The organism is Vibrio tetraodonis (assembly GCF_003350295.1).
In the GTDB taxonomy this organism is placed as follows: domain Bacteria; phylum Pseudomonadota; class Gammaproteobacteria; order Enterobacterales; family Vibrionaceae; genus Vibrio; species Vibrio tetraodonis.
The window spans coordinates 1-57,671 of the sequence record NZ_QLYY01000027.1 but is presented as its reverse complement, the minus strand read 5'-3'; the positions used below and the strand labels follow the sequence as shown (position 1 = coordinate 57,671).

45 protein-coding genes and 5 tRNA genes (1 of these 50 running past the window's edge) are annotated in these 57,671 nt (G+C 43.0%); 23 read left to right on the top strand and 27 right to left on the bottom strand.

Features of this window, described 5'->3' with window-relative positions; translation table 11 throughout:
* The 3 genes in view from DPF90_RS18960 to DPF90_RS18950 are tightly spaced (at most 18 nt apart) and all read right to left on the bottom strand, a layout consistent with a single transcriptional unit that may run on beyond the window.
* On the bottom strand, nt 1-3,112 hold the 5' portion of the coding sequence (locus tag DPF90_RS18960; RefSeq protein ID WP_114787872.1) for a multidrug efflux RND transporter permease subunit. The gene continues 11 nt to the left of window position 1, outside the view; only the first 3,112 of its 3,123 coding nucleotides appear in the window; its start codon is at nt 3,110-3,112; its stop codon lies beyond the left edge, outside the window.
* A 12-nt stretch (nt 3,113-3,124) separates the two neighbouring features.
* Entirely contained in the window at nt 3,125-4,231 is a 1,107-nt protein-coding gene (locus DPF90_RS18955) for an efflux RND transporter periplasmic adaptor subunit (RefSeq protein ID WP_114787871.1), read from the bottom strand.
* Nucleotides 4,232-4,249: 18 nt separating this feature from the next.
* Nucleotides 4,250-4,816, bottom strand: coding sequence for a TetR/AcrR family transcriptional regulator (locus DPF90_RS18950; RefSeq protein ID WP_114787870.1), 567 nt, complete (start codon nt 4,814-4,816; stop codon nt 4,250-4,252).
* 222 nt (nt 4,817-5,038) lie between these two features.
* Here DPF90_RS18950 and rep point away from each other — a divergent pair, with 222 nt between their 5' ends.
* Nucleotides 5,039-7,057 carry a DNA helicase Rep gene (gene rep, locus DPF90_RS18945; protein WP_114787869.1) on the top strand — a complete coding sequence of 673 codons (2,019 nt, stop codon included), beginning with the start codon at nt 5,039-5,041 and terminating at the stop codon, nt 7,055-7,057.
* A gap of 59 nt (nt 7,058-7,116) precedes the next feature.
* On the opposite strand, the gene DPF90_RS18940 is transcribed toward rep, so the two are convergent.
* A complete protein-coding gene (locus DPF90_RS18940) occupies nt 7,117-7,530 on the bottom strand; it encodes a c-type cytochrome (protein ID WP_114787868.1) in 414 nt (137 codons plus the stop codon).
* A 297-nt stretch (nt 7,531-7,827) separates the two neighbouring features.
* Between DPF90_RS18940 and DPF90_RS18935 the strand changes: the two genes are divergently transcribed.
* From DPF90_RS18935 to DPF90_RS18890, 10 genes are all read left to right on the top strand, one after another.
* Nucleotides 7,828-7,904: transfer RNA gene (locus DPF90_RS18935), tRNA-Arg, on the top strand.
* A 34-nt stretch (nt 7,905-7,938) separates the two neighbouring features.
* Nucleotides 7,939-8,014, top strand: a tRNA-His gene (locus DPF90_RS18930).
* A gap of 4 nt (nt 8,015-8,018) precedes the next feature.
* Nucleotides 8,019-8,095, top strand: a tRNA-Pro gene (locus tag DPF90_RS18925).
* A gap of 49 nt (nt 8,096-8,144) precedes the next feature.
* A tRNA-His gene (locus DPF90_RS18920) sits at nt 8,145-8,220 on the top strand.
* A gap of 64 nt (nt 8,221-8,284) precedes the next feature.
* Nucleotides 8,285-8,361 (top strand) — tRNA-Pro (locus DPF90_RS18915).
* A gap of 389 nt (nt 8,362-8,750) precedes the next feature.
* Nucleotides 8,751-10,457: a dipeptide ABC transporter ATP-binding protein gene (locus DPF90_RS18910; protein ID WP_114787867.1), complete on the top strand. Its 1,707-nt coding sequence runs from the start codon at nt 8,751-8,753 to the stop codon at nt 10,455-10,457.
* An 85-nt stretch (nt 10,458-10,542) separates the two neighbouring features.
* Nucleotides 10,543-12,096, top strand: a complete 1,554-nt coding sequence (locus tag DPF90_RS18905) for an ABC transporter substrate-binding protein (protein WP_114787866.1) — start codon at nt 10,543-10,545, stop codon at nt 12,094-12,096.
* A gap of 150 nt (nt 12,097-12,246) precedes the next feature.
* On the top strand, nt 12,247-13,224 hold the full coding sequence (locus DPF90_RS18900; RefSeq protein ID WP_114787865.1) for an ABC transporter permease: 978 nt from the start codon (nt 12,247-12,249) through the stop codon (nt 13,222-13,224).
* A 2-nt stretch (nt 13,225-13,226) separates the two neighbouring features.
* The gene (locus tag DPF90_RS18895) at nt 13,227-14,165 is read left to right on the top strand and encodes an ABC transporter permease (RefSeq protein ID WP_114787864.1); all 939 of its coding nucleotides are present in this window, start codon (nt 13,227-13,229) and stop codon (nt 14,163-14,165) included.
* Nucleotides 14,166-14,323: 158 nt separating this feature from the next.
* On the top strand, nt 14,324-15,193 hold the full coding sequence (locus DPF90_RS18890) for an SPOR domain-containing protein (RefSeq protein WP_114787863.1): 870 nt from the start codon (nt 14,324-14,326) through the stop codon (nt 15,191-15,193).
* Nucleotides 15,194-15,216: 23 nt separating this feature from the next.
* Here the strand turns inward: DPF90_RS18890 and DPF90_RS18885 are convergent, their stop codons facing one another.
* Nucleotides 15,217-16,032: a chromosome partitioning protein ParA gene (locus tag DPF90_RS18885; protein ID WP_114787862.1), complete on the bottom strand. Its 816-nt coding sequence runs from the start codon at nt 16,030-16,032 to the stop codon at nt 15,217-15,219.
* Nucleotides 16,033-16,138: 106 nt separating this feature from the next.
* Between DPF90_RS18885 and DPF90_RS18880 the strand changes: the two genes are divergently transcribed.
* Nucleotides 16,139-17,035 (top strand): response regulator, encoded by an 897-nt coding sequence (locus tag DPF90_RS18880; RefSeq protein ID WP_114787861.1) that lies wholly within the window; start codon nt 16,139-16,141, stop codon nt 17,033-17,035.
* Nucleotides 17,036-17,317: 282 nt separating this feature from the next.
* Nucleotides 17,318-18,415 (top strand): hypothetical protein, encoded by a 1,098-nt coding sequence (locus DPF90_RS18870; RefSeq protein ID WP_162814062.1) that lies wholly within the window; start codon nt 17,318-17,320, stop codon nt 18,413-18,415.
* A gap of 52 nt (nt 18,416-18,467) precedes the next feature.
* On the opposite strand, the gene DPF90_RS18865 is transcribed toward DPF90_RS18870, so the two are convergent.
* The gene (locus DPF90_RS18865; RefSeq protein WP_205395212.1) at nt 18,468-20,363 is read right to left on the bottom strand and encodes an ATP-binding protein; all 1,896 of its coding nucleotides are present in this window, start codon (nt 20,361-20,363) and stop codon (nt 18,468-18,470) included.
* Nucleotides 20,364-20,443: 80 nt separating this feature from the next.
* Here DPF90_RS18865 and DPF90_RS18860 point away from each other — a divergent pair, with 80 nt between their 5' ends.
* Entirely contained in the window at nt 20,444-21,202 is a 759-nt protein-coding gene (locus DPF90_RS18860; protein WP_114787857.1) for a substrate-binding periplasmic protein, read from the top strand.
* Nucleotides 21,203-21,415: 213 nt separating this feature from the next.
* Here the strand turns inward: DPF90_RS18860 and DPF90_RS18855 are convergent, their stop codons facing one another.
* Nucleotides 21,416-21,910 (bottom strand): NADAR family protein, encoded by a 495-nt coding sequence (locus DPF90_RS18855; protein WP_114787856.1) that lies wholly within the window; start codon nt 21,908-21,910, stop codon nt 21,416-21,418.
* 542 nt (nt 21,911-22,452) lie between these two features.
* Between DPF90_RS18855 and DPF90_RS18850 the strand changes: the two genes are divergently transcribed.
* Both DPF90_RS18850 and DPF90_RS18845 read left to right on the top strand, forming a co-directional pair.
* Nucleotides 22,453-22,875: a hypothetical protein gene (locus DPF90_RS18850; protein ID WP_114787855.1), complete on the top strand. Its 423-nt coding sequence runs from the start codon at nt 22,453-22,455 to the stop codon at nt 22,873-22,875.
* A 135-nt stretch (nt 22,876-23,010) separates the two neighbouring features.
* Nucleotides 23,011-23,571, top strand: coding sequence for a GNAT family N-acetyltransferase (locus tag DPF90_RS18845; RefSeq protein ID WP_114787854.1), 561 nt, complete (start codon nt 23,011-23,013; stop codon nt 23,569-23,571).
* 689 nt (nt 23,572-24,260) lie between these two features.
* On the opposite strand, the gene DPF90_RS18840 is transcribed toward DPF90_RS18845, so the two are convergent.
* The 6 genes from DPF90_RS18840 to DPF90_RS18810 all read right to left on the bottom strand — a co-directional run bounded on the left by DPF90_RS18840 (nt 24,261) and on the right by DPF90_RS18810 (nt 33,494).
* A complete protein-coding gene (locus DPF90_RS18840) occupies nt 24,261-24,905 on the bottom strand; it encodes a hypothetical protein (RefSeq protein ID WP_114787853.1) in 645 nt (214 codons plus the stop codon).
* On the bottom strand, nt 24,895-27,555 hold the full coding sequence (locus tag DPF90_RS18835) for a DUF2235 domain-containing protein (RefSeq protein WP_205395211.1): 2,661 nt from the start codon (nt 27,553-27,555) through the stop codon (nt 24,895-24,897). Before DPF90_RS18835 ends, DPF90_RS18840 begins: the two co-directional genes overlap by 11 nt.
* 413 nt (nt 27,556-27,968) lie before the next feature.
* Nucleotides 27,969-29,099, bottom strand: a complete 1,131-nt coding sequence (locus tag DPF90_RS18830; protein WP_114787851.1) for a restriction endonuclease subunit S — start codon at nt 29,097-29,099, stop codon at nt 27,969-27,971.
* On the bottom strand, nt 29,099-31,123 hold the full coding sequence (locus tag DPF90_RS18825) for an HsdM family class I SAM-dependent methyltransferase (RefSeq protein ID WP_114787879.1): 2,025 nt from the start codon (nt 31,121-31,123) through the stop codon (nt 29,099-29,101). The genes DPF90_RS18830 and DPF90_RS18825 overlap by 1 nt, the downstream gene beginning before the upstream one ends.
* Nucleotides 31,124-31,596: 473 nt before the next feature.
* Nucleotides 31,597-32,970: a DEAD/DEAH box helicase gene (locus tag DPF90_RS18815; protein WP_114787849.1), complete on the bottom strand. Its 1,374-nt coding sequence runs from the start codon at nt 32,968-32,970 to the stop codon at nt 31,597-31,599.
* Nucleotides 32,964-33,494: a hypothetical protein gene (locus DPF90_RS18810; RefSeq protein ID WP_114787848.1), complete on the bottom strand. Its 531-nt coding sequence runs from the start codon at nt 33,492-33,494 to the stop codon at nt 32,964-32,966. The genes DPF90_RS18815 and DPF90_RS18810 overlap by 7 nt, the downstream gene beginning before the upstream one ends.
* Nucleotides 33,495-33,596: 102 nt before the next feature.
* On the opposite strand from DPF90_RS18810, the gene DPF90_RS18805 reads away from it, so the two are divergent.
* The gene (locus tag DPF90_RS18805; RefSeq protein WP_114787847.1) at nt 33,597-33,917 is read left to right on the top strand and encodes a helix-turn-helix domain-containing protein; all 321 of its coding nucleotides are present in this window, start codon (nt 33,597-33,599) and stop codon (nt 33,915-33,917) included.
* Nucleotides 33,918-33,940: 23 nt separating this feature from the next.
* Here DPF90_RS18805 and DPF90_RS18800 read toward each other — a convergent pair whose 3' ends face one another.
* The 6 genes from DPF90_RS18800 to DPF90_RS18775 all read right to left on the bottom strand — a co-directional run bounded on the left by DPF90_RS18800 (nt 33,941) and on the right by DPF90_RS18775 (nt 41,974).
* Complete coding sequence (locus DPF90_RS18800) at nt 33,941-34,396, bottom strand: hypothetical protein (RefSeq protein ID WP_114787846.1); 456 nt, start codon at nt 34,394-34,396, stop codon at nt 33,941-33,943.
* Nucleotides 34,397-34,398: 2 nt separating this feature from the next.
* Nucleotides 34,399-36,459: a hypothetical protein gene (locus tag DPF90_RS18795; protein WP_114787845.1), complete on the bottom strand. Its 2,061-nt coding sequence runs from the start codon at nt 36,457-36,459 to the stop codon at nt 34,399-34,401.
* On the bottom strand, nt 36,456-38,198 hold the full coding sequence (locus DPF90_RS18790) for a hypothetical protein (protein ID WP_114787844.1): 1,743 nt from the start codon (nt 38,196-38,198) through the stop codon (nt 36,456-36,458). Before DPF90_RS18790 ends, DPF90_RS18795 begins: the two co-directional genes overlap by 4 nt.
* Nucleotides 38,191-39,516, bottom strand: a complete 1,326-nt coding sequence (locus DPF90_RS18785) for a tyrosine-type recombinase/integrase (protein WP_114787843.1) — start codon at nt 39,514-39,516, stop codon at nt 38,191-38,193. The genes DPF90_RS18790 and DPF90_RS18785 overlap by 8 nt, the downstream gene beginning before the upstream one ends.
* Nucleotides 39,517-39,611: 95 nt before the next feature.
* Nucleotides 39,612-40,970 carry a glutathione-disulfide reductase gene (gene gorA, locus DPF90_RS18780; protein ID WP_114787842.1) on the bottom strand — a complete coding sequence of 453 codons (1,359 nt, stop codon included), beginning with the start codon at nt 40,968-40,970 and terminating at the stop codon, nt 39,612-39,614.
* A gap of 164 nt (nt 40,971-41,134) precedes the next feature.
* Nucleotides 41,135-41,974, bottom strand: a complete 840-nt coding sequence (locus DPF90_RS18775; protein WP_114787841.1) for a 23S rRNA (adenine(2030)-N(6))-methyltransferase RlmJ — start codon at nt 41,972-41,974, stop codon at nt 41,135-41,137.
* Between the two features lie 162 nt (nt 41,975-42,136).
* On the opposite strand from DPF90_RS18775, the gene prlC reads away from it, so the two are divergent.
* Nucleotides 42,137-44,179: an oligopeptidase A gene (gene prlC / locus DPF90_RS18770; protein WP_114787840.1), complete on the top strand. Its 2,043-nt coding sequence runs from the start codon at nt 42,137-42,139 to the stop codon at nt 44,177-44,179.
* Nucleotides 44,180-44,234: 55 nt separating this feature from the next.
* Here prlC and DPF90_RS18765 read toward each other — a convergent pair whose 3' ends face one another.
* The 4 genes from DPF90_RS18765 to DPF90_RS18750 all read right to left on the bottom strand — a co-directional run bounded on the left by DPF90_RS18765 (nt 44,235) and on the right by DPF90_RS18750 (nt 46,646).
* Nucleotides 44,235-44,690 (bottom strand): DoxX family protein, encoded by a 456-nt coding sequence (locus tag DPF90_RS18765; RefSeq protein WP_114787839.1) that lies wholly within the window; start codon nt 44,688-44,690, stop codon nt 44,235-44,237.
* A gap of 10 nt (nt 44,691-44,700) precedes the next feature.
* Nucleotides 44,701-45,468, bottom strand: a complete 768-nt coding sequence (locus tag DPF90_RS18760; RefSeq protein WP_114787838.1) for an HvfC/BufC N-terminal domain-containing protein — start codon at nt 45,466-45,468, stop codon at nt 44,701-44,703.
* Complete coding sequence (gene bufB, locus DPF90_RS18755) at nt 45,465-46,325, bottom strand: MNIO family bufferin maturase (protein ID WP_114787837.1); 861 nt, start codon at nt 46,323-46,325, stop codon at nt 45,465-45,467. Before bufB ends, DPF90_RS18760 begins: the two co-directional genes overlap by 4 nt.
* Before the next feature lie 63 nt (nt 46,326-46,388).
* On the bottom strand, nt 46,389-46,646 hold the full coding sequence (locus DPF90_RS18750; RefSeq protein ID WP_114787836.1) for a BufA1 family periplasmic bufferin-type metallophore: 258 nt from the start codon (nt 46,644-46,646) through the stop codon (nt 46,389-46,391).
* Between the two features lie 304 nt (nt 46,647-46,950).
* Here DPF90_RS18750 and uvrD point away from each other — a divergent pair, with 304 nt between their 5' ends.
* Complete coding sequence (gene uvrD, locus DPF90_RS18745) at nt 46,951-49,122, top strand: DNA helicase II (RefSeq protein ID WP_114787835.1); 2,172 nt, start codon at nt 46,951-46,953, stop codon at nt 49,120-49,122.
* Nucleotides 49,123-49,695: 573 nt separating this feature from the next.
* Here uvrD and ggt read toward each other — a convergent pair.
* From ggt to rarD, 4 genes are all read right to left on the bottom strand, one after another.
* Nucleotides 49,696-51,444 (bottom strand): gamma-glutamyltransferase, encoded by a 1,749-nt coding sequence (gene ggt, locus DPF90_RS18735; RefSeq protein WP_114787834.1) that lies wholly within the window; start codon nt 51,442-51,444, stop codon nt 49,696-49,698.
* Nucleotides 51,445-51,540: 96 nt separating this feature from the next.
* A complete protein-coding gene (locus DPF90_RS18730; RefSeq protein ID WP_114787833.1) occupies nt 51,541-52,203 on the bottom strand; it encodes a LysE family translocator in 663 nt (220 codons plus the stop codon).
* 72 nt (nt 52,204-52,275) lie between these two features.
* Nucleotides 52,276-53,067 carry an AraC family transcriptional regulator gene (locus DPF90_RS18725; protein ID WP_114787832.1) on the bottom strand — a complete coding sequence of 264 codons (792 nt, stop codon included), beginning with the start codon at nt 53,065-53,067 and terminating at the stop codon, nt 52,276-52,278.
* Nucleotides 53,068-53,224: 157 nt separating this feature from the next.
* On the bottom strand, nt 53,225-54,127 hold the full coding sequence (gene rarD, locus DPF90_RS18720) for an EamA family transporter RarD (protein ID WP_114787831.1): 903 nt from the start codon (nt 54,125-54,127) through the stop codon (nt 53,225-53,227).
* 172 nt (nt 54,128-54,299) lie between these two features.
* Here rarD and recQ point away from each other — a divergent pair, with 172 nt between their 5' ends.
* The 4 genes from recQ to DPF90_RS18700 all read left to right on the top strand — a co-directional run.
* Nucleotides 54,300-56,135, top strand: coding sequence for an ATP-dependent DNA helicase RecQ (recQ, locus tag DPF90_RS18715; protein WP_114787830.1), 1,836 nt, complete (start codon nt 54,300-54,302; stop codon nt 56,133-56,135).
* A complete protein-coding gene (locus tag DPF90_RS18710) occupies nt 56,128-56,442 on the top strand; it encodes a DUF3630 family protein (RefSeq protein ID WP_114787829.1) in 315 nt (104 codons plus the stop codon). Before recQ ends, DPF90_RS18710 begins: the two co-directional genes overlap by 8 nt.
* A gap of 246 nt (nt 56,443-56,688) precedes the next feature.
* A complete protein-coding gene (locus DPF90_RS18705; RefSeq protein ID WP_114787828.1) occupies nt 56,689-57,360 on the top strand; it encodes a 7-cyano-7-deazaguanine/7-aminomethyl-7-deazaguanine transporter in 672 nt (223 codons plus the stop codon).
* Between the two features lie 114 nt (nt 57,361-57,474).
* Nucleotides 57,475-57,671, top strand: a 197-nt coding sequence (locus DPF90_RS18700; RefSeq protein WP_205395213.1) for a transposase domain-containing protein, incomplete at its 3' end; no start/stop codon positions are given.

Below are 57,671 nucleotides of genomic sequence, written 5' to 3'. Positions count from 1 at the left end.
CAGCCAGTTGGCGATGAGCGGCTTTTGCTTCATCGATTCGAGCCAACTTCTCTAAGTCCTTGTCTTCAACAAAAACCGGAAGCGGTTTATGTTTTTCGGCAAGGTAGCTGTATATTACAGGCAGAACAAATAGGGTAAACACAGTCCCTATCGCAAGCCCTGCGACAATAACAATACCAATGCTAAAGCGCTGGGCTGCTCCTGCTCCAGATGCGTACATCAGAGGAATTAGACCCGCGATCATGGCTGCCGTGGTCATTAGGATTGGGCGCAGACGAACTTTGGCTGCCGCCATCACTGCGTCAATTTTACCTAACTTATTATGCAGCTGCTCTTCTTTGGCGACCTCACAGATCAAGATACCATGTTTGGTAATCAAGCCCACTAGGGTTATTAGCCCGACCTGAGAATAGATATTCATCGATGCCGCCCCCCATGCTAGAGATATCAAAGCGCCGCAGATAGCGAGAGGCACGGATACCATAATCACCAGTGGATCTTTTAGCGACTCAAATTGAATTGCTAAGACTAAGAAGATGATCGCTAGTGCCAACCCAAAGGTGGCATAAAGGGCGCTACCTTCAGTAACAAACTGGCGAGATTCACCCATATAATCATGGTTATAACCGCTTGGTAGTTTGTTGTTTGCTATGTCCTCGAACCAATTAATAGCATCACCCATTGCAGTGCCTGGTGCTGGAGCAGCACTTATGGTTGCTGAGTTTAGCTGGTTAAAGTGAGGTAAGGAGCGTGGCTCTGCCACCACATCAATGGTTATTAAGTTACTAAGAGGGAGCGCTTTACCATCTGCACCTTTAACATAGTAGTTTTTCATTGATTCTGGGTTAAGGCGCCACTTACGTTCCACCTGAGGGATCACTTCATAAGAACGACCATTGAGATCGATACGATTCACATAGCCATCAGACATCATAGTGCTTAACGTGGTACCAATATCTTGCATGGTTACCCCATAGGCACCGGCTTTATCCTTATCAATTTTGATTTTCATCGTCGCTGAATCATAGTTAAGATCCAATTCAGAATAGACAAACATAGGGTTAGCGCTCACTTCAGTGAGGATGTCGGTCGCTACGGTAAATAAACTTTCAAACGCATTCGGGGTGGTGAGTACAAACTGAATGGGTAATCCAGAGCCTGCTCCCGGTAACTCCGCCATCTGAAATGCGATTACTGCCATTCCTGGAACTTCTTTTACCAGTTCGGTTACTCTATTTACAACTTCGTTTTGTCCAGCTTCACGTTCACTCCAAGGGACCAAAGAAGCAATACCAAAGGCTTGATTCGAGCTAGGCACACCGGTAAAGACCTGTGCATAGGCCACTTCTTTTTGATCCGATAGAATAGTATTGACGTCATTCATGGTGTTTTGCATGAAGTCGAGGTTTGCATTTGAGGGCGCTGTGCCCATCAGCATTACAACGCCTTTATCTTCCGAGGGAGCGAGCTCACTTGGAATAAACTTAAATAGCAAAGGTAAGCTGGCAAAAACAATCACCGCAAAACCAATGACCACTGGTCGATGGAGCATCACAGCGCTAAGCATTTTCTCATAGCGCAGAGTCATATTGTCGAGCACATGGTGAACTTTTTGCTCAAATTTGCTTGGCTCCTCATTGGCCTTAAGCATTTTAGAACACATCATGGGTGATAGGGTTAAGGCTATGATGCCTGATACAAATACCGATCCTGCAAGTGTTAAAGCAAACTCTTTAAACAAGGAACCGGTAATGCCTCCCATAAGCGCTATTGGTGCGTAGACCGCGCCTAGAGTTAAGGTCATAGCGATAACTGGAACTGCAATTTCCCTCGTTCCTATAATGGCTGATCTAAATGGTGACTCGCCAAGTTTGATATGCCTATCGACGTTTTCTAGAACGACGATAGCATCATCAACCACCAAGCCTATCGCAAGAACCATGGCCAGTAGCGTCATTAAGTTCCATGAAAAGCCCATGGCTTGCATCACCATAGCGACACCAATCAATGACAATGGAATAGTGACTATGGGAATTAAAACGGCGCGAAACGAGCCTAAAAACAGAGTAATTACCACAAGTACAATTAATGCAGCTTCAGCGATAGTATGAATAACTTCATTAATTGACTCATTGATAGCAATGGTTGAGTCATACATCACGTTCATTTTGATGTTGCTCGGCAGATCTTTCTCTAACTGAGGAAGCATCTTGTGTACATCAGCGGCAATATTGATTGGGTTAGCCGTTGGCGCTGCGTTAATCGCGGCAACGACAGCCTCTTGACCATTGGCGCTGGCGCGATAGGTATCATGGCTCTTTTCAAGCGTTACCTTAGCTATATCCCCCAAGCGAGTAACCTTGCCCATATCAGAGCTAACCACCAAGTTTCTCAGCTCTTCCTCATTAGAAACTTGAGTGTCTGCGCTGCCGTTGTAAAGAACAAACTCACCTACCGCTTGGCCTGCGGCTGACTGGTAGTTGTTAGCATCCAAAACACCCATTACATCATTTGCGGTTAAGCCAAAAGCTGCCATTTTAGCTGGGTCAAGCCAGACACGTAGTGCATATTTAAGGCCGCCGTAGAGGTCAATTTTAGAAACGCCATTAACGGTAAAGAGCTGTGGATTAACTACTCGCTCAAGATAATCAGTGATTTGACTCGATGATAGCTCATCACTGGTAAAGCCAATATACAAAACCGCAGTCGTTGAACCTGTTGACATGGTTACAGTCGGGTCTTCTGCTTCTTTCGGCAGCTGAGAGCGAACCGAGTTGGTTTTGGCCAAAATATCAGACAGGGCCGAGTTTGGGTCAGTGTTCAACTTCATATTGACGGTAATAGTAGAAGTACCGAGTTCAGAAGATGAAGTCATGTAGTCGATATTATCAGCTTGAGCTACGGCTTGCTCTAAAGGCTGAGTAATAAAGCCTTGAATCAAATCAGCACTGGCTCCGTAGTAGCTAGTGGTCACCGTGACTACGGTGTTAGTCATTTCAGGGTATTCGCGTACTTGCATTTTGAACACGGCTTGCAAACCAAGCAGCGCGATCAAAAAGCTGACTGATACCGCTAAAACTGGACGTTTAATAAAAACATCAGTAAAGCGCATGAGGCCTCCAGATTAGAGCATAGGTGTTTCAGCTGGTGGAGTAGTGGCATCGCTTTCTACTACACGCACTTTTGCATCGTTGCTGAGGCGCACTTGACCTGATGTGACCACCATGTCGCCTGGTTTAACGCCTTCTAGAATATGAGCAATATCTCTTACTCGCTCACCGACTTTAACCACTTGCTGTTTGACGCGCTTTTCCCCATCTTGCTCGGAGATGATGTATACATTGTCACCATAAAGAGTAAAGGTGATAGCGGTTTGTGGTAGGGTTACTTGGTTTTCCATGATTGGCAGTATGATGTTAGCCCTAGCAAACATCCCGCTGCGCAGCTTTCCATGACTATTTGGAATGTCTGCTTGCACTTGAATCAAGCCACTTTGTACGCTAACCGCAGGCTCAATAGCAGTGATGGAACCTTGAAAAGGAGTATCTGGGTAGGCATCGACAAAGATGTCGACTTGTTGCTCTAGGCTGATACGTGAAATGTCAGTTTGCGGCACAGTAAAGCGCAGGCGCATGACACTGGTATCCTCGAGGCGAACAATATCTGTACCTGTTTGCAGGTATTGCCCTAGATAAACATTACGAATGCCGACTACGCCAGCAAAAGGTGCTTTGATTTCGCGTCTGTCGATAGTGGCTTTAAGGCTATCGATATCAGATTTGAGCGAGAAAAAGTTAGCTTCAGCGTCATCGAGGGTTTCTTTTGATACTGAGCCTTTTTTGTAAAGGCCTTGATAGCGCTTGTATTTGGCTTGTGCGGCTGGTAGTTTCGCTTCGGCGCTCTTGAGATCAGCTTTTTCGACCGATGAGTCTAGCATTACCAAAGGTTGGCCTTCTTCGACATTGGTGCCTGAGTCAAAGGCAATTTTATCAATCACGCCCGCTGATTCATTGGCAACTGTGACGCCTTGGTTAGGCTCGATAAAGCCAATGGCTTCGATAACAGGTACCCAGTCGACCGCTTGAACTTGAGTAGCCGTGACTGGGAACTCTGGTTCGGGACGGTTAGCTAAGAATTCTTCTATTTTATGTTGTTTGAACATATTAAAGCCTATCACGCTACCAAAGAGTAGTGTTGCGATAAGCAGCATATAAAAAGTCCACTTTTTCATTCTTATTAGAACTCCAAATTAGTGTTTGATAATCGCATCCCAACTAGCTTCAATGGCCGCATCAATGGCTGCTTGATCCAATTGGTAATATCCAAGAGCTTGCTTGCGTGCCAAAGTGACACTGACTTCTAGACTCAGTGCTGCCAACACTGGGTTATCTAGAGGCTTAAATAGCCCTTGTTCTCGACCTTCTGTAAAAAATTTATCCACTTTGCTAAACATTTTTCGCTCAATTTCCTTAGTTTCATGATTGCGCATGCAAGGCAAGGAATCGTATTGCGCTCGATTCTTCAAGTTATCGATGTTGGCTTGTGAGAGATCGAAAATGTTTAGCCACATAGTTCGAAATCGTTCCTTGAGTGGCATAGCATTATCAACGCCACGTTGAACAACTTCAGCATTTCGTTGTACTACCGCTAGTCTTACTTGTAGCAATAAATCTTCCTTGTCAGAGAAATAGCGGTATATCGTTCCTGCTGCAACGCCAGCTTCCTTGGCCAATTTATGCATCGAGAAGCCCTGAAAACCTGATTCAGCGATAAGGTCTTCGGCGGCATCTATGATTTGCTGTCTTTTATCTACCATAGAACTAGATCCAGACACTTACATATAGTGGGTGAATGAACGTTCATTCATTATAGCTTAAAATACCATCCAATATGCAACAAAACTTCTTATAATTTATGAAAAAACGTTCAATTAACTTTTTTGATAAAGATTTAGCTTTGGGTAAGCGATGCCTAATCGTAGCAATCTTCTTATTGCACGATTATGATATAGCCTTTGATTTACATTCCTGAGATGGCCATGAAGCTTAACCCCAATCAAGATGAAGCCGTGAAATACGTGTCTGGTCCATGTTTAGTCCTTGCTGGGGCAGGTTCAGGTAAGACGCGAGTGATCACTAATAAAATTGCTTATCTAGTTAAGCAGTGCGGTTACAAAGCGCGTAATATTGCTGCGGTCACTTTCACCAATAAAGCTGCGCGTGAAATGAAAGAGCGTGTAGCGCAAACGCTGGGCAAAAGTGAATCTAAAGGGTTAATGGTTTCAACTTTTCACACCCTGGGCTTAAACATTATTAAACGTGAGTATAAAGCACTGGGGCTCAAGCCCGGATTCTCCTTATTTGATGACCAAGATCAGTTGGCCCTTTTAAAAGAGCTGACGGAAAAGCAGCTTGATGGTGATAAAGATTTATTACGTCAACTGCTCAGTGCCATCTCAAATTGGAAAAATGATATGTTGACGCCAGAGCAGGTGATAAAGCGTGCTCAAGGTGAACAGCAGCAACTCTTTGCCCATTGCTTTTCGCTTTATCATAAGCAGATGAAAGCTTATAACGCGCTCGATTTTGATGACCTAATTTTGCTTCCTGTACTATTGATGAAAACTAATCAGGAAGTGTGTCAACGATGGCAAAATCGCATTCGTTATCTTTTGGTAGACGAATATCAAGATACCAACACCAGTCAGTATGAACTGGTCAAATTGATTGTCGGTGAAAGGGGGCGGCTGACAGTGGTTGGTGATGACGATCAGTCGATTTATTCATGGCGCGGCGCCAAGCCTCAGAACTTGGTTTTGCTGGGTCAAGATTATCCTAAACTCAAGCTTATCAAGCTTGAGCAAAACTACCGCTCTACGAGTCGCATTCTGCGGGCAGCCAATATCTTGATTGCTAATAATCCGCACGTGTATGAAAAGTCTTTGTTCTCTGAAATTCCAGATGGAGAAAAGCTCAAAGTTCTATTAGCCAAAGATGAAGAGCACGAGGCAGAGCGGGTTACAGGGGAGCTTATCGCACATAAATTCCTAAATCGCACCGAATATAGAGATTATGCAATTCTTTATCGGGGTAATCATCAATCACGGCTGATTGAAAAATCGCTAATGCAAAACCGTGTGCCCTATAAGCTCTCTGGAGGTACCTCATTTTTCGCCCGTGCGGAAATAAAAGATATCATGGCTTACCTCAGGGTCTTGGTTAATCCGGATGATGATAATGCCTTTCTGCGTATTGTGAATACGCCGCGACGAGAGATAGGTCCGGTGACCTTAGAGAAGCTGGGCAGTTATGCCAATATGCGTGGTAAAAGCTTATTTGAAGCCAGTTTTGAGATTGGTTTAGAGCAACACTTATCTGGTCGAGGATTAGAAAACTTGCGCCGTTTTACTCACTGGTTGGTTAAGATTGCTGACCAATCTGAGCGCGGTGATAAAGTGGAGGCGGTGCGCTCATTGGTTCGTGATATTAATTACGAAGATTGGTTGTATGAGACATCCACTAGTGCTAAAGCTGCCGAGATGCGAATGAAAAATGTATCAGATCTCTATTCATGGATAGTGTCTGACTTAGAAGGTGATAATTACGATCAAGAAGAAAAAAGCTTGAAAGAAGTAGTTCAGCGTCTCACGTTACGTGACATGATGGAGCGTGGTGAGGAAGAAGAAAATACGGATGCGGTGCAATTGATGACATTGCATGCGTCAAAAGGACTTGAGTTCCCATATGTCTATCTAATTGGCTCTGAAGAAGGTATTTTGCCCCACCAAACCAGTATCGATGAAGACAACATAGAGGAAGAGCGCCGCCTAATGTATGTTGGCATTACTCGTGCTCAGCGTGAATTGACTTTCACCATGTGCAAAGAGCGCAGACAGTTTGGGGAGCTAATAAAACCGATCCAAAGCCGATTCCTTGATGAACTTCCTTTTGATGATGTGGAATGGGAAGTAAATAAAAAGCCTCAATCTCAGGAAGAAAGAATGGCAAAAGGCCAAGCGCATATCGCTAACCTCAGAGCAATGTTCAACAACAAGTAGTTTATCTCACCACTATCTCAAGGCTTAGCTTGGGCTAAGCCTCATTTACACTTGCTGAACTATAGGTCTTTAATCATATGTTCAATGGCCGCTACAATCTCATCATCAGAGCAGTCCATACATGTTCCTTTGGCTGGCATAGCATTGAAACCATTGATGGCATGGTTCTTAAGTACATCTTTACCCTGAGCAATACGAGGTGCCCAATCATCGGCATTGCCAGTTTTTGGTGCGCCACTAACGCCAGATGAATGGCAGGCAGTACAAAAGGTGCCATAGACACTCGCTCCATCACGTGGGCCGGTGGGCTCAGCTTTGACGGGTTCTGCACCAGCAAGGTAAACATTGCCGACAGGTTTGACGCGTTCTGCTATCGCATCGTAGTCTGTTTGGCTAATTTTTGCTGCAAAAGAGGCGCTAGAAAAAGTAATAGCAGCCACCACAGCGGTTAAGATTGTTCGAGATATATCCATTTTACTCACTTTACATTCCTAATGGTAAGTTCTTGCTCACCTATATTATTAGATTATTAGAGTGTTGTTTGATTTTCAGCATTTTGCTGAGAAATCAAGTTAAATTTTGATTAATTATATCCTGATAACCTGTTGCAATAAACAGCAAGAGGTATGCATCTATAGGGTTACATAATCGTAAATAGGGGTTTATCACACTTTAATTGCCCAAAAAGACATCAAACGAGAAAAAAACTTTAAAAAGTACTAGACGACATAGTGTGATATACGTATTATTCCACTCCGCCGATAGGGCATGCGCCCGTAGCTCAGCTGGATAGAGCGTTGGCCTCCGGAGCCAAAGGTCGAAGGTTCGAATCCTTTCGGGCGCGCCATTGCCGGAGGGGCATTATCGGTAAAAATATAGTGGTGGCTATAGCTCAGTTGGTAGAGCCCCGGATTGTGATTCCGGTTGTCGCGAGTTCAAGTCTCGTTAGCCACCCCATTCTCGGTGAATAGCGCAGCTTGGTAGCGCATCTGGTTTGGGACCAGAGGGTCGGGGGTTCGAATCCCTCTTCACCGACCACTATCTCGTTTATGGCTTAAATTTAAGCGGTAAACATAAAAATACTGCGGTGGCTATAGCTCAGTTGGTAGAGCCCCGGATTGTGATTCCGGTTGTCGCGAGTTCAAGTCTCGTTAGCCACCCCATTAATTCCTCAGCATACTATCGCTGAGATGATGGAAAATACGATATTTTCTTGATAAAAAATTTCGGTGAATAGCGCAGCTTGGTAGCGCATCTGGTTTGGGACCAGAGGGTCGGGGGTTCGAATCCCTCTTCACCGACCACATTGAAAAGCCTGCTATTTAGCAGGCTTTTTTCTTATCTGAACCTTATAGCTGTTAGCCAGCTTGAATGCATATATACCCCCCTTTCTGAATACAGACCTCTCCAGTTAATCGATAAACTATTTCTAATTTTTGTGACTTTTAAATTTGTAACTAGAAGCAATATGTTGCATATATGTTTCTATTATTTGAGTATTATTGGCTTAAAATGGGCGTTTTAATGGTTTAAATGTTGCACTTTTGTGAGTTTTTTGCCAAATTGATGAGCTTGTAAATTGTCAGGTCAATAAGCTTGGTTGAGTGATAAGCTAAACAGGGTTGATTGGCTGACTTGAATGGATTCAATCTCAGACAGGGCAGGAAGCTGCCGGAGCATTAGAGGTCTGGTAATGTCACTTTTAGAAGTTAAGAACCTTCGTATTGAGTACCCATCACGCCATGGTGTACATGCTGCTGTTAAATCGTTGTCGTTCAATATAGAGCGCGGTGAAATAGTCGGTGTTGTTGGTGAATCTGGTGCTGGAAAATCGACAGTTGGTAATGCTGTTATCGATCTACTCAGTCCTCCAGGGCGTATCGCGAGTGGCGATGTTTATTTAGATGGTGTTCTAATATCTGGTTTGTCAGCCGAAGAGATGCGACAAGTTAGAGGCTCTAAAATAGGATTTATCTTTCAAGATCCTATGACATCTTTAAACCCTCTTTTTACCGTTGAGCAGCAGTTAACTGAAACCATCCACGCCAACATGAATGTCTCAGAAGACGAAGCTTATCAGAGAGCTTTGTCCTTGATGCAGCAAGTGGGTATTCCTCAACCAGAGAATCGTCTAAAACAGTACCCTCATCAATTTTCAGGTGGTATGCGCCAGCGTGTTGTGATTGCTATTGCTTTAGCTGGTGAGCCTGACCTTATTATTGCGGATGAGCCAACCACAGCATTAGATGTCTCGATCCAAGACCAAATCCTCGATCTTATTCGTGATTTGTGCATAAAGAATAATGTTGGATGCATGTTGGTAACGCACGATATGGGAGTCGTATCGAATGTAACTGATCGCGTTGCAGTTATGTATCGTGGTGATTTAGTCGAATTTGGTGAAACTAAGAAAGTATTGGGCGATCCGGATCACTCATACACGCGAAGTCTCATTTCTGCAGTGCCGCGCTCCGATGCAAAGCTCGAGCGTTTTCCTCTTGTTAACTACATAGAACAAGTACAAGAAATGGAACCTCTTGATGTGAAAAGTCATTGGCTTGGTCAAAGTCAGGATCATCGTGAATACAGCGGCTCACTACTGACAGTAGAAAATGTAAATCTACGTTTTGTGACTAAAGAGTCATTATTTGAAAGCCGCCGCGAATATGTTCAAGCCTCTAATAATGTGAGTTTTGAGGTTTATGAAGGAGAAACTTTTGGTCTAGTTGGAGAGTCTGGTTCAGGCAAGTCGACCATTGCGCGTGTGATTGCCGGATTGTATCAACCCAACTCAGGTAAGGTGACTTTTGAAGGTATTGACTTAACGTCTTTGAAGTCGGAGAAAGAGCGCCGCCCCATGCGTCGTCAGATGCAGATGGTATTTCAAAATCCGTATACATCGATGAACCCTCGTATGAAGATTTTCGATATTATTGCTGAACCTATTCGCTTTCATAAGTTAACGGAGAGTGAAAACCAAACTAGACAGATCGTCAGCGATCTTCTTGATCACGTTGGATTGGGTAAGATGGCGGGTGTGAAATATCCACATGAGTTCTCTGGTGGACAACACCAGCGTATTTCCATCGCTCGAGCACTCGCGACTCGCCCAAGACTTTTGATTTGTGATGAGCCAACTTCAGCACTTGATGTGTCCGTGCAAGCTCAGATACTGAACTTACTTAAAGATTTGCAAGATGAGCTTAATCTCACCATGTTGTTCATTAGTCATGACTTACCCGTTATTCGTCAGATGTGTGATCGCGTAGGTGTAATGCAAATGGGCACCTTACTCGAAGTTGCTCCGACCGAGCAGCTGTTTAATTCGCCACAGCATGAATACAGTAAACAACTTATTTCCTTAATGCCGGAATTTACTGGGTTAAGAGAAGCAATATAACAGGCACAAGCCGAAACATAATTTTAAATTAGTTAAACAGACAATACACATTACTAGGGATTAGTCCCGCATAAGGAGTTATGCAATGAAAACCATGAAAAGCAAACTTGCCATGGCTTTAATGGCAGCTGGCTTGAGCTTTAGTGCAGTAGCCGCAGATATAACCGTTGGGTATGCTTCTGATCCCGTCTCGTTAGACCCTCATGAGCAGCTATCTGGTGGCACTTTACAAATGTCTCACATGGTGTTTGACCCATTGGTGCGCTTTACGCAGGAGATGAAATTTGAGCCTCGTTTAGCAGAGTCTTGGGAGCGAGTAGATAACGAAACCATGCGTTTCCATCTTCGCAAAGGGGTTAAGTTCCACTCAGGGAACACGTTTACGGCCGATGATGTAGTGTGGACGTTTAATCGCCTCAAGGATTCAGCGGATTTTAAGGGTATTTTTGCACCTCTTGTGGCGTTAAATAAAGTTGATGATTACACCGTAGAGATCAAAACTGATGGCGCTTATCCTCTGATTGAAAATGTTGCTACTTATATCTTCCCTATGGACAGTAAGTTTTATACAGGTAAGACCAAGGATGGCAAGGATAAAGCAGAGATGGTCAAACATGGCAACTCTTACGCTTCGACACACGCATCTGGTACAGGCCCATTTATTATTACGTCGCGCGAACAAGGTGTAAAAGTTGAATTCGAACGCTTTGAAGACTACTGGGACAAGGAATCAAAAGGTAATGTTGATAAATTAACCCTAGTGCCAATCAAAGAAGATGCCACTCGTGTTGCTGCTCTGCTTTCTGGTGATGTCGATATGATCGCACCTGTGGCTCCCAACGATTACAAGCGAATTCAAAGTGCTAATGGCGTTGACCTCTACACTATGCCGGGTACTCGGGTGATCACCTTCCAGATGAACCAAAACAGTAATCCAGCGCTTAAAGATGTTCGCGTTCGTCAAGCGATTGTTTATGCGATCAATAACCAAGGCATAGTGAAAAAAATCATGAAAGGTGCAGGAACCCCAGCTGCACAGCAAAGTCCAGTTGGTTACGCAGGTTATAATGATAACCTTAAACCTCGTTATGATCTGAAGAAAGCCAAGGCATTGATGAAAGACGCGGGTTACGAAAAAGGTTTTTCACTGACCATAATGGCGCCGAATAACCGTTACGTGAATGATGCCAAAATTGCTCAAGCTGCAGCTGCGATGTTATCCAAAATCGGTATCAAGGTTGATCTGAAAACCATGCCTAAAGCCCAGTACTGGCCTGAGTTTGATAAGTGTGCGGCAGATATGTTGATGATAGGCTGGCATCCAGATACTGAAGATTCAGCTAACTTCACCGAGTTTCTTGCTATGACTCGCAATAGTGAAACGGGCAAAGGACAGTATAACTGTGGACATTATGGTAACGCAGAGGTTGATAAGCTGGTTAATCAATCGAATACTGAGACTGATTTAGGTAAACGTGGTGAGATGCTTAAGCAAATAGAAGCGACACTTTACGATGAGGCGGCATTTGTTCCCTTGCATTGGGAAGACCCTTCATGGGCCGCGAAGAGCAATGTCAAAATTGGCCCAATCGTCAACGGTATGGATCAGCCTTACTTTGGCGATCTTGTTGTTAAGTAAAGTGTTTTAACTTATCCAAGTATTCAATATTAATAACTTGGAAACTTAAGGTGTGAACTTTATTTTGATTAAGTGAGCACCTTTTTAATATTCAAGGTGCAGGGCAGTGGAACTGCATATTGAAATCTATGGAAAGTAAAGGGGCAAGGAATGTTTTCGTTTCTGGTCAAGCGCCTATTTCAGGCACTGATAGTGATGTTTGTGATCAGTTTAGTGGCGTTTGCCATTCAGGATAATCTGGGTGACCCATTACGCGAGCTTGTGGGGCAGTCGGTTTCAGAGGCAGAACGTCAGGCTCTGCGTGATGAGTTAGGCCTTAACGATCCTTTCATAACCAAATACACCCGTTTTGTCGGCTCTGCGCTTCATGGGGACTTAGGTACATCCTACTTCTTTAAGCGTCCAGCTGTTGATGTGATTTTAGATAAATTGGTGGCGACACTAGAATTAGTGTTTGGCGCTACGCTTATCATTATTGCCTGCTCCATCCCTTTGGGAGTGTACTCGGCGATTCATCCTAAAAGTATTTTCACCAAAGCAGTAATGGCATTTAGTAGTGTGGGTATCTCTATTCCCGTGTTTCTGACAGCCATCATGCTAATGTATGTTTTCTCGATAGAACTTGGCTGGTTGCCTTCATTTGGTCGCGGCGAAACAGTGAATTTGCTTGGCTGGGAATCGGGGTACTTCACTCTTGATGGGCTTGCGCATCTTGTGCTGCCGTGTATCTCTCTTGCCTCAATCATGTTGCCGCTTTTCATCCGCTTGGTGCGCTCAGAGATGCTCGAAGTTTTGAGCTCAGAATACATTAAGTTTGCCAAGGCAAAAGGCTTAGCACTGAATAAGATTTACTATCAGCATGCGTTAAAGAACACCATGCTACCTGTGCTGACTGTAGGTGGCGTGCAAATCGGTACTATGGTGGCTTATACGATCCTAACCGAAACCGTCTTTCAATGGCCCGGTACAGGCTTTCTTTTTTTAGAAGCGATTAACCGTGTCGACACTCCACTTATTACCGCTTATGTAATTTTTGTTGGTTTAATATTTGTGGTTACCAACACAATAGTCGACTTGTTGTACGGGATTATTAACCCTACCGTGAACCTTACTGGAAAAGGAGCATAATCATGAGCCAAACTGCAACTGCTCCTTCTCGATGGGAGCGCTTCAAGCAATCAGATTTCTTGTACTATTTCAAACGCGATAAAGTCGCTATGGCAAGCTTTACTGTGTTTATGCTGTTTTTGCTTATGGCAATAGCGGCGCCGATATTATCGCCAACTAACCCGTATGATTTAGCTTCGATTGATATTATGGACTCAGAACTTCCTCCATCTTGGATGGATGAAGGTGATGAGCGCTTTGTTTTGGGAACCGATGAGCAAGGACGAGATATTTTATCTACCATATTATACGGTTCGCGGCTTTCTTTAACTATCGGCTTTTTGGCGGTTGGTTTGCAGCTGGTACTCGGTATTATTATTGGCTTGTCTGCGGGTTATTTTGGCGGCCGGATTGACAGTTTATTAATGCGCTTTGCCGATATTCAGTTGTCATTTTCGACCATGATGGTGGCCATCATAGTCTCCGCTATTTTTAAAGCCAGTTTTGGTAGTGACTTTTATAGCCAATATGCAGTGGTTATGTTGGTGGTGATTATTGGTGTAGCCGAATGGCCTCAGTATGCTCGAACGATCCGTGCGTCAGTCTTAGCCGAGAAGAAAAAAGAATATGTGGAAGCAGCCAGAGTGATGGGTTTTAAGGCGCCACGTATTATGTTTCGTCATATTCTGCCGAATTGCTTGTCACCCATTTTGGTTATATCAACGGTGCAAGTTGCAAACGCCATTATGTCAGAAGCGGCTTTATCTTTCCTTGGCCTTGGTTTACCCGTTGATCAGCCATCACTCGGAGCTCTGATAAGTATCGGCTTTAATTACATATTCTCAGGAGCTTGGTGGATTACTGCGTTTCCTGGCGTGGTTTTAGTGACGCTAGTATTGGTAATTAATTTATTAGGTGACTGGCTCAGGGATGTATTCAATCCTAAAATCTATAAAGGCTAAGCTAACCTTCGGATTTTATTATATAATTGTCATCCAACTAAGAGTCGTAGCAAGTTACGGCTCTTTTTTTGCATCAAGTTTAGAATATTGGCAGGCTCTGTTTCTAGTATTGCCAAGTGATTGGATAGGAAATTTAAGGTTGGAATGAGGATGTAAGAATGGTTGTAAAATCCAAACTTTCTATGGTTGTACTCATAAACCTTACTGTGTTGGGTTTAACCTTGCCTGATAAGGCTTACACACAGGAATTTTTGTGTGATGCGAGACAAGTATCAAATAGTAGTCTTCCCTTGTTGGAGAGTGATTGTCCGATAGGCAATGGGATGTGGGGAAAAAGAAAGCCCAAACCCGACTCATCTTACTTTTGGATTCAGTGCGGTATCTATAGTGAGCCACTGAGCTTAATTGAAGCGAAACGTATTTATCCCAGTATTACAGCAGATGTTTGGGCTAAACCTGAGGGTGATGTGTACCGATGTCTGGTTGGGCCATATAAAAATTTCTCTAATGCAAAACAAGACTTGGCTAGAGTGAAACGTCTGCCGGACTACGGTCAAGCGTTTATCCGCCAGGTATCAAAAGGTTCAGCTCAGAAAAGTAATACACCGCCGACGACCAAAGAAATATCAACAAAATCGCAGCCTAAGCTTGATGCAGGTTCGACTAATCAGCAAGTAGTGGCTCATGAACGAAAAGAGAGTATGGCGATTCGCCATAAAATAGTGATTAATGGTGTTGAATATACTGTACCTTATTCACTGCTCAGCAATGACCAGTTTTATATGGAGCATGAGCTACCTTGGAACCGAATGAGCTACGATATGGCGTATAAGACTTGTGATCAAATGGGGATGCGTCTTGCCAGTAATAACGAATGGCAATCTTTGCTGAAAGCTAATGTGATGATGAAGGACAAGTGGCCAATGCATTTACCTTATTGGGGGGAAGAAAAAACAGGCCTTTTTTATACCGGAAAGGTGAAGTCACTCAAAGGTTCCTCGTTACTCAATGTTATGTGTGTCAAGTAGCTTTGATATAAGGGCCGGATAAATTATTGGTCCTTTTTCTCCTCAGCTTTTTTTTCTGACTCTTCAAGTAAATCGAGATATTTCTTTTCGACGAACTCTTTTTCTTTAGTGACATGGTGCAATTGTTGTTGGATAGCTTCGAGCTCTTCATTAGACGGGCCAGCTCCACCTTCTGGCTGTTCGCTGACTTTCTTCTTGTAGTTCTCAATAATATTGAGCAACTGTTGTCTTTCTTGATGATACTCTTTCTCCATTTTATCAAAGCCACCAGATTCACTAACCTGCATATATTCTTTCTCTAGTTGTTCAAACTGTTTTTCAAGTTGTTCTTTTTCTTGTCGCAGGCTGTCAACCGTATCTGATTGCTTGTCGAGTTTATTTTTGGCTTTTCTTAACCCTTCCATGCTCCGATCAAGGTCTCCTTTGAGCTTGCGGATAAGCTGGTGAGACTTGGATAGCTGCTGATTAAGGTCATCGATGGACTCTTGTTCATCGGCGGTGAGGCTGATTTGACTGGCAGCCTTGATCTGTGAAACTTGGGCCTCCAGCGCTTTTTGAATGATGATGAGATCGTTTAAAGTGTCATTGTTTTCAGCGGTATAATTGAGAGCGTTTTCAACCGACTCTTGGCAGATCTCGTAGGTTTGACCATCCATTATTGGACTTGAGCCAGATTGAGGGCCATGAACCACATCACGAGCGAATTGGCGAAACTCTCGGATCATGAGCAGCAAAATGACAAACCATACCAGCAAGATTAACAGCCCAACATCGACTGCAAGGGCAAACAAACTCTCAGTAGTTATTAACGGAGTCGTGAGAAGCGCGGTTAAATCCATGAACTCATTCTATGTTTTGGGATAACTATAGGGTGTAAGTTTAGTTGTCGTCAGAAATTGTGCCTATAATTTAAATTAATCATCAAGCTAGAGCAGAAGACTTTTTGTGAAAATCCTGATTGTCGATGACAGTAAAGCGACATTAGAGATAGTCCGACGAGCATTAGAAAAGTTTGGCTATCGTCGTTTATCCATCCAAAAAGAGGACAGTGCAGTCGGTGCGCTTAATAGAGTAAAGGAATGGCAACCTGAGATTGTTCTAACCGACTGGCATATGCCTGATATGACAGGGCTCACTCTAATTCAAGAAATAAAAAAGCTCGATCTAGGCACCAAGATGGGCATGATTACTACTGTCGATGACCAAGTCCAAATAAACCAAGCTAAGTCAGCAGGTGCTAGTTTTGTCTTATCAAAGCCTTTCGTTGATAAAGATCTGCATCGTAAGCTGCTGCCTTTAGTACAAGGAGCAGAAGAAAGTGAACGCACACTAGAAAATATTAATGATGTGCAAAAGGAATTGGCCTTACCTAAGCTCGCTCAGCTCGAGAAGCTAATGAAGCGTGAAATTGGCGCTCGCCTCTCTCTTAGTAACATCCGTAAGCAATCTTTTGATGAAAGTAAAATCCCTTGTTTGCTTGCTATGTACGAAGATGGTGACACTCAGAGAACTCGAGCGGTAGCAATATTAGATATTTACGCGATATGTATATTGTCGCGATCCAATTCGAAAATAAGTAAGGACGACTTACAACAAGCAATCCATAGTAAGTTGGTGAGCAAAGATATTTTAGATACCTGCCACAAAGTGCTCGATAAATCAGCGCTTGCCTTTCTCGACAGTGCTTCGCGTAAAAGCTTGCGGCTAAAAAGTGTTAGCTTTATTCCTTCAGCCTTTGAAAAGCTTGAGGCTCTGTACAGTAAAGAGCAAGATAAAAGGGTCGATTTCTCCTGTCAGTTTGAAGATTTGGCCCAAGGTAAAATCACGCTAATTGGTTTTTAACGATAACAGTGAGTATTTGAGTCTAATCGTAGAAAAACCTACTTCCTACTATTGCAGTTCATGTTTGAACTCACTTCCTTTTCTCGTTGAATATGCCCATTGTTTAGCTGAAAAACATAAATCATTTTAGCCTATGATTTGATGTTTTTTCCGTGTATCTCCCCATAATTCGTTTCTGTTTTTATCACTAAATCATTAATTTTTCGTTCGATTTTATCGGCAAAATGAGATGGCCGAAGGCATATCATTTTTGCCATTGGCATGATGAGGAACGGATAACCAATGAGAAACGATAAGTACAAAAAGAATCTAATATTGCTTGCCATGATGGGAGCCTTAGTCTCTGGGGTTACCGGATGTAGTGATGATGGTAATGATGACGAATCCAACCCCAATTCTAATGGTAATAGTGAGCCTACACTTGAATTTTCATCAAATGTTGAGTCTTCGATAAGCGGCCTTGCTGCGGGAGATGCGGCAGAAAATGGTGAGCGATACGACTATAGTACCTTAGCGGTATTTGACTGGAAAAACTATGGCGATCAAACTCCAAAACCAAGATTTGCTATTGTTGAGCGCCATAGTGATTCTGCCACTGTTGTACCACTTGATCAAAGTATCGTTAACTGGTCTGACGAGGCCAGAGGTAATGATTTAGAAGCTATTTGCCAGATAGATGATACTTACTATCTGGCTGCAGAAAGTGGTTATTACCACGATGAAGATGCGGGTACCTACCAATATGGTCGCTTGTTTCTTATCGAACGCGACCCAACGCAAGGCGGTCTCTATTCAGGGTTATCTTTGGCAGCAACCTATCAGCTGACCGATGACGGCAACCAATCAACCTATGATGATAAAAGCTTCGAAGGTTTAGCCTGTGCACCATCTGATAGTGATGATGGTAGCTATAATATTTTGTTAGGAGATAGGGGGTCAGGTGACTTGTATTGGGACAAAATACATCCTATGGCTGATATCACTTCAGACACTGCTCAAGTGTTAGAGTTAAGACATGTGGGTAATATACAGGCACCATTAGAATGGGGAACAAGCCGTAATATCTCCGATCTTTTCTATACAGAACAATGGCATTATTTGTATGGTGTAGCTTCGTTAGATCCAGGAGACGATAGCGCGCCAGAAGGTAGTGAGCCCAATTCGACCATGTATAGAAGTACTAGTGCATTCTATTTAGAAAGTGACACCTTTATGCAAGATATGGAAAGCTCACCACACGATATTGCAATTAAAGCGATTCACTCTTTCCCTGACCACAAAATTGAGGGGATCACGGCTTATGGAACAACGGGTGGCATGTTTTATGGCTCTGACGATGATACTGATGCCAATGAATATGGCTTAGTTAAGGTTCAATAATCACTCTTAGTCGTATATTCCAGCCAGTAGGCTTGCCTGCTGGCTGTGTTGTTTAGCTTGTGATGTCCAGTGAATTATCCATAGCTGCAGGCATATGTTCGCGTAGCGTTTTTTCTATCGTGTCGACGTTGACAGGCTTTGAAATAAACCCACTCATTCCTGCATCAAAGCACAGCTGTTTGTCTTCTTCTAGCACGTTGGCCGTTACGGCAATGATTGGCACTTGACGACCCCAGTTGGACATTTTTCTAATATGTTGAGTTGCTGTAAGTCCATCCATTACTGGCATATGGCAATCCATGAATATTATTTGGTAGTCATGCAGCTTGAAAAGATCCAATGCGATTTGACCGTTCTCAGCTACATCACAGCTTAGGTTGAGTCGCTCGAGCAATCTTGTTATCACCACCTGATTAACCGAATTATCTTCTACAACTAATATTTGTGCTTTCGATGATACTGGCTTGTCTTGATTATTCTCACTTGGCTTTGCTAGTACTTTTACTCTGTTTTGCTTGTCTGTTTCGTTTTGTGAGGTGATAACTTTTAGACTGCCAGATTGAGAAGGAAGTAGTAACTCTACGGAAAAGCGACTACCGAGCCCGACTTCACTCGATACTTGTATGTTTCCGCCCATCAACTCGGTCAGCTCTTTGGAAATTGCAAGTCCGAGCCCTGTGCCGCCATATTGCCGCGTTGTACTCCCATCGGCTTGATGGAATTTATCAAAGATAACATCGAGTTTGTCTGCTTCGATTCCAATCCCCGTATCACTCACAGCAACCTTTAAACCTGATGGTGGATAGCTGACATTGATTCTAACAAACCCAACCTGGGTGAATTTGATCGCATTACTCACAAGGTTATTGAGGATCTGTTTGACGTGAATGGGGTCTCCTAACAGGGTTTGGGGGACGTTGGGTTCAATATCTACCATCATCTGTAAGTGCTTACTATTAGCTTTAACCTCATTAACTCTATGAAGATCATCAATGAGTTGATGGATATCAAAAGGTATCGTCTCTAACTCAATTCGACCCGCTTCAATTTTAGAAATATCGAGAATATCGTTGATTATGACCAGCATATCTTCTGATGACTGTTGAATCATCTTCAGGTATTTCATCTGGGATTGGTTTAAATCTAAGTCTTCCATTAGCGCTGCGATACCGATAATGCCGTTCATCGGGGTGCGAATTTCATGGCTCATGTTAGCCAAGAATTCACTCTTACGACGGTTAGCGGTTTCGGCATATTCTTTCGCGCTTTTTAGCTCTTGGTGGTAGGCGTCTAGGCGAACATTTGAGTTATTAAAATTCTCAGCCAGATGAGATATTTCATCTTTAAACATGCGAGGATAGAGCGTAACATTCTGAAGTGAATGATCTTTTTTTACACTTGCTACGGCTTCCGCTATCATACTGATAGGTTTAATTATAACTATCCAGATGAAGCTGAGCAGTGCGACTAGCAACAAAAGTATGCGAACAACTTCTGCTGCCAATATATGAAAAAACTGCACCCAGAGGTCATCGTAGATAGGTGCTAGATCCGATTGAATGACGAGTCTTCCTAGAGAGTAACTTTTATTCCCTAGCTCGTACTCCAAAGGCCAAGTGACGGAAATGGCGTCATGTGATGTGTGGCCTTTTTCAATAATGGACTCGTTACCACTATAAAGGTGAACATAGTCGACTCTCGGCAAGTTGATTAAGCCTTCTAGCTGAGCGTTTAATAAACCTCTATCTTCGACCCAAAGGCTGGTACGAAGGCTTGCAAGCTGGCTGGTTTTTAGGTTGTCGAGAGTTAGATGCAGGTTATCAATGTCTCTCTGCAACTGTTGATATAGATTGTAGCTGGTGCCTACCAAAGCCAGTATTAGGCTAAAGAAGGCAACCGTGTAAACCACTTGTTTACCAATGCTAAGATATCGACGTTCTTTATTCAAAATATGCAACTACACTCTTACTTAATGTTCGCTAATGTAAATATAGTTTTAATTGTTCAATAATAAAATGGGGATCGATAATGAACTGGAAATTTCAACTCACATCAGTTGTTTTGTTTATGCTGAACACATCTTTGGCCAATGCAAACAAGATCGACTACTACGTCATTGCAGAGCAAGCTAGGCCATTTCAGATTGAAACTAAAGGCGCTGACCATTCTGGTATAGTGACAGATATCGTTAAAGAAGTGTTCAAAGATAGTGATCACCAGCTCAATTATCACACTTATCCGTTTAATCGTATGATTTCTATTCTCTCCTCACAAGACCAAGGTAATTGGATTACTTACGGCAGCCCTCATTGGGGGAAAGTCCAGTCAGAGAATTTATCGGAAGAACCCATCTATACCGTGCGACATAATTTGTTATTTAGCAGTAAGAAGCCGATTGATTATACCAAAGCATCTGACCTGAATGGCAAAGTGGTCGTATTACTGATGGGGTTTGATTATCCTGAACTTCAGCCCTATTTTGCAAGTGGGGAAGTACAAGAAATGCGAGTTAAAAATTATCAGTCGGCATTTCGAGTGATTGATCGTCACCCCGGAGAAATGGTGTTTGTTGAAATGGGTTCCAGAATTATCTACAACCAAAATCAACTTAATCTTGATAAAAGCCTTTATGCTCAGCAAGGGTTCAATGACGTGATACCTGATTACTCTGTGTACCTGGCTTTATCACCCACCATGGATAAAGAAGTTCAAGACTATATTAATAAGCGTCTAAAAGTACTTAAAAAACAGGGTAAAATTGACGAAATCATTAAGAAGTATATTTAACGACGAGTTCTTTATTCTTGCTTGTGAACAAGCTTTAATAGCGGGAATCGAAGCAGCTATTCCCGCATAACTTTGAATCTAAAGCGCTTGCTAACTTTATACAAGTCAGCGAAGAGGTGATAGCCTGTTTTTTCCACAAAACAACAGAGCACACATGTTAATTGCTCGCGCATAGAATCTGTATCTCGGCAGTAACTGTATATTTTAAATGGACTATCGAGTTGAAAGTTGTGCTTTATTAACCAAGTGAATCGGGCTGTATGGCTCTTGTAGACTCAACTTTTCTCTAACTGCCATAAGAATTTTGCCAAGTTGGTTCTCGCCCTTTCCGTTACCACCATCCCCCCAAAAACTATCTTTGTGCGAGTGCTCGGTTATGGTTACATCACCGGTTTCAAGTAATAGAAATGCCAAGGTTGGATTTTGCTTAAATTTCTCTTCGACAATAAAGCGCATGACATCTAATCGAATGTTATTCCAGTCTTCTCTGGCGTACTCGCAGTATTGGCGGCTCAGAGAGAAGGCGATATCAGGTGTAGCGCAATTTTGAATTGTCTCTATGATTGTTTTGTCCGTGAATTTTTGTGCTTGATAGTAATGTTCACTGGTTTTCCATATGGTGCCGTTGATGTTAATCGGAGCACTGAAAAAGTTAGATAGAAATCCGTAGGCATCATTAGGTTCGTAAAAATGAATGTTTCTATTCACAGAAACTCCTGACGTTAAATGTGTCTTGTTTCATACAAGATCGTAGTTGATTTATTGATAGCTGTGTAACTATTGTGCGGTTTTAATCCAATAAAAGCAGTAGTGGCTTAATGGTATGTAGATAAACTTTCTCAACTTTACAATATCAATCAATGGAACTTGTTGGATTAGAGTACAGGTAATATTCACACAATAAATAAGTGTATTTATATCGCTTGCTAAATGTAATGTCGATAATAAATAGGCAGGATTAAGTAAAAATAATAATATTTAACATTATTTTATCATTGTCATATGGCTTTAGAATCTTACCGGGTTTATACCGCGATAGCAAAAAGAGCCATAAAAGTTAAGTTTATGATTATTATAAATAATTTTGATAATTATTTTGAAATTTAGAGAATAAAACAATAAATAATTTATATAAAAAAATAATATGTGACACTATGCCAAAACAAATGAATTTGATATTCATTATCATTTATGTGTGCTTTAGATTTCTATATTGGGAATGTTCCCAAACGAAAAGAATAGGAAGTACCATGAAAACGATAAAATTGCTTGGCCTACTGGCACTTATGGCTTCATCTGTCGCCTCTGCAAACTCAGCCACTACTTTTCCCGGAGAAAGCAGTTCTGTATCAAGTGCACCAGTAATTTTCCCAACATCCTCAAAAGTGCCAATAACTCTTTACAATGGTTATACCATCAAAGATGGGATTTTCCGCTCAGAAGTAATACCATGTGACGCTGGAGTCGATAACTCGGAATATGAAGCAAAACTTGTTTGGCACGGAAAAACACCCAAGCTGCTCATAGTGGGTAACCAGAACCCACGTGAATGTAGTGCTATTTTTAGCGAGCCTATGGAAGTTGACCTAACTGCATTTTTGCAAAATATGTCAACACATCACTTTGCATATTTGGAAGTGGAGAACCGTGTAGTTATCTTGCGCGGTGACTAATCAGCATACTAACACTTAGTAAATCAGCCGCCAGATCTTCGGATCTGGCGATGTTCAAACAGTCATGATTTTCTAGCGTGGTTGTTTTGTTTGTGTCTACAACTTACTATTTCTCGATACATACGAAGGAAAAAGATGTTTGCATTACAAGTTGAACAGGGTCTAGAGCTGGCATTAGTTGAAGCGAGCTTTGCTGCTTGCTACCTAGATATTGTTTCGAAACAGAGAAAATATTTAAGCCAATGGTTATCTTGGCCTGTCCATGCTGAAAACGAAGCGTTTTTTCTAAACTTCATCAAGCGTTCCCTACATGATTATGCTGATGGAAAGTCTCTAGTATGTGCCATGTTTTATCAAACTAAGCTGGTCGGCAATATCAGCTTTAATTCCATAGATAAAGATCTTGCTACGGTAGAGATTGGTTATTGGTTAAGCCAAGACTATCAAGGAAAAGGCATAGTAACCAAATCAGTGTCTAGAATGATTGAGCTTGCTTTTCACGATTATGACATGAAAAAAATCCAAATCTCAGCGGCGACCGACAACCAGCCAAGCCGGAATGTTTGCTTACGACTTGGATTTACATTAGAAGGTGTCTTAACCAGAGCAGAAAATGTCAATGGTCGTATCCTTGACCATGCCGTGTATGGGTTAAGTCGAGAAGCTTGGAAAACGCGCCTAGGGTTAGCGCAATAGAAAGGCCAGCTATCAATCTGGCCTTATTTTTTATCAATTAGATTGGGTTATCTCATGGTAACAACATACCAACACAGGTCGATTCTGAAATAAATCTGGAAAGATTAAAATAATAAGGCTCGATAGCCTTTTCCAGAAAAATAGAGAATTTAAACTATTTTTCCTAAAATTTGAGTTTTAAGAATACCAGTTTCCAGAAAATTAGTCACTTCCCAAAAGTTGAGTTTTAAGATGTCTCGGGCTGATGGATAATACTACCAAGCTCATTTATGCCCCGAAGTTTGTTATGACTCACATCTGTACATGGAAACTTGAAGGGAAATATCTTAGTTTTTCTAACATCCAGATACGACAAGAGCCACTAGAAGTGGCTCTATTGCGCGCTACCTGCGGTCAATACTCGATGAGCGGAAGAGAACAGGGCTATTTGAATTCATCTGTCTACGAGTGGAGCCGAAGCCACGTTTCTCATAGCAAGCATCGGTAGTATATGCTTGTAACCTGTTGAGTTCAAATTTAGCTGAACATACTGGCAAGATTATGCCCCGAAATTACTTAGGTTAAATACTTTAGGTTAGTCTTCTTAATGGCACTTGCCCTAGAAAAACTAATGTATAGGCAGGTGTGTACCGATTGGGGGCTTAGATAACGAAAAGCGGCACCTTCAATAATGATACCGCTTTTCAAAACTAACCCTCAAAAGGCTTATCAGACGTTTCGCCAGTGCCTTCATACAGCACGACGGACATTATGTTTCCATATTTACTATACGGAGCAGGCTTAACCCAACCATTGGGATCGGCGTTGTCTCGAACAGTACAATCGTTTTGTGGACGCTCGCTATTGCATATGTAGCGGTAGAGCAATATCACTTTAGGCCCATCAACCAGCACCTGCATCACAGGGTTGGCTTTGTGGTTCTTGTAATAGCGATTCATGGTGTCGATTTTTTGTTTGGCTAGCTCACTGTCAATCTCGCCATCGATGCGATACCATTTTTTATCGTATACGTCATCGTAGTTTCCCCATTCTGGCTTCCAACGCCGTTTCCATTCTTCGGCCCAATAGCCGCCGCCCCAGCCGCTTTCCCAACTGCCTTCAATCGCTGTGGGTACACCCATACCAACACTCGCGCTGGCACAACAACCTTGCACTCCCCCATACGCAAAGTTTCCGACACCACCATAGATATCGGTAATCCACATATCACGAATAAACTGTGGGGCCCCCAAAGAGCCAGATTGACTAATTTTAGACACCGAGACGGGTTTCTCACTTAAGCAGCCAGCTAATAATACCAATAAGCCGATTATCGTCAGTCGTTTAACCATCATTAGTAAACACCACTCGTTTTAGTTGGTTGGATTCTGTTGTCACACCATTGACCATCTTTTCATAAGCACTGTCAAAGCCTGGATTAATGAGGGCATCATGAGGTCTGTGTATCCAGTCTCGGCCGTATTGACGTATTTCCGCCATCCAGTGCTCAGGGGTTATGCTACCAAGAGGTTGGGCTAAAAGCTTGTTTTTTAACGCCTCTAATGCGACGTCGTTTTGTGTGGGGGCCATGTAATCTTGAGGAAGCTCTAATTTATTCATCAACCATTTTATGCCCATTGCCTCACTTTGCTGTTTCATACGTTCTAATGGCAATGCAGATAACCCATTGCTGATGGGGTGAAACACATAGTAATATAAGGTTTGGTTAACTTGTTTGACTGCCCCATAACGGCCTTTATATTGGCATTCCTTTTCCCAAGCTTGGCACTCTTGGGCAAACAACTTCTCCTTGTGATTGGTAGCAGCTTGCGCATGTTGGTGGTTTGCTCGGCGAATGGTCTCTGAAAATAACTCAATGGCCGATTCTGTTTTTATTAGCTCTCGATTAAAGGTTGCCGAGAGTGGCATCCCGTATCGCTCTGGTAAGCCTTGTTTGTCATACTGGTGTTTGGAAGGGTAGCCACCACCAACATCGGTATGGCAACCCGCAAAGACCTCTTCATAAAAATGGCCGTAAAGTTGGTCTTGACTTGAGCGTAATGACGTCAACGGAAAGTTTTTGCGATATTCATGGTGCGCGCTAATTTGAAACACCCGCTCAGCACAGTTCACATCTAGCCCTAACTGAAAGTTACCATCTTCATGGTCTCCAGCCTGATAAAACGAACCGACACTCTCAAATAGGCCAACAAAACGTACACTACAGGTACGAGACTCATCTGGGTAATAACCACGCCATGCTTTGACGCTATCATCATCCACATGCGACAGTAAATTAGGAAACACCTCACCACAGGATTCACCTTCACGGGGGAGACTATAATCAGGCAACCCGTCTTTGACGGCATTGACAAAATGACGCGCCAGCGCCGCTCCTCGGCTAAAGCCAAATACATCAAACTCGATATGGGTAATACCTTCATATTCTTTGTTCAATGCGAGCGCTTCCACAATGTCGGAATATTGCCGAGTCCAGTTTTGCCATTTGTAAAACGCGCCCGTTTCACTCGATAGCAAATCTAATGTGGCTTTGATTAAAGGATGAGGGAGATGAGGTAGCCGATTAGGTTCTACCCCAAATGCTTGTGCAGCGTCCGTTTCATCTTCGCCTTTATCAATCAGCGCAGGGTCTTGCCAAGCATCATCAACCGTACCCACACCAGAAACATAAATCTTTTGAGAGTCATCACCCAGCGGATACGCTTCAAATAACCGCGCAATATTGGTGCGCGATTTCACCCCTCGGGTTTCCTTATACAAGTCATTAAGGTTGTTTTGCCCTGTGCCATCAAAAAACACCCCGATACGCAGCGTCTTCTCTTGCAACTTCTGTACGTTGAGCACTGGCGTTTGTTTGGGTATTCTCGCATCATCAAACAGGTGCAGCACAGAGGGGGATAGCTGAGGTTTAGCGCATTCTCCCCATACATTACCGTATGGATAGGCGCTGCCCACAGCAAAGTCAGTTTGAGGGCACGGCTGCTCTATTTTCTTGGCGTCAGGGTCAAAAAACGCTTGCTCACTGACATTAATCATGTCGCCTGCCTTTAATGACATGGGGTTGCTGGCATAAGTCGGGTTTAAATTGAGTAATGCCTTGGGGCTAAGACCGTATTGCGGCGCAATGTCAGACCATTTTTCATGTGTACCGTCGGGTTTTACCGCTACCGTATGGGTATCTCTTTCCTCTTGCGTCTCTTCTTGTGTGATTTTTTCTCTGGCAAGTAAAGGCTCCGAACACGCCGATACCAACGCACCTACGTCAATCTTAGTGGCGTTCTTGTCAAGCCAAGCCGCATTTATCTCAGCCAACTCGTCATTGGTCAGCTTCTTGCGACGATAAAAGAGATGTTGAGGCGCAGGGTCCGCATCTTCAATTTTGACCGGCACCAATAATGTGGTGTGAGTATGCTCGCTAATAAGTTCTTTGGTGATGCCACTGGGTGAAGAGCGCGTGATTTGCCAAGCGCTTCGGCCTTTACCAAGAATGACCATTTCATACACCAACTGCCCCTCATAGAAGTAGTAATAGAAACCGTGAGCAGCACGGCCCAGCCTAGACTCACTTTCTACAACAGGCGTAAAGGGAATAAATTCCGCATTAATGTGCTGTAAATCAATCGGCTTTGACGTAATGGAGTATGATTGGCTTATCCCTATGCTTTGGATGCGCTCATGAATCAGCGACTTTTCCTCTTCTTCAAAGCATTTGGCGGTTAAAATGGTATGGCGATGCGGCTGTATCTCTTCCGCTTTTTGCCAGCTCTGACTCCGCTCTTCGTTAGACGTCTTACCCAAGCTAAACACACCCGTTTGCAAAGTACTGAGACTATCTTTGGGCGCATGAATTTTAATGCGGCATTCAAACCCAGCCACGGGCGCTTTGTTTGTGTCAGCGATACGAGGTTGTGGGGGAAGTTTCACGTCTTCCTGAACAGGGGCATACCCTGCTCGGCGTGTCGGTCTGGGAAAATAGAGCGGCATGGTCAACATCCATAAAAGACAAAGGCTTAGTGTATCAATAGGTCATTACTTGCACACTAAGCAAAGTGACGGATTTTCTAGGTATTTGGTCTGAATGAGTAGGTATTTAGGATAAAAGTAAAGTCGGCGTTGAATTAGAAGGTGGGTAAGCTACTGGGGATCAGCTTTGCTTTTAGTTGACAGTAAACCAAGTGATTTTCCAGTGCTGAAAGTTATTTGTGAATTTCAAATTGAACCAAATCACTGCCAGACTTCTGTGCAGAGGTGTGCTGAAGGAGCATACAACATAGAAATTTGCCCCATTATTTGCTTCACCAAAAAAACACGTTCTCGACCATGTGCTCTTTGCCCTGTAAATCATCGGTAGAGTAAGTGTATTAAGAGTGCCTGTTATGTACACTCTTTTTTGCATCTTACGAGTAGATTACTTCTTTATGGGCTTGTATTTTGGTATCTGTATACTCAACTACATCCTTGATCACAATCTTTTGGATTGCAGATATGAGTAGCTCCATTGATGAGTAATCCACTTTTTTGTTCGTTGATGGCAATCGGACATTATCCTTTTGAATTTTCCTGTTACTAATACTATCTCCCCAAGAGTACTTGTGATTTAGGCTCTTTCTTACACAAGTAGATAAGTAAATCTGAGATGGTTTTGATCTGTAATCGTTGTTCTTTAAGGTTAGTGTCAGATTGTGGCTGTCGTTAGAAAAGAAGTCATGTTCCTGATATGTAACAACAAAAGTCTTCCCTCCGATAAATATACAATCACCTTTATCTAACAAATTCTTATCGTAGGATATATAGGAGCTGATTGCATTGTTGTCAGCACTAGCACATAGGTAAGGCACTGTTCCACTATTAGGGGTGATGTCTCGGGATAAAATGTTTTTTGTGTTTTTGATATCAAAAACATCAGTAATGCTAAATTCTTCAAAGGTTAGAGAGCCATACTCATCTAAAGTCTTTTGCTCATCTTCTGTAAGCTCACAATCAGATAACCCAGTTACTTCCAAGTAAGCCTCTAGCTCCGCTATACGCTCCGCCTCTAGCTCCGCTATACGCTCCGCCTCTAGCTCCGCTATGAAGTTCTCCATGAACTCAAAATCAGGTTTTCCATCTTTGGTTGGAAGCTTGATGTTCAGTGCGTCAGCATCTTTAGCATAGAAGTTTCTACCATAATTAAACTGCCCCGCATTAGATACTTTGTGTATTGCTGAAGTTAAAAAGATCACTGCCGATTTTGGGACTCTTTCTGTATGAATGACAGCAATATGGTCATCACCGCCATAAGAATAGTTTCTATATTTAGCAGAGCCAAACATATCGATTGTTATCGTGTTTTTTGAAAAAACGTCTACTTTATTGGAAATGAAGTCAGATATACCTTCATTTGCTTCACCTGCTGTCACGAAAGGTAGATCGCCTTTAATTCTATCTGAGCTTTTTAAACGTTTACCTCTAGTAGCTAAACCAAATAAAGATTTTAAGTTAAACTCCCCCCACTCAACACTTTCTAATTTATTGTTAAGTGAGGTGATTACTTTCCCGAATCATCCCCTTTTTGTTTTAGTAGGTTGCTGACTTCCCACGCTAGGTAGTCGCTGACTGTCTTTTTGAAATCAGCAATGGTTGGTTTGGTGTCAATGGGAATGCTTTGATTCCAATCTGCACCATTTTTAGGATCTATCGTGTTCTCGTAATACTCACTTTCAGTAAACAAGCTTAGTTTGCTTTTACCGATGCGAACAAGACTTACAAGCTCGTCATATCTAGCTTGGGCTTGATCGGTATCTTTTAAGTTATTGCTGGCTTTCTTTCGGTTAGTACGAGTGTACCCATCATTGGAAAAGTCGATAAACTTCACCATCTCGTCTTTATGGTGAGCTTCTCCAACCTTAAATACATACACATAAGTCTGAACACTCGCCTTACCAATGAAGAGGTCGATCGGCATCTTGATACTGGCGAGGAGTGTATTTTTTTCAAGTATCTTTTGGTTTAAATCTTTTGCTTTACCAGTACCTGCTGAGCTTTGAATGATGATCGCAGCATAGCCTTTATTCATCATGCTTAAAGCTTTGTGAACAAAGTTCATTCCGTTACCAGTAGCAGAATACGGTGGGTTTAGAACGAAAGCATCGGCTGGGAATAGTTCATTATCCTTACCAAACCCATACTTACCGTCAAAAGTGAGAGAGTCGCCATTTAGAACGTTAGAGCTACCATCTCCCATCAAGATCATGTTTAACACCGCAAGCATGTAGACACTTGATAGCATTTCTAGCCCTAAAAGCTGCTCTGCTTTAATTTGAGCTTCTTTTTTGGCTAGTTCTTCTGGCGATGTTATTTTTTGTTTTGCATCGTTTAGCATTTCATTCATGGCTGCTACAAGTAAACCTGCTGAGCCCGTGGCAAAATCCCAAACGTAAGAGTCTTTATTTACACGAGCTAATCGAGCAAGAAGCGTTGAAACATAAGACGGTGTGAGAACTACATCGTTTAGCTTGTCTTGAGAAAAACCTAACCAGCCGTACATTTCATTGAAAAGCTTGCCTGTAAAATCCGTGGTTAAACCAATTTTGTAATAGATACCTAAGTCATCAACAATCTTTGTAAATACACGTTTTAGCTGGCTTTCACCGTCCTTGGCCTTATTGATATTTTCAGTTGTGAGTGTGTTGCTGAGAGTCCTTAGGATTAAATCTCGCTTTGCACGAGGGATATTTTTTTCTCCTAAGAATGCTTTTATCTTGCGAAGTAAGATATCACCGTCTCGATTACCTTCTTCTTGGGACGATGTTAGGTCGGCCTTTTCTAATGGTCTTACTTTTCCTGCCACACCCAATGTCGCCATGATTGAGGCAGCTACTAGGTAGACTCTATCGTTTTCACCTAACCCTTTTTCATTCTGGTAAATATCGTTGTTAAGACGAGTTAAGCTAACATCAATTTCTTTCTCACGTTGTTGCTTGAGCTTGTCTAGCTCATCTTGAGATAGGTTGAGAGACTTGACTTTCTGGATAAAGTTGTCGAAATGTTCTGAGGATAAGAACGATAGGTCGCTATATTCACCGACTTTTTGACCAGCACCAAGGTTGTTCTTAGATACGTAATAAACGCCTATTTCATACTGTAGATTGTCTGACTCATCTTTGTAACCCGTGATACCAATAGCGATGATGTCTGTATAGCCAGTGTGGTGTAGAACAGCGTTAGCGTAGTGAACAGCCCCGTTAACCGCAAAAGCTTTGATATTTTTTAGGTTAGGCTCTCCTTTCGCATTCCTATTATCAACGTTACCGTTACTGTCTAGCTTGACCAGCTTTCCCTTTAAACCTTTGTACTCAATCAGAACTGGATACTTATTGGTTAGTGAATCTTCCAGTAAAATTTTTGCATCAGGTCTATTCCCACCTTGTCCACCATTCTTGGTGAAGTAATCATTCAGAGCCTGATCAATCTCTGTGGTGAGTTTTTCTTGTTCTAGTTTGTAATTCAGCTTTTGGTCTTTTAGCCAGCCGTTCGCTAGGTCTGCAATGTTTGGTTCTACGGATTTAGGCATGAGTTTAATTAAATAGGTGTAATTAAAACCGTGCATTCTACTAGATGTTTTGATATTTCAAAGTATTTCTGTTGATTCGGCATAAACTGATAGAAGCCCAATTTAACCCAACGGTACTTAGTGAGCACCCTAGTCCAACCTTTTTGCTAGTGCGATGTTATTCATCGCACTGGCACTTCACAACAACCTTTCCATACCTCTAGTTATTCATGATTTGCTAATATTCCATTTATCGTAAATGACTTTTGTCCAAAAATCTGTTTCAGTAGGAGCAGTGCTTATCCTGTACATCGTGCTGCCTCCCAAAAAAGTTCTAATCTTTAATGCAAAAGTTGCGAACTTTATTGTCATAGATTCGATCTTTGTTGTCCACCAACAGTTGGTAGCGCCTATCACTTCCATGTAATTATCTTCACTATTCATAATAATGAAGGACTCGTTCCCTTGGCTTCAATGCAGGGCAATGCCTATATTTAGGTCAAAAAGGCTGAAATTACGCGTTGTTTAAAATCCCCTAATCGAAGTTCATCTTGTGTTTTAGGACCATCAACTGAGTTCGAACTGCCATTAATTATTGAGGACCAGTTCAACTTGCTTCCAGATGCTGATGCACTATCTAATAAATCATTTTGATCATTATTCGAGAGACTTCCTAAGTCGTATTCAAGTTCATCTGCCATTTTGGCAAACATACATGACTCAGGAATATCTTGTTCAATACGTTCTGAAAACTCTATTAAGCTTTGCTCTGCAAAAGTGAATAACCACGCTTGCTGGTTCATAGAATCATTAACTCGAAGAACCCGTCCGAGTACCTGTCTAAAGTACAACTCTGTTTTAACTGAACTCATGTGGCAACAAACTTGAAGGCGAGGAATATCAGTACCTTCACTGATCATTCCGACACTAACAATCCATTGAGTGTTGCCTCGACGGTAACGTTCAATTTCATCCAAAGGTTCTTCATGGCGGTAAGTCACGATTGAGACAGTTTGTGAGTACTTTTCACAGAGTATCTTTTTAATGGTTTGAGCGTGGTAAACAGATGAAGCAACAATTAACCCACCGGCATTAGGGGAGTGATAACGTATCTCCGCGAGTTTTTTACAACCAAGACCAATCAAGTATTCCATTGCCTCTCGATTGTGAATGATACTTTGATACGAGGTTTTAGTTTGCTTAAGCATCTCAAGTATTGAGGAGAATGATTCAACTTTCTCATCGTTAGTGACTGATAAATGTTCATTATCAACCAATACGATTCTCGGGCTTCTACAAACATTATCTGCTATTGCTTGCTTTAGCGTGTATTGGTAGTCAACCAATAGCTGCCCATCGGGGGTATGATATTCGGCTATCACGATAGGTAAAGAGTCTGAACGCCAAGGAGTACCGGACATCGCCAGCGTATAAGTAGCCAACTCTTGAACTTTGGTTAGAACTTGCTGGCCCCAAACGTTCGCATTTTCAATCTCTGAGCCTGAACAATGGTGTATCTCATCAAAGACTACGAACACCCGATGGTTACGAAGTGTTTTCCAAAAATCATCGTTTAGAAACTGAATTGATTGGTATGTGAGTGATTGTCCAACAGAACCTAGCCCACCATTAAAGGTGCAATTGAGAATCTTTGAAAAGGTTCTTTTTATACCATCAGAAACCGTTAGTGATGGAGAAAAACATAACACAAGATCGACCAAACCTTCTTTTAGCAACTTCGATGAGATAGTGGCGGCAAGTACAGTTTTTCCAGCTCCTGGGGTTGCTTGACAGAAAAAGTGTTTTTGGTTTTTTCTGTATTTTCTCAGGGCTTTCTCTGAGCACTTTAGTTGCCAATGTCTTAACACGGCTGACAATCTCCAGAGAGGGTTTTAAGAACATTCGTCAATCCATTCATCTTTCCAAGTAGGTGCGCTGACCGTTCTTTTGCTTGCTGCAACAACGGGGCTAGTTTGCACTCAAGTTCAGGAAATCGACTCTTCAATGACTGGTATTCTTCAATTTCACCAAGCACGATCTCTAATTCACCTTTGTATTCATTACATTCGTGAAGTAACACAGAATAATCCGATGTGGATTCCTTTGCAGAATTTGCATATGCAGCTTTTTTTCGAGGCGTAACTTGGAGGTTTCTAAATTGTTCGGTCTGAAAGTACTTTTTGTGTCTTCCTTCCCCTTCACTTCTCAACCATCCCTTTTGTTGATACTGCCATATTTGGCGATAAATCTTCTTCCGAGCTTCATCAAGGTTTTGTGTGTCTTGTTCAACATTTAATGAAGCGTTCCTTGCTTCCACAACAGAAAAACCATCCATTCTTTTTTCAATCAATAACTTGTGCATCTCTACACTGATTTTCGTAGAACGTTTCATGTATTGCTTACACTACTTAAATACTAAGGATTGCTTAGTATACAGGAATCGGTAAAACTAAGAAAATCTTAGTTACATAGAGTTTAGAGATATGAAGCATCAGTGTCGTTCAATAATCCGTTACCAACACGTCTCAAAGAAGCGCGCAAAAAAGCAAATCTCTCCCAAAAGGCTTTGGGAGTGCGTATAGGTATGGATGAAAGTTCTGCTAGTCCAAGAATGAATCAGTATGAGAAAGGCAAGCATACACCGGATGCTCAAACCTTGAAGTTAATTGCTGATGAGCTTGGAGTGCCATTGAGCTATTTTTTTTGTGAGGATGTTGTTTCCGCAGAGCTTGTCTGCTTGATAGATAAATTGAATGAGGCCGATAAGAAAAACCTTATCGACCATATTAAGAAAAAGCTTGATGGTATTGAGTAAACTTTAGTATTCCTCAAAGGTTACTAAATCGAAACGACCTTGCTTCGCTTTAGTTGAGCTAACTCTTCACGTAACTGGGAGTTTTCAAACTCCAAATCTTCTATATGAGCCAACGCTTGAACCAGCTTGTCGTTAAGATGGTGCTGTGAAGCTGCAAACAGTGCTAATTTCTCTCTCTCAGCCTCATACTTAGCCTTAAAGTTTTCCTTGATACGTTTCTGCTCTTTGAGCTTAGTGCGTACTGTCTGTATCTCTGGCTGGACTATTTCACCGGTGCCTGCAGCAATTTCAGCTTTGGTTTTCTTAACTTTTTCCACAAACTCAGGGTAGTAATAACCACTGCCATTACCCAGGTTCGCTTCTTCTTCAACAGCTCGCACGCTGAGCTTACGGTGCGTTGGGATACGCTTGGGTTTCCCTAAGGCAATTCGGTCTAAAGCTGCTTCTAGTGCAATGAGTGTATTTTCGCTTTTTCCCATGCCTAAACCTCCTTAACGGTTAGCTCTGCTTCAAAGGGGGTGAACTCCATACCAAAATCTCGCATCACGTTCTCTGCCGCCCTAATTTGAGTAATATAGTGGCTCCTGTCTGTTACCGAAATATCTTCGCCCAGAGCCATGTAAGCGGATAAACTGCGATGTTTTTTTTGCCACCACTTTGCCTGTTGTTCGTCAATGATGCTGCCAGCAGAGCCGCAATCAACACAGAATTGGGGCATGACGACACCATCCATATCGCAATCATACCCATTTTTACAATAGCTATGCAGCGTACCATGAAGGGTGAGCTTGCCTTCTTTTACTGCTTTATAGATGGTGTCCCAAGAGCTGTAGATTGTTGGGATATCACCTCGCATCTTCATGATAGCTTTGCCATGTGCGCCCGATAGTGTTTCATCAGAATGCCATTGTTTGAAGATTTTATTGGCAGTGGATTCAGCGTTAATCTCTTCGAGTGCTAGTTGGATTTTTGGATCGACCTTTAAATCACGAAGGCTGGCTAATTGCCCCCCATTTGTGTACCACTCTGTCATCGCCGAATACAGATGTTTGAATTGCTGCTTGAGTGCAACCAGTGAACTTAATCGATTTTTGATGCAGTAGAACGCTAAGCTCCGTCTAAATTGGTGAGAGCTCATAGGCCAAGGTTGACCAACCACAACCTGCTTTTCAATTCTTACCTGTGAGCGAGGGTTCGACGCCACACACTCTTGGTAATCGTCATCCGTCACAACAAAATCAAATTGCTTACAGAATCGCTTTAGCCGCAAAACCCAATTCGTAATTAACTTCGGCGCATGAGAGCGAAATGTTTGATTGACCCATAGCGAATTTGCGTATTTCTCATCGGGGTATTGCACCTCGATTCGCCATCTTTTTGTGAGGATGGACATCAAATCAATCGCTGTTTTTGATATGGCCGCCGTTACCCACGTTTCACGTTTTTCACCCAATTTAAACGTATGAGATTGAAGCAGGTGAAGCTCTCGGCCACTCAGTGAGTCTAGGTAATAACTGTTCGGAGTGAGCTTATCAAGTTCGCTATCACGCATACCACTAAAGCCGCCGCACACAATGTAACTCGCCGTGATTAGCTGGCCTAAGTAACGCTTAAAATCATGTCCATTCTTCAAGGGGATGTTGGGTAGCTTTCTTGCCAGTGGCGTAATCAACTCACTTGGTTGCCTGGGTTGATGGGTCTTAATAGCGAGGGTAAATTTGTGATTATCAATACTCCCATCGGAATTTATGAAGGTGAAGACACTGCCAGCCTTTACTTTATCTTCTACGATTCGCTTGCCCTGTATGTAGTTATCTTGGAGGTCACATTCAATCTCGGCAATGAGCGTGACATGAGGAAGCGCCTCTTCAATAAGCGCCATTGCCTTGCCATAGATGGCGTGACAAAGGCGCTCAGGAATAACTAATGTTTGTTGCCCTTCTAGCTCACTTAAACGCTTAGCTTCTTTTCTTGATGTGATTGGAGTAAATCCCAAAGCTATCTTATGCCAAGGGCTGTACTCAATGGCTTTGTTGATGGCTGTAAATATTTGCCCAATCGTGGCTGAGGAAAACTCACTCTCGATAAGGTGCTCATCGAATCTCTGACGCATATTAGTAGATGATAACGCAGAGAGAGTGTGTGCATTTTCTTGAGCAAGAAATCGGTAAACTCCCAAAGCTTTGCTAAGTCGAGAGAAAACGGTTGAAAACTTTGCTGCCCTTTTTTTTTGTGGAGAGAGATTAAATAACCAACCGTAAGTGAACAACTTCAACTCTCGTTGCAATTCTGGATGGGCAGCTAATTGCGAAAATTGAAGTTTGTTCTTTTCTTTTTTACGTGAAAAAACAAAGCAATCCCAATTGTTTTGGCCGAAGGTAGCAGTGACATTACCGCCCTTATCACGACAAACCACCACAGCATCCAATTCGTCGAATCGCTTCTCATGGTACAGGGTGACAATATCGGTAGGCTGGATTTTATGCTCAACGGGAAAATCAGCTAGATATAAATGGTCAGTATTGAATTTATGGTTGCTCATTTAGATGTCTCCTGTGATGGAATGAGGCTAAGCACTGATTCGGCATCATCCCAGTTCGGATGTAAGCCATCATCGTCCAATTTTTCTTCTGCTTCTCTGAGCAGAGAGGACTTAACTTTTGGCAGAATCTGGGTATCAATAAACACAATGATGTTTTCAAAGTTCTGCCTGTAGTGATGAGCATCAAGGTGGCGATATAGGGATTCTTCAATACAGCTTTTGAAGCTTAATAGGCACCAAATGTCTGAGAGTGATTGAACAATGACTTGGGCCGGACAACCGAAACAACCAAGTAAGTCGGCACACGCCAATCTCTCACCGTCTTTAATCAATCCATGCTTGAGTGCTTTTCTTGTGAACTTTTCCGACTTTTCACCAAGAGGCTCAGAGCAGCTTCCTCCGTTCGGAGTACGACTCAAGTTAGGGAGGTTGATTTTGTTTTCTGCCTCGATAACCAATACATCAATACCTAAGCTTTCTTGGGCCTCTTTTGTGCTTTCTCCGTGCTTAATTTCTTGCTCTCGCAAGGACATCGCATCTTGCATCATCCCATTATTGGCAGTTCGGTTGCCCTTGCTATAGTTTTTCTTTCTCGTGTTAGCGGTGTTGTTGAGCATGATGTCGTTCACTAACTCACCTTGATGGTAAGTCGTGAGTTGTGCGCCTGTTTCTCGAAAGCGACTGATAACAGGGCGCAAACGACGACCCGTTTGGTCGATAAAGGTAAAGTGCTTTTCAACCCATAGCTTTAAGAAAACCTGCAAGGTTGCCCTCCTCAGCGGAGTGGCTTGTTTTGAGGCGACTGTTTGCAATAATGTGGCGTTGGGGGCAGTGGAAATAAGACGTGATGCTTCAAGCAGCGTATCAAAGAAACTCATTGCGTACTTGGGAATATCCAGCTCATGACCGCCCATTTCAACTTGGATGGTTTTGAATGCTCGGCGCTTAAAAGCGGGCATGGTGTACCAAATTTCACCGACTGATATAGAGGCGTTATCTGGTTGCTTTAGTTGGAATAAGTCACCGGTATTGGTGTAGGTGTAGTAAGCCAGTAGGTACGCGCCAGCGGACATCATTTTGCTGATGCCACCATATAGTTTGTATTGCTCTCCCTTCCAGTTAAACGTCATGGTTGGGACGCTTTTATAGGCATCTATGTGCTTTTCAGGGTTTTCAATAAACTGCTTAGCAGTTTGTTTAAAGAGACTGCGCAAAAAAGGCAGTAATTGATTTAGGTCACTGCGGGTATAAGCCTCATACGGCTCCTCATCGCTGTTATCCGTGATAGTGATGCTGTCGAAGTACGCACTTGGCAGATCTAAGTAATCTCTAAATAAACACAGCACATTAGAGCGTTTACTTTTGTAGGTAGAACGTTTTATGTTTCCAAGCAATACCTCTTTATAGAGAAACCCAAAGTAAGCTTCTGTGGCGTGTTGTGTGAACGCCTCTTCATTATGTTCATCGCACCAACGAAGATATAGAGAGCATACTATATAGGCGGTGTACAGTGACCCATGGCTTTTACCTTCGCTCATGAAATCATCAAAGCGAGACTTCATTTGAAGGATAAAACCTTCCCTGTTTGCACTTTCAAAGCGACCTCCCTGCTGTAATGCGGTTGTCGAAGGAAACCCCTTAACCATGAAGCGATTAAAGTCGACCAAAGAGTTGTCCTCATTATCTAATTGAATACAAAGCTCTGGCTTCCAGCCGTACAAATAAGTGATATTACTCATTCTCACCGCCTAACGCTTCATGCATGATGCCGTCTAAAATGCCGAACTTAACTTTGAACGCCTCTTTGCGCTTCAAGTAGCGCAAGTATTTCCAAGTGGTTGAGTCGTTTCGGTGTCCCATCCATCCCATCAGTAGCCCCAAGCATTCTGATGAAGATAGCCCCGCTTCCAGCAGGTCATTGAGTCGATAGGTGCCATAAGTCGAGCGCAAGTCATGAAAGCGGTGTATGAATGTAGGGTGGGTCTTTTTAATCTCGGCTCTAAGCTCTGTCCACCTAGCTTCAATGGATTTAGCGGTAACAGGATTGCCTTGCTCACTGACGAATAAAGGCTCATGGCGCTCAGATAGCTCCAATCGTTCAAGCGTCTCTTGCTTTAACGTGTTAGCTATTTTAGGCAGTGCTTCAAGTTTTTGATCAAGTTTACTTCCACGTTTAAGCCTACGCTCGGAAGTGCGATATTCAAGCAGTGTGGTTAATAGCTCTGATGAGATTTCAACACGCCTTTGCTTTAAGTATTTGGTTTGAACGCCTGTCGATTGAGGCGATAAAACCATCTCGTAACGATGCTCACTTTCAGCCAATGGCGTTGCGGTATCAAGGGCACTCAAGGAGAGCGTGGCCACCTCTTGAATACGCATTCCAGTATCGAGAGAGATTAACACCTGTAAGCGTAACTCTTCGGATGCGCTAGGAAGGTACTGTGTCAAAATACTCAGTGACTCTTGAGCGAGTGGAGATAAGGGCCGAATGTTCTTACTGCTTGCATCTTTGGGCACCTTGATTCGCAGATCACTCGTTTCAACGGTAAACGTTGGCGATATGTGTGCCAGCATGCCAGTGCTTTGAACTGAGACAAACTCCATCTTAAATGGTGCTTCTTTCTCATTCTTTATTCTCAAGTAACCATCATGCATTAACCACTTGTAGTAGTTAACAATCTGATTCATTCGCACGCTAGCAGTGCTGTGTGCTAGCTCCCCGTTCTTGATTTGCTTTAACAGGTGGGAACGAAACAGGTAAGTGGGTTTAAGTCGTTTGACGGGAGGGAATGTATCCCATGCTAGTCCTTTATCTTCAAGGAACTGATAGTAAGCCTGTAATGCCTGAGCACAGGGGGAAAGATCTTTCGCAGCTTTGATCGCTTTTTGATAGAAGAGGTAACTATTTGCTTCGTGGTTGAATACGCCATCTTGTGAAAAGAGTGTAGGCAGTGAACCGATATTGCCAATGGAGGGTTGGCAATGGAATGTATCATTATCTAATTTATGTAGGTCTGTCTCTTTGAAAACGTCGCTGGAGTGTACAAGGTATGTCATAAATCGTCCTGAAAATGCCACTGTATACATAAACAGTATTGCAGTGGCGGTTAATTTTCCAGATTTATTTATGTGTGTAAGATGCTTTTCCTACACTAACCCGTCATGGTAACAAACTCTTCTGAGCCTGTTGGGTGTATGGCGACAACCGAATCAAAGTCTGCTTTGGTCGCGCCCATTTTCATCGCCACGCCAAAACCTTGAATCATTTCATCAACCGTAAAGCCGATACCATGTAAACCCACCACTTTTTCATCTTCGCCAGCGCAAATAAGCTTCATCTTACATGGTTGGCGATGTTTGGTGACGGCTGTGTACATGGCGGTAAAGCCAGATGTGTATACCTTAATGTTGTCTTTACCGTATTTTTGCTCCGCTTCTTGAGTCGTAAGGCCTATGGTGCCAATCGGCGGGTGACTAAATACCACGGTAGGGACTAAGTCATAATCCATTTTGGCATTAGGCTTATTATTAAATAGTCGCTCAGAAAGCTGTCTACCTGCTTTGACCGCAACAGGAGTCAGCTCTATACCACCTTCCATGATATCACCGACGCAGTAGATGCCCGCAACATTGGTTTGCTGATATTCATCTACCTTAATGTAACCTGATTGATTAGTTTCAACTCCGGTAGTTGCAAGGTTAATTGCATCGGTGGCTGGGTGGCGTCCTATCGCCCAAATCAGAGTGTCAACATTGTGCGTATTGCCATTTTCTAGGTGCAAGGTTAGGCTGCCATCGGCTTCTTTAACCACTTCTTTAGGTACAGAGTGAGTATGTAGAGTCGGCCCTTCAGCTTGCATTACCTCCACTAGCGTTTCTACGATCATAGGATCAAAGCTTCGCAGCGGCGACTCTTTACGGCAGAAAAGGTGAGTTTCAGTGCCAAGAGCATGCAAGACACCTGCAATCTCTACGGCAATATAGCCAGCACCAATAACGGCAACGCGCTTTGGTTGCTCGCTTAATTCGAAGAAGCCGTTAGAGTCGATACCGTGCTCTGCTCCTGGGATGTTAGGAATAGTTGGGCGGCCGCCGACAGCGATAAGGATGTGATCCGCTGTGTAGTGTTCACCATTGACTTCTACAGTTTTTGCATCGACAAACTTGGCAAAACCTTTAATAACGTTAACCTTGTTGTTACCTAGCACGCGATCGTAAGACTCGTGAATTCGCCCGATATAGGCTTGGCGGCTTTCGACCAATTTACTCCAATTGAAGTCTTTTAGATCCACATCAAAACCATAATCCTCGGCGTAGAGATTGATGGCTTCGGCGACTTGAGCTCCATGCCACATGACTTTCTTTGGCACACAGCCAACGTTCACACATGTACCGCCGAGATCTTGCGCTTCAATTAGCGCTACTTTTGCGCCATACATTGCTGCTCGGTTTGCTGATGCAATACCACCGCTACCACCGCCGATACAGATATAATCAAAATGAGTCGCCATTTATTTCTCCAATTTTTGCGAATCGATGTGCCAGATAAGTGTATCGTCACTTTGGCACCCGCGTTTCTTTATTGTCTATGATATGGAGGATAGATTGGCCTAACTCAATCTATCCAGCTTAAATTTTCTTCACTTGTCCACTTTAGGCGAGAAGTTCACTCATGTTACTCAGGTACAATCCACTTCACAGTGTAGTGACCCGTTGTCGGTGCAATAGCGTTTTTAAGGAAGGGGAGAATTGCTTGCATCTGGCTTTCAAGCTTCCATGGTGGGTTGATGACTATCATCCCAGATGCTGTCATGCCATGTTCGTTGCTGTCGGCTGATACGCCCAATTCTATTTGCAGTATTTTGCGAATCTCAAGCCCTTCAAGGCCTTCAATCATATCTTCGATGTCACACCGATTGACGACAGGATACCAAATAGCATAAATACCCGTTGCCCAGCGTTTGTGGCTTTGATGAATCGCTTGTACGACATCACGATATTCTTTCGCCAGCTCGTACGGTGGATCGATAAGCACCAGGCCTCGGCGCTCTTGAGGTGGTAGGCTTGCCTTGAGCCGTTTAAAACCATCTTCCTTGTAGATGCTTACCTGACGGTCACGGTGAAACTCTTGCTCGAGAAGTGGATAGTCGCTTGGATGCAATTCGGTTAATACCATGCGATCTTGTTTTCTAAGGTGCGCGCGCGCAACTCGTGGTGAACCTGGGTAATAACGTAAATTCTGACTATTATTTAGGACCTTGATTGAATCTAGGTAGCTTTGCAGTTCTGCTGGGATATCGACTTGCTGCCAGAGTCGAGCGATACCTTGTTTATATTCACCAGTTTTTTCTGCCCACTCATGGTTTAAGTCGTAGCGCCCAACGCCAGAGTGAGTATCGTGGTAAACAAAGGGTTTATCTTTTTGCTTCAGAGCATTGAGAATAAGGCTTTGAACGATATGCTTTAGGACATCGGCATGATTGCCAGCGTGAAAACTGTGGCGATAACTTAGCAAAATTGAACTCTCTAGTGGATCACGGTTGGGGAATTTTAATCCAGCTAGTATACGTCACTATTGAAAATTGCTGAACCTACCTATATTTAATAATTTAAACCCAGTCAGAGCTCAACAAGACAACACTGTCCGTGCGCTTTTTGCTAAACAAAAGGAATACTTATGTCTAATCCTCTTCTTAGTTTTACTGATTTACCTCCTTTTTCTCAAATTAAGCCGGAGCACGTTAAACCTGCAGTTGAACAAGCGATAGCCGATTGCCGCGCTAAAATCGAGCAAGTGTTGGCCGATAATTGCGAGCCTAGTTGGGAAAATATTGTCGCCCCTATCGAAGAAGTCGATGACCGTTTGAGTCGCATCTGGTCTCCGGTCAGTCATATGAACTCTGTGGTAAACAGTGAGCAATTACGTGAAGCTTATGAAAGTTGTTTGCCTCTTTTGTCTGAGTATGGAACTTGGGTTGGCCAGCATAAAGGCTTATTTGAAGCATACAAAGCTCTCAAGGAAAGTGATGAGTTTTCTCAGCTGACACAAGCGCAGAAAAAAACCGTGACAGATTCATTACGTGATTTTGAACTATCTGGTATTGATCTACCTGCAGATGAGCAGCATCGCTATGGTGAGATCAGCAAGCGTATGTCTGAGCTGGGGTCCAAGTTTTCCAACAATGTGCTTGATGCCACCATGGGCTGGACAAAGCATATAGAAGATGAGCAACAGCTAGCAGGTATGCCTGAATCTGCGTTGGCTGCGGCTAAAGCGGCGGCGCAGGCGAAAGAGCTGGATGGTTACCTGCTGACATTAGATATTCCTTCCTATTTGCCAGTGATGACTTATTGCGATAATCAGGCACTGCGTAAAGAGTTGTATGAGGCATACTCGACCCGAGCTTCTGACCGAGGTCCAAATGCAGGAGAGTGGGACAATACAGAGATTATCAATGAACAGCTCAAGCTGCGCTATGAAATCGCCCGTATGCTTGGTTTTAATACCTTTAGTGAGAAGTCTTTGGCGACTAAAATGGCAGAAAATCCTGCCCAAGTACTGAGCTTTCTCAATGATCTGGCCAATAAAGCCAAACCGCAAGGTGAGAAAGAAGTTGAAGAGTTGTGCCAATTCGCCAAGCGTGAATATGGCGTAGAAGAGCTTGAGCTGTGGGACATTACTTATTACAGCGAAAAGCAAAAGCAGCACTTGTTCCAGATTTCTGATGAAGAACTACGCCCTTATTTCCCTGAACAAAGAGCGGTGAGTGGTTTATTTGAGGTTTTGAATCGTGTCTTTGGTATGAAGGTCGTTGAGCGCCAAGGGGTAGATACTTGGCATGAGTCGGTGCGTTTTTTCGATATCTTTGATGCCAATGAAAAGCTGCGCGGCAGCTTTTATCTCGACTTGTATGCAAGGGAGCATAAGCGTGGTGGTGCTTGGATGGATGAATGTCGCGTTCGCCGCATCAACGCTAAGGGAGAGCTACAATCGCCAGTGGCCTACTTAACCTGTAACTTCACTCGCCCTGTTGGAGATAAGCCTGCGCTATTTACTCATAATGAAGTGGTGACCTTATTCCATGAGTTTGGTCATGGTATTCATCACATGTTAACACAAGTAGAAACTGGCGCGGTTTCTGGTATCAATGGTGTACCTTGGGATGCGGTAGAGCTGCCTAGTCAGTTTTTAGAAAATTGGTGCTGGGAGCAAGAGGCACTCGCCTTTATCTCTGGTCATTATCAAACAGGCGATCCTTTGCCAAAAGAGATGCTTGATAAGATGCTAGCTGCAAAAAACTTTCAGTCAGCCATGTTTATTTTGCGTCAGCTCGAGTTTGGTTTGTTTGACTTTACCCTTCATACACAATTTGATCCTGATATTGGACCCAAGGTATTGGAAACATTAGCCGAAGTGAAAGCTAAGGTAGCGGTTTTGCCAAGTTTGGAGTGGAATCGATTTTCTCATAGCTTTAGCCATATTTTCGCTGGTGGTTATAGTGCGGGGTATTACAGCTATCTGTGGGCTGAGGTGCTGTCTTCCGATGCTTTCTCTCGTTTTGAAGAAGAGGGAATATTCAATGCGGAAACTGGTAAGAGTTTCTTAAATAATATCCTTGAGATGGGTGGCAGCGAAGAGCCTATGGAGCTGTTTAAGCGTTTTCGTGGAAGAGAGCCGCAAATTGATGCCTTGCTTCGTCACGCAGGTATCGAAGCCTAATTCGAAATAATAACAAGCCACGCCTTCTGTCGGAAGGCGTGGCTGTTTCCATCCACTAGCTCTGCAATTTCCCTTTGATGAGTTTGTCGGCAGAAATTGGCCCTGGTCCCCACACAATCACGATTAAAATCATTAACCCCCACAACTGATGGTCGTAGAAGCCTTTCTCCCATAGCAGGGGGTACGAGACGACAGCTATAATATTAAACACAAACAATATCGCTCCCATTGGTCGAGAGAGCAGTCCTAATGCAAGAAAAACCGGAAGAATAAGCTCTGCAGCGGTTCCCATATAAGCGGCCAGCTCCCAAGGTAGAATTGGCACTTGATATTCGTATTCGAACAAATACAAGGTGCTGTCCCAAGAGGAAATTTTCACCAGTCCAGAATTAAAAAATACCCACGCAACCCATAAGCGGCAAAAGAGCAATAACAGTGGAACAAAAAAGCATTGAGCTTTGTCGACTATGGCGTCGTAGCGCTTAATTAGGTTATTTATCGACTCGGGCATAGTTATATCCTTATTGATGTGGCGCGAGAGAAAAGCCGCAAATGAATTGATGTTCGAGCAGTGTTTCGAGGCATGCAAGGTGCGTTTCAGGGATCTGCCCCAAGGTATATCCGTTTTTGAGATACTCAACCAGTTCGAATGATGTGTTATTCAGTTTCACTGTCGAGCACGGGCCATCATATTGGCTCATCATGACGCCTTGCTCTGCATGATTGATATCTAGCTGTGAGAAGTCATTAGCTTCAATGGATAAGTGCAGAGAAAAGACAGCAAAGCGTGATTGAAAGGTTAGTGCATTGGGAGATAAGTGGAGCTTGATATATTGATGATGTTCTTGTGGTACAGTTGACAACTGATTGATAGAAAGTAAGTGCTTGCTTGGATCGACTTTAGATAAGATTTGTTCTGATAGATCAATCTGCCATTCAAACTTAGCGACCTCTTGAATATAAGGAGCAGCTTCCATTACCTTGGGGAAGTTTTCTATGCTGCTCGCAAAGTGTTCGCCGTAGTGGCTTACATTACCAGACTTGAGCGGGCTGTTGAGAATATGCTGGCGAGCCAGCTGGGTAAAGCACTCCTCTCCAACCAAGATATGAACCATGGGATAGGTTGCCTGAAGAACGTCGGTTAAACTAATAATAAAGTTATTACGATAGATTTGGATGCGTTCCTCTGCGGTAAAATGATCGCTTTTGATATGGCACTCTTCTCCAGATGTTTGGTATTGGAGCGCACTGGCGAAGTTCTGCTGCAGGTCCGCAAGAGTTAAGCTCATGACGCTTTTCTTCCTTTGAGTGTGCTAAATGGTATTAATCTTTGGCTTGCCTTTTGGCATTCTTCTAACAGCACTTCTGGCTCTGGTATATCGAGATCCCACTCAATCAGAGTATGACGTGGGCCATGACGGGATAGCCAATATTCATACAGCGACCAAACATCATCACTTACTGGCTGACTGTGGGTATCAATCCATATTTCCCCTTGCTCAAGGTGTTTAATGGTAAAGCCTGCCAGATGTATCTCATCAACTTTATCTGCTGGAATTGCTTCAATGTACGTTTGACAATCGAAGCCATGGTTAAAAGCGGAGACATGAATATTGTTGAGATCGAGCAATAGTCTGCAGTCAGTACGCTTTTGCACTTGATTTAGAAACTCCCATTCTTCAATGGTTGAGTGGTCAAATTTTAGATAACTTGATGGGTTTTCAATAAGAATCGGTCGTTTTAAATATTCTTGTACATGGTTTACGTTGCGGCAGAAAACATCCAAAGCTTCTTCGGTATAAGGCAAAGGAAGAAGGTCATTAAAGTAATGTCCGCCGTGATGGCTCCAGCTGAGGTGATCCGAAATAAGAAATGGCTGGACTTCATCGACAAGCATTTTAAGCTTTTTGAGGTGTTGAGTGTTTACCGGTTCAATGCTGCCAAGGGAGAGACCTATTCCATGACAGCTAATCTGATAATTATCGACAAGTTGTCGCAGTTTTTTTCTAGCTGTTGAATAAGGCTCAAAATAGTTTTCACTATGAATCTCTAACCAGCTTAGGGGCGGTTTGTTGGTAATAAAATAATCGACGTGAGGAGCACGTAGGCCGACACCCACTTGTTTATGATATTTATCTGTCTTCACTCATTATTCCTTTATGAGCGTCAAACTAAGGCGGCTTATCTGTGATAAAGCCGCCTTTGCTTGCTATGAGGACTGCGTGCTGCCGCCGACTAACCTTTCACATAGACCTTTGGGTACAACCACAAAAGCATCTTTCTGGTTATCTTCTTTTGAAGTGCCAGCGCAAGAGCTGGATTTGGTTGCACAGTCATTTTTTCCAGCTTTTGAAACGCCGTAGCACTTTTCCTTCTCTGCAGCCAAAGCAGGTGTGGTCATTACACTTGCACCAAACGCAACAAGGCTGGTGACCGCAGCTGTGACAGCAAGACTTGATTTTTTCATTCTCGTTTCCTCTGGTTTTCCATTCTCAGTGAAGACTTTAATACCTTAGCGCATAGTTCCTTGAGGTTTGGCTAAGGCTGCTTAGCACAGTATTTCATATGCTTGTTCAACTAAAAGGATAGAAAAAACATCGCAAAACTTTCAAAAACACGTTAAATAAAGATACAGAAGGAATTTAATCTCCCTAACTTATTGTTTTGATGTATGTATCGAGGCAATTTTTTTGCAGCGAATGTTCTAAACTCGGTCTGGTGTTTAGGTTATAATCACTTTTCATGTATAGATAACCAGTGACTGAATGCTAATGGATCCCTCTTTACTCATCGATGGTCTAAACGATAAGCAGCGTGAAGCTGTTGCTGCTCCACTTGAAAACTTATTGGTTTTAGCGGGGGCAGGAAGTGGTAAAACACGGGTGCTCGTACATCGGATTGCTTGGCTGATGTCCGTTGAGCAGGCTTCGCCTTTTTCAATTATGTCTGTGACCTTTACCAATAAAGCAGCTGCTGAGATGCGAGGTCGTATCGAAGACTTGATGATGGGAACCACATCAGGTATGTGGAACGGTACTTTTCACGGTATTTGTCATCGTATTTTGCGTGCTCATTATCTGGATGCTGGGTTGTTGGAAGATTTTCAGATCATGGACAGTGATGATCAACAGAGACTTCTGCGACGATTGATTAAAGCACAGAACTTGGATGAGAAACAGTGGCCAGCAAGGCAAGTTGCTTGGTGGATTAACGGGAAAAAAGATGAAGGGTTACGTCCAAATCATATTGATGCGTATCGCGATCCTGTGACTCAAACTTATCTTCAACTCTATAGTACCTACCAAGAAGCGTGTGATCGCGCGGGTTTGGTGGATTTTGCCGAAATTCTACTTCGAGCTCACGAGCTGCTACGAAATAAAAAACATATTCGTGAGCATTACCAAGCCCGTTTTAAGCATATCCTTGTGGATGAGTTCCAAGATACCAATAATATCCAATACGCTTGGCTAAGAATGATGGCAGGACCAGAATCTAATGTGATGATTGTGGGGGATGATGATCAATCAATTTACGGTTGGCGCGGAGCAAAAATCGAGAATATTGAAAAATTTACTCAAGAGTTTCCAAGTGTTAATACCATTCGCCTCGAACAAAACTATCGCTCGACCAAGACGATTCTTGAGGCTTCCAATGCGTTGATTGCCAATAATACCGAACGTATGGGCAAAGAATTGTGGACCGAGGGCTTAGCTGGCGATCCTATTTCAGTTTATTCGGCTTATAACGAATTAGATGAAGCGCGTTTTGCGGTTAATAAAATCAAAGATTGGCAGGAAAAAGGTGGCTCACTTAATGATGCGGCCATGCTTTATCGTAACAATGCTCAGTCGCGTGTGTTAGAAGAAGCCTTAATTCAAGCAGGTTTGCCTTATCGCATTTATGGTGGGATGCGATTTTTCGAGCGTCAGGAAATCAAGGATGCCCTGAGTTATTTGCGCTTGATAGCAAACCGTAATGATGATGCCGCATTTGAAAGAGTGGTCAATACGCCAACCCGAGGACTGGGAGACAAAACGCTCGAGACGCTGCGTTTAGCCGCTAGGGATCGCGGATGTACCATGTGGGATGCCAGCGTGGCTTTGTTAGAAGAGAAAGTGTTTGCAGGTAGAGCTGCCTCTGCTCTTGGACGTTTTGTTGAACTGATTAACGCGCTTGAAGATGATACCAGTGAGTTGCCACTGCATGCTCAGACTGACCATGTGATCAAGTATTCTGGTTTGTATGCGATGTACGAACAGGAAAAAGGTGAAAAGTCGAAAGCTCGCATTGAGAACTTAGAAGAGCTGGTCACGGCTACGCGTCAGTTTGAAAAGCCGGAAGAAGCGGAAGAGATGACTTTACTCACGGCATTTTTGACCCATGCTGCGTTGGAAGCGGGTGAAGGGCAAGCTGATGAATTTGAAGATGCAGTGCAGCTGATGACTTTGCACAGCGCCAAAGGATTGGAGTTCCCATTGGTCTTTATGGTTGGAGTGGAAGAGGGAATGTTTCCAAGCCAGATGTCAGCCGAAGAAGCGGGTCGCTTGGAAGAGGAGCGACGCTTGTGTTATGTGGGCATGACTCGTGCGATGGAAAAGCTCTACATCACTTATGCTGAAATGCGCCGCTTGTATGGCCAAGATAAATATCATAAACCATCACGCTTCATTCGAGAGTTGCCCGAAAGTTGTTTAGATGAAGTTCGAATGAAAGCTCAGGTTAGCAGGCCTGCGAGTGCGGGTCGATTTAGTACTCAAGTTGTCAAAGATAACTTTAATGAAACCGGTTTTAGTCTGGGGTCGCGTGTTAAACATCCCAAGTTTGGTGAAGGGACCATTATTAATTTTGAAGGCAGTGGCCATCAAGGTCGGGTACAAGTTGCTTTTAATGGTGAAGGGATTAAATGGTTGGTGACTGCCTATGCAAAGCTTGAGCAGCTTTAGATGAAAAGAAAAACCCCGAGGGCTTTCGCCCATCGGGGTTATAGTCTTACTCGCAGCATTCCCGCTACTAAAGGTGCTCCATGCATCATTCCTTGATAGTATGCTGATGTCCTTCAGCTCAGTCCTTTCATCGCCATCCTAGCGGTGTCCATGACCTTATCCTGGTCCGCTAACTATCCTAGTTAGCTCACATCGCCTAATCCTTAAGCGGTATCCATTTCCCTTCCCTAGTAGTAACCCATCCTAGTTACTATTATGAGTCCGTTCAATGTCCAGTTTGCTTTCCTTGCCGACTACTAAACTAAGTAGCCGAATCTTCATCCTGAAGATCACCAATTCCTTGGCCTTTCCTGTTCCGTGTCAGTATCCTTCCGACAAGTGCTATATTACGATGCCAAGAATATTCCTCAAGGTTGGGCTCTTTATTCGTTATTAAAATCAAGCGTTCAAAAATAAAACAAAACCTTTTCTAACAGCTAGTTATATTGCTCTAATTTTAATAAACTCATTAAAAAAGAGGTATTTACGCACCATCTTGTAAGAAATATCTCACAAGATGGCGGGTAAATATTACTAATGACCGATTGCCGTACCCTCTCTTCTTGGATCTGCTGCCCCTTCTAATTGGCGACCATTAATAAGTATTGCGTGAAGACCTGAGTTCAAGTCGCTCACTTTGATCTCAAATCCCATCCTTTCGAGTTCTGGCTTGAGCTCTTCTGCAGAGGTACCTTGTTCGATATCAAGTGTGCCGAAACGGTTTAGTACATGAGCTTGATTGATAGCTTGCTGGATATCCATGCCCCACTGAGTATGAGCAATAATGGCTTGTGCTACATAGCCTATAATGCGACTTCCCCCAGGCGAGCCGATCGCCATATAGGGTTTGCCATCTTTTAATATGATGGTTGGCGCCATAGAGGAACGGGGGCGCTTACCCGGCTCGAGGCGATTAGCAATTGGTTTGCCATTATTGTGGGTACGAAATGAGAAGTCAGTGAGCTCGTTGTTGAGAATAAAGCCGTTGGTCATGAGGCGTGAGCCAAATGCATTTTCAACCGATGCTGTCATGGATACGACATTACCTTCATTGTCGACAATATTGAAGTGACTGGTTGAAGGAAGCTCAATAGATTCGTCAGGACTTTGTTGACGTGCGTAACTCCATGGAGGTGAACCTGCCGAAACACTTTCTAATGCTTTTCCCGGAGTAATCAGTTTTGCGCGCTGTTTTAAGTATTCAGAATCAACTAGGCCTTGAGTCGGCATAGGAACAAAGTCTTCATCCGCCATGTACATGCCACGATCTGCAAAGGCTAAACGCGAAGCATCAGCAATGACTTGCCAAGATGTAGCACTTTCGGGGCCCCAAGCTTGAAGATCAAACTCTTGTGTCATGGTTAATATTTGATTGACAGTAAGTGCGCCAGAAGCGGGTGGGCCTATACCGCAAATATCATAGCTTTGGTAAGCTGAGCAAACAGGCTCTCGCTGTTTGACTTTATAGGTGTCGAAATCTTGCTGGGCGAGGACACCTGGATTACCTTGTGCTGATTTTACTGTGTTAACGATATCTCTAGCAATTTTACCTTTATAGAAAGCATCGGCTCCGTGGTTGGCAATGCTAGATAAGGTGTTTGCATAAGCTGGGTTTTTTAAAATGGAGCCTTGTTTTTTTGCTGAGCCATCAGGGTTAAAGAAATAGGCTTTTGTGGCAGGAAAACGAGACAAACGCTTGGCATCTTTACTGATTAGGGTGGCAAGCCTAGGGCTGATAGCAAAGCCTTGTTTGGCTACCTGAATTACCGGTTCAAATAGTTGCTCCCATTTCAGCTTTCCATATTTTTGGTGGGTTTCCCACATCAATTTTACTACTCCAGGTGTGCCAACAGAGCGGCCGCCGACCACGGCATCATAAAATTGCATCGGCTGACCGTGTTCGTCCTGAAATAACTGTGGTGTCGCGGCTAGAGGAGCGGTTTCTCGTCCGTCGTAGGTCGTCAGTTTTTTTTGTTTAGCATCCCAGTAGACAAGAAAAGCACCACCGCCAATACCGGAAGATTGTGGTTCGACAAGTCCCAACATAAGCTGAGTGGTTATCATGGCATCGATGGCGTTGCCACCTTGTTTGAGGATATTAGCGCCAGCTTGAGTCGCAAGTGGATTTGCGGCTGTAACCATCCAGTCTTTCGCTTTGACTAATTGTTTTGTTTCTAGGCCGCTGCTTTGTTCAGGGGCAACAGAATCGGCTGCCTGATCGGCGAAAGCTGAAACCGAGGTCAATAATAGACAGGTTGTTAAAAATGGTCGTTTCCACTGCATTTTGTACTCCTTGTTAATTATGCGGTGACAGAGTGGCAGTGGAAGCGCTGGGAGTCTAAAGGTTTGTTATAAAAATGTAACACCGAATCAATTTTTTTACACTTTTAACAGTAACTCAGATATGGACTGCCAAAGAATACTGGTGCCTATGATGGTGAATATAAGCCCACACAAGCCATCAATATAAAATGCCATCGCTTTGATTTTTCCTTGCATATGTTTGGTAGAAAGTGCCCAAGCGAGTAGGGAGAACCATACAAATGAGAGACCCCACAATATACCCAATGCAAGTCCTTTACCTGTGAGCGACATATCTGCTGGCACTAGACTTGACATAAGACTTATGAAGAAAACGAGAGCTTTAGGGTTAAGGATATTAGTTGATAATCCTCGAGAGAAAGCTTGACGCTTATTGCTCAGCAATGTGCTGCTTTCCTGCTTAGATTGTGACTCGAGATTATTTTTTGCTTGCCAACACCCTTTGAGAGCACAATAACCCAAATAAGCTAGGTAGCTACCCCCGACGAACTGCAATCCAGCAAAGAGTTCTGGTTGTTGGTGAACCAAGTAGCTAATTCCAGTTAGGCTCAAGATAGAGTGCAGTAGGATGCCAAATGAGAGACCTAAGGCAATATAGAGTCCGGTTTGACGGCCATAACGTGCGGCATTTTGGACCACTAAAGCAAAATCTGGCCCTGGGCTCATGAGGGCAATAAAATGTACGCTGGCAAGCGTAGTAAGAATGGTGACTTCGTTCATTGTGATGCTCATTAGTTAATCATGAGCGTATTTTGTCTTAATCAACACAGTGAAGATTGTAAATTATTAACACTAAATCTTAGAGGGTGAAATACCATAAGACGCTTTAAAGGCTTTGCTAAAATGAGCTTGGTCATAAAAACCAATTTGATGGGCGACCGCAGTGCCACTTACTCCGTTTTTAAGCAGTTTAAAACCATATTCTAGCCTTAAACGGCTGAGCCAAGCATAAGGTGTTAAACCGACTTTAGCTTTAAAGTGACGTTGAAATTGTGTCGGGCTGAGTTCACACAGTTGTGACAATTCTTCAAGCTTTACTGGCTGGGCTAAATTTTCCATTAAATAGTCTTTTAGTGTTGAGATTGATTGATTTCCCAGTGGTAGGGTATTTTTTTGCTGTATGGCGCCGTAGTGACGAAACAAAAGCTCAAAGCCCTCATAAGGCAGGCAATCTTTTGCTAACTGACTAAGGTTGTTTGTTCCCAAGGCTTGATGGACTCTGACCATATGTTGGAAGAGAGTGGGGTTTGCAATAATCAATTGGCTGAACTGAACCTGATCCTTCTCACTCTTTAGATCGGCGAGCTCACTAAACCATTTGGGATCGATGGAGAAAACTCTTACTTGATACCCATTACTATGGATTGAGCTTCCATCATGCAGTTCATCGGGAGGCATGATGACGACTTGCCCTTGCCCAATGGTATGATTTACACCTTGGTAAAAGAATTTTTGTTGACCGCTTGTCACCAAGCCAATATGAAAGTCGAGATGATAGTGTCTTCGAAAAGCGAACTTTTGGTAGTTCGCATGGATCAGACCGATTGCTTTATTTTGTGTGGTGAGATAATTGATCTTATCCATAGTAATGCTTTGTGTGAATTTTGACCAATCATATACACAGTTTAATCATTTGTCTTGTAAATAAAGATCAGTTATCAGAGATTTGTAAGCATATACCCGCAAGGTTGAGAGATGCTTGTACTCCATGATTTCTATTATGAATGGAGTACATACCACACTAAGAGCTTGGTTTTCCTGAGTGTTTTTTCGCTTTAAGCCCGTCATAACTAAAAATGACCAAAGCACTCCAGATAAATGCAAAGGTGATGGCCTTATCTATTGTAAAAGACTCACCGTAGACCAAGACTGCTAGCAAAAACATTAAGCTTGGACCTATATACTGAAAAAATCCCAAAGTAGAGAGCTTTAGGCGAGTAGCTGCGCCAGTAAAGCAAAGTAGCGGGAGAGTGGTCACTATGCCTGCACAGATCAATAACATATTTAAGGTCACAGTGTTAAGGCTAGGATCCGAAGTGGCAGAGTCGGCAATCCAAAGCAGATAAATGGCTGCTGCTGGCAGCATCACCAAGGTCTCGATAAACAAACCAGTCTGTGCATCGACTTTGACTTTTTTACGCAGCAATCCATAAAATCCAAAGGTTAATGCTAGCGCGATGGCAACGGTAGGGATTGAGCCAAATATGATCACTTGTATGGCTACACCGCAAGTCGCCAGAGCAACGGCAAACCACTGCATTTTTCTCAAGCGCTCGCCCAAGAATATCAATCCGAGCATGACATTGAGTAAAGGGTTGATATAGTAGCCAAGACTGGCATCTAGCATATGGTTTGAGTTCACTGCCCAAATGTAAATCAGCCAATTGACTCCAACTAACAGAGCGGTAGAAATTAATAGCGACATCTTGCCTTTTGAGCGGCAGATATCTCTTGCGCCGCGCCAGCGTCGGCCTATGTGTAACAAAACAGCAAGTAGAATAAATGACCAAATGACGCGATGACTGAGGATTTCAAGAGCTGGGACCTGGCTTATAGCTTTGAAGTAAATCGGTGCAATGCCCCACATTGTGTAAGCTGCGATGGCGAGTAGGATACCCTGTCTTGATTCTTGTTCTGTGGTCATTAATGTATTTCTTCTTATTCTATTGTTTGTCTAGTATACAAATTGGTAAATATATCATCTAGTGCTTGGCATCTTTTCGTCTTAATAGACGGTAATTTGCGGTTTTATTCATATCCGAACCCCACTACAATGTGCGCTTCACTTTCTTCTACCCTGTCTAACTGAGGCACTCATGACTGAGATATTGTTTGCTCAACAAGCCGAACCCTCAATCACACCTGAAGCTGTCCTAGAAGAAGTGTTTGGCTATAAAACATTTCGCGATGGTCAAAAAGAAGTGATCCATGCTGTAGTGAGTGGTCAGGATTGTATCGTCATTATGCCAACTGGTGGTGGGAAGTCACTCTGCTACCAGATCCCAGCTTTAGTCTGTAAAGGGTTAACTATAGTGATTTCTCCTTTGATTTCACTAATGAAAGACCAAGTTGATCAGTTAAAAGCCAATGGTGTTTCGGCTGAGTGTATAAACTCAACAATGACGCGCGAGGAACTCAGTAGCGTATACAGTCGTATGCAAATGGGGCAATTGAAACTTGTTTATGTTTCTCCAGAGCGGGTGCTGATGCGAGACTTTGTTGAGCGGCTTGAAACTCTTTCGTTGTCAATGATTGCTGTTGATGAAGCCCATTGTATATCTCAGTGGGGGCATGACTTTAGACCAGAATATGCTTCCTTGGGTCAACTAAAACAGCAATTTCCTCATGTGCCTATTATGGCGCTGACCGCCACCGCGGATGAGGCGACTCGAAATGATATTACCCATAGATTGCAGTTTCGAGAGCCGCATGTTTATTTAGGCAGCTTCGATAGGCCCAACATTCGCTATACCTTGCTAGAGAAACATAAACCAATTTCTCAAATCATAAGATTCGTTACCGGACAAAAAAACCAGTGCGGCATTATTTATTGTGGCAGCCGCAAGAAAGTCGAAATGGTGACAGAGAAATTGTGCAACAACCATATCCGCGCTGCGAGTTATCATGCAGGGTTAGATACCGATGAACGAGCTTATGTTCAAGAGGCTTTTCAGCGAGATGATATACAGATAGTGGTTGCCACTGTCGCTTTTGGTATGGGTATTAATAAGCCTAACGTTCGTTTTGTTGTTCACTTCGACATTCCACGCAACATAGAGTCCTACTATCAGGAGACGGGGCGAGCTGGTCGAGATGGTCTGCCAGCTGAAGCAATGATGCTGTATGACCCAGCGGACATGGGTTGGTTAAGACGCATGTTGGATGAAAAAGATGAAGGACCGCAAAAGCAGGTAGAAAGTCATAAGTTAAATGCCATGAGTGCTTTCGCTGAAGCGCAAATTTGTCGGCGCCAAGTCCTACTCAATTATTTCGGTCAATACAGTGATAAGCCTTGCGGCAATTGTGATATTTGCCTTGACCCCCCCAAACATTTTGATGCGACGGACCAAGCACGTAAGGCAATATCTTGCGTTTACCGAGTCAACCAGAACTTTGGTATTGGTTATGTGGTTGAAGTGCTACGCGGCATGCAAACTAGCCGCATCAGAGAGCATGGTCATGATAAGCTCTCAACTTATGGTCTTGGCAGTGAAAACAGCCATGATTACTGGGTCAGTATCTTTCGTCAGTTGATACACAAAGGGATGCTGACGCAAAATATTACCCGTAATTCAACACTTCAGTTAACTGAAGAAGCTCGCCCACTCTTACGGGGTGATATGAGCTTAGAGCTGGCGGTTCCTAGACTGGATACTGCCGCGAGAACGGCTAAATCAGATAAGCTAACCAGTAAGAATTACGATAAGAAGTTATTTGCCAAGCTGCGCAAATTGCGTAAATCGATTGCTGATGAAGATGGGCTACCACCATACGTCGTTTTTAGTGATGCAACATTAATTGATATGGCGGAAATATTACCCACTTCTTATGGTGAAATGCTGGCTGTTAGTGGAGTAGGACAGCGTAAGTTGGAGAAGTACGCCGATCCATTTTTAGATTTGATTCAGGAGCATGTTTCTTACCATGGTTGACTCGACACACAGATTCGGTTTGCGGGCATATCAGCCGCAAGAGGGGCGTTTGGAACTAAAAACGCCCAGCTTTGATTTTGATAGCTTTCCCGAAATGGCAGAGCAAATGGTGGCACTACTTTCCGCAACCGTAATAGAAAAGCAATGGGATGCGGACATTCACTCATGGTTAATTGACTTTGAAGGTTGTCAGCTATTACTCAAATCTGAGTATTATAGTGAAAGTGTATGGATTGAGTCACTAATGATAAAAGACAGCAAGGAAGAACTTGATTACCTGGCTAACTTATTTCGCTGTGGCTTTTAGCTAGGCATCTTGCGCGTCCATAGTCGCTATTGCAGCAAAAGGTGGTTAATGTATAATCACCGACCGCGATAATTATCAAGTTGAATATCGATAGATGTTTATTCTAGCTGTGGCGAAATTTTTTGCTTGAGATATTCGTCTAGATAATTATCAGCTTTGATTATTAACAGTGTTGGTAAGAGCTCAATAACATATTGAACTCGATTTGGGTTCCCTCACCCCCAAACCAAATTAAAAAGGTATCTTATGAGTAGTTTTTCTCTCGCTCAGCAGCGTAAAGCGCTTTTTGTTTTAACTCTGTTTCATCTCGTCGTTATTGCTTCTAGTAACTATTTGGTCCAATTGCCATTTACAGTTTTTGGCTTTCATACCACTTGGGGCGCCTTCACTTTTCCATTTATCTTTTTGGCGACTGACCTGACAGTACGTATTTTTGGTGCTCAGTTAGCACGAAAAATCATCTTTTGGGTAATGTTGCCAGCGCTCGCGGTGTCTTATGGGTTGTCAGTGCTCTTTTTTGAAGGCCAATTTCAAGGCTTCTCTCATCTGAGTGAATTTAACCTATTTGTTGCACGTATCGCGATTGCAAGTTTTATGGCTTATCTGCTCGGTCAGATATTGGATGTGCATGTATTTAATCGCTTGCGGCAAATGAAGCAGTGGTGGATAGCACCGACTTGTTCAACCTTGATCGGCAACGCTCTTGATACTATCGCTTTTTTCTCGATTGCCTTTTACCAAAGTAGCGACCCTTTTATGGCAGAGCATTGGATTGAAATAGCCTTGGTTGATTATGGCTTTAAACTCATCATTAGCTTAGGCCTGTTTGTTCCTATGTATGGTGTGCTATTGAACTATCTGGTGAAAAAAATCACTGCTGTTAACCCCAACTTTAGCGTTCTCGGCGCCAGTTCATAGTGGATTAAGAACGAAAAGCCCAGACACTTGTCTTAATGCCGATCGGTTTAGAGACTTGAACGATCCTGGGATCGTATGATAATCCCCACTAACTTTGTTAGTGGGGATTTTTCTATGTTGGCTGAAGAGTTAGTTCTAGCTCATGATACTATTGAAGATGGCAAAAATTATGAGTCTGTAATTAATGCCATTCAACTTGAATGGATAGAGCAAGCTCTCTATGAAACATCTAAAGCGAGTATCAGAAGGCGTCGGCTACCAGCCCAACAAGCCGTATGGCTCGTCATTTGGATGGGATTGCAGAGAAATAA

Coding starts and splice junctions, on each gene's coding strand:
- DPF90_RS18955 (WP_114787871.1), bottom strand. CDS start 4,231: ATGAAAAAGTGGACTTTTTATATGCTGCTTATCGCAACACTACTCTTT.
- DPF90_RS18950 (WP_114787870.1), bottom strand. CDS start 4,816: ATGGTAGATAAAAGACAGCAAATCATAGATGCCGCCGAAGACCTTATC.
- rep (WP_114787869.1), top strand. CDS start 5,039: ATGAAGCTTAACCCCAATCAAGATGAAGCCGTGAAATACGTGTCTGGT.
- DPF90_RS18940 (WP_114787868.1), bottom strand. CDS start 7,530: ATGGATATATCTCGAACAATCTTAACCGCTGTGGTGGCTGCTATTACT.
- DPF90_RS18910 (WP_114787867.1), top strand. CDS start 8,751: ATGTCACTTTTAGAAGTTAAGAACCTTCGTATTGAGTACCCATCACGC.
- DPF90_RS18905 (WP_114787866.1), top strand. CDS start 10,543: ATGAAAACCATGAAAAGCAAACTTGCCATGGCTTTAATGGCAGCTGGC.
- DPF90_RS18900 (WP_114787865.1), top strand. CDS start 12,247: ATGTTTTCGTTTCTGGTCAAGCGCCTATTTCAGGCACTGATAGTGATG.
- DPF90_RS18895 (WP_114787864.1), top strand. CDS start 13,227: ATGAGCCAAACTGCAACTGCTCCTTCTCGATGGGAGCGCTTCAAGCAA.
- DPF90_RS18890 (WP_114787863.1), top strand. CDS start 14,324: ATGGTTGTAAAATCCAAACTTTCTATGGTTGTACTCATAAACCTTACT.
- DPF90_RS18885 (WP_114787862.1), bottom strand. CDS start 16,032: ATGGATTTAACCGCGCTTCTCACGACTCCGTTAATAACTACTGAGAGT.
- DPF90_RS18870 (WP_162814062.1), top strand. CDS start 17,318: ATGAGAAACGATAAGTACAAAAAGAATCTAATATTGCTTGCCATGATG.
- DPF90_RS18860 (WP_114787857.1), top strand. CDS start 20,444: ATGAACTGGAAATTTCAACTCACATCAGTTGTTTTGTTTATGCTGAAC.
- DPF90_RS18850 (WP_114787855.1), top strand. CDS start 22,453: ATGAAAACGATAAAATTGCTTGGCCTACTGGCACTTATGGCTTCATCT.
- DPF90_RS18845 (WP_114787854.1), top strand. CDS start 23,011: ATGTTTGCATTACAAGTTGAACAGGGTCTAGAGCTGGCATTAGTTGAA.
- DPF90_RS18840 (WP_114787853.1), bottom strand. CDS start 24,905: ATGATGGTTAAACGACTGACGATAATCGGCTTATTGGTATTATTAGCT.
- DPF90_RS18835 (WP_205395211.1), bottom strand. CDS start 27,555: ATGCCGCTCTATTTTCCCAGACCGACACGCCGAGCAGGGTATGCCCCT.
- DPF90_RS18825 (WP_114787879.1), bottom strand. CDS start 31,123: ATGCCTAAATCCGTAGAACCAAACATTGCAGACCTAGCGAACGGCTGG.
- DPF90_RS18810 (WP_114787848.1), bottom strand. CDS start 33,494: ATGAAACGTTCTACGAAAATCAGTGTAGAGATGCACAAGTTATTGATT.
- DPF90_RS18800 (WP_114787846.1), bottom strand. CDS start 34,396: ATGGGAAAAAGCGAAAATACACTCATTGCACTAGAAGCAGCTTTAGAC.
- DPF90_RS18795 (WP_114787845.1), bottom strand. CDS start 36,459: ATGAGCAACCATAAATTCAATACTGACCATTTATATCTAGCTGATTTT.
- DPF90_RS18790 (WP_114787844.1), bottom strand. CDS start 38,198: ATGAGTAATATCACTTATTTGTACGGCTGGAAGCCAGAGCTTTGTATT.
- DPF90_RS18785 (WP_114787843.1), bottom strand. CDS start 39,516: ATGACATACCTTGTACACTCCAGCGACGTTTTCAAAGAGACAGACCTA.
- gorA (WP_114787842.1), bottom strand. CDS start 40,970: ATGGCGACTCATTTTGATTATATCTGTATCGGCGGTGGTAGCGGTGGT.
- prlC (WP_114787840.1), top strand. CDS start 42,137: ATGTCTAATCCTCTTCTTAGTTTTACTGATTTACCTCCTTTTTCTCAA.
- DPF90_RS18765 (WP_114787839.1), bottom strand. CDS start 44,690: ATGCCCGAGTCGATAAATAACCTAATTAAGCGCTACGACGCCATAGTC.
- DPF90_RS18760 (WP_114787838.1), bottom strand. CDS start 45,468: ATGAGCTTAACTCTTGCGGACCTGCAGCAGAACTTCGCCAGTGCGCTC.
- DPF90_RS18750 (WP_114787836.1), bottom strand. CDS start 46,646: ATGAAAAAATCAAGTCTTGCTGTCACAGCTGCGGTCACCAGCCTTGTT.
- uvrD (WP_114787835.1), top strand. CDS start 46,951: ATGGATCCCTCTTTACTCATCGATGGTCTAAACGATAAGCAGCGTGAA.
- ggt (WP_114787834.1), bottom strand. CDS start 51,444: ATGCAGTGGAAACGACCATTTTTAACAACCTGTCTATTATTGACCTCG.
- DPF90_RS18730 (WP_114787833.1), bottom strand. CDS start 52,203: ATGAACGAAGTCACCATTCTTACTACGCTTGCCAGCGTACATTTTATT.
- DPF90_RS18725 (WP_114787832.1), bottom strand. CDS start 53,067: ATGGATAAGATCAATTATCTCACCACACAAAATAAAGCAATCGGTCTG.
- rarD (WP_114787831.1), bottom strand. CDS start 54,127: ATGACCACAGAACAAGAATCAAGACAGGGTATCCTACTCGCCATCGCA.
- recQ (WP_114787830.1), top strand. CDS start 54,300: ATGACTGAGATATTGTTTGCTCAACAAGCCGAACCCTCAATCACACCT.
- DPF90_RS18710 (WP_114787829.1), top strand. CDS start 56,128: ATGGTTGACTCGACACACAGATTCGGTTTGCGGGCATATCAGCCGCAA.
- DPF90_RS18705 (WP_114787828.1), top strand. CDS start 56,689: ATGAGTAGTTTTTCTCTCGCTCAGCAGCGTAAAGCGCTTTTTGTTTTA.